Annotated in this window: 33 protein-coding genes and 1 other annotated feature; of the genes, 12 read left to right on the forward strand and 21 right to left on the reverse strand. The window is 39.6% G+C overall.

Annotated elements, in window-relative coordinates; genetic code table 11:
* Positions 1–398: 398 nt before the first annotated feature.
* On the reverse strand, positions 399–1,862 hold the full coding sequence (locus tag ORD22_RS12575; protein WP_317646391.1) for an O-antigen ligase family protein: 1,464 nt from the start codon (positions 1,860–1,862) through the stop codon (positions 399–401).
* Positions 1,863–2,093: 231 nt separating this feature from the next.
* Here ORD22_RS12575 and ORD22_RS12580 point away from each other — a divergent pair, with 231 nt between their 5' ends.
* Positions 2,094–4,118, forward strand: coding sequence for an S-layer homology domain-containing protein (locus tag ORD22_RS12580; protein ID WP_317646392.1), 2,025 nt, complete (start codon positions 2,094–2,096; stop codon positions 4,116–4,118).
* Positions 4,119–4,171: 53 nt separating this feature from the next.
* Here ORD22_RS12580 and ORD22_RS12585 read toward each other — a convergent pair whose 3' ends face one another.
* The 10 genes from ORD22_RS12585 to ilvD form a co-directional block, all read right to left on the reverse strand.
* Positions 4,172–6,436, reverse strand: coding sequence for an S-layer homology domain-containing protein (locus ORD22_RS12585; protein WP_317646393.1), 2,265 nt, complete (start codon positions 6,434–6,436; stop codon positions 4,172–4,174).
* Positions 6,437–6,671: 235 nt separating this feature from the next.
* A complete protein-coding gene (gene leuD / locus ORD22_RS12590; RefSeq protein ID WP_317646394.1) occupies positions 6,672–7,256 on the reverse strand; it encodes a 3-isopropylmalate dehydratase small subunit in 585 nt (194 codons plus the stop codon).
* Positions 7,257–7,269: 13 nt separating this feature from the next.
* The gene (gene leuC, locus ORD22_RS12595) at positions 7,270–8,682 is read right to left on the reverse strand and encodes a 3-isopropylmalate dehydratase large subunit (RefSeq protein ID WP_317646395.1); all 1,413 of its coding nucleotides are present in this window, start codon (positions 8,680–8,682) and stop codon (positions 7,270–7,272) included.
* A gap of 155 nt (positions 8,683–8,837) precedes the next feature.
* A complete protein-coding gene (locus ORD22_RS12600; protein WP_317646396.1) occupies positions 8,838–9,014 on the reverse strand; it encodes a hypothetical protein in 177 nt (58 codons plus the stop codon).
* Positions 9,015–9,098: 84 nt separating this feature from the next.
* On the reverse strand, positions 9,099–10,199 hold the full coding sequence (gene leuB / locus ORD22_RS12605; RefSeq protein WP_317646397.1) for a 3-isopropylmalate dehydrogenase: 1,101 nt from the start codon (positions 10,197–10,199) through the stop codon (positions 9,099–9,101).
* 66 nt (positions 10,200–10,265) lie between these two features.
* Positions 10,266–11,807: a 2-isopropylmalate synthase gene (locus ORD22_RS12610; RefSeq protein WP_317646398.1), complete on the reverse strand. Its 1,542-nt coding sequence runs from the start codon at positions 11,805–11,807 to the stop codon at positions 10,266–10,268.
* Entirely contained in the window at positions 11,794–12,828 is a 1,035-nt protein-coding gene (gene ilvC, locus ORD22_RS12615; protein ID WP_317646399.1) for a ketol-acid reductoisomerase, read from the reverse strand. Before ilvC ends, ORD22_RS12610 begins: the two co-directional genes overlap by 14 nt.
* 30 nt (positions 12,829–12,858) lie before the next feature.
* Positions 12,859–13,377 (reverse strand): acetolactate synthase small subunit, encoded by a 519-nt coding sequence (gene ilvN, locus ORD22_RS12620; RefSeq protein WP_317646400.1) that lies wholly within the window; start codon positions 13,375–13,377, stop codon positions 12,859–12,861.
* Complete coding sequence (gene ilvB / locus ORD22_RS12625; protein WP_317646401.1) at positions 13,374–15,125, reverse strand: biosynthetic-type acetolactate synthase large subunit; 1,752 nt, start codon at positions 15,123–15,125, stop codon at positions 13,374–13,376. The genes ilvN and ilvB overlap by 4 nt, the downstream gene beginning before the upstream one ends.
* A 99-nt stretch (positions 15,126–15,224) precedes the next feature.
* Positions 15,225–15,475 (reverse strand) — a binding site (T-box leader).
* A gap of 2 nt (positions 15,476–15,477) precedes the next feature.
* Entirely contained in the window at positions 15,478–17,145 is a 1,668-nt protein-coding gene (ilvD, locus tag ORD22_RS12630) for a dihydroxy-acid dehydratase (RefSeq protein ID WP_317646403.1), read from the reverse strand.
* 802 nt (positions 17,146–17,947) lie between these two features.
* Between ilvD and sda the strand changes: the two genes are divergently transcribed.
* Together sda and ORD22_RS12640 are read left to right on the forward strand one after the other, a co-directional pair.
* Complete coding sequence (sda, locus tag ORD22_RS12635; protein WP_317646404.1) at positions 17,948–18,085, forward strand: sporulation histidine kinase inhibitor Sda; 138 nt, start codon at positions 17,948–17,950, stop codon at positions 18,083–18,085.
* A gap of 175 nt (positions 18,086–18,260) precedes the next feature.
* Positions 18,261–19,415: a polysaccharide deacetylase family protein gene (locus ORD22_RS12640; protein ID WP_317646405.1), complete on the forward strand. Its 1,155-nt coding sequence runs from the start codon at positions 18,261–18,263 to the stop codon at positions 19,413–19,415.
* A gap of 40 nt (positions 19,416–19,455) precedes the next feature.
* Here ORD22_RS12640 and ORD22_RS12645 read toward each other — a convergent pair whose 3' ends face one another.
* The 4 genes from ORD22_RS12645 to ORD22_RS12660 all read right to left on the reverse strand — a co-directional run bounded on the left by ORD22_RS12645 (position 19,456) and on the right by ORD22_RS12660 (position 21,743).
* Positions 19,456–19,770: a DMT family transporter gene (locus tag ORD22_RS12645; RefSeq protein ID WP_317646406.1), complete on the reverse strand. Its 315-nt coding sequence runs from the start codon at positions 19,768–19,770 to the stop codon at positions 19,456–19,458.
* Entirely contained in the window at positions 19,733–20,119 is a 387-nt protein-coding gene (locus tag ORD22_RS12650) for a DMT family transporter (RefSeq protein ID WP_317646408.1), read from the reverse strand. The genes ORD22_RS12645 and ORD22_RS12650 overlap by 38 nt, the downstream gene beginning before the upstream one ends.
* Positions 20,120–20,215: 96 nt before the next feature.
* Positions 20,216–20,800, reverse strand: coding sequence for a TetR/AcrR family transcriptional regulator (locus tag ORD22_RS12655; RefSeq protein ID WP_317646409.1), 585 nt, complete (start codon positions 20,798–20,800; stop codon positions 20,216–20,218).
* A 532-nt stretch (positions 20,801–21,332) separates the two neighbouring features.
* Positions 21,333–21,743: a hypothetical protein gene (locus ORD22_RS12660; protein WP_317646410.1), complete on the reverse strand. Its 411-nt coding sequence runs from the start codon at positions 21,741–21,743 to the stop codon at positions 21,333–21,335.
* A 285-nt stretch (positions 21,744–22,028) separates the two neighbouring features.
* On the opposite strand from ORD22_RS12660, the gene ORD22_RS12665 reads away from it, so the two are divergent.
* A complete protein-coding gene (locus tag ORD22_RS12665; RefSeq protein ID WP_317646411.1) occupies positions 22,029–22,634 on the forward strand; it encodes a YflT domain-containing protein in 606 nt (201 codons plus the stop codon).
* A gap of 184 nt (positions 22,635–22,818) precedes the next feature.
* Entirely contained in the window at positions 22,819–23,499 is a 681-nt protein-coding gene (locus tag ORD22_RS12670) for a C40 family peptidase (protein WP_317646413.1), read from the forward strand.
* A gap of 42 nt (positions 23,500–23,541) precedes the next feature.
* Here ORD22_RS12670 and ORD22_RS12675 read toward each other — a convergent pair whose 3' ends face one another.
* Together ORD22_RS12675 and ORD22_RS12680 are read right to left on the reverse strand one after the other, a co-directional pair.
* Positions 23,542–25,101, reverse strand: coding sequence for an FMN-binding glutamate synthase family protein (locus ORD22_RS12675; protein ID WP_317646414.1), 1,560 nt, complete (start codon positions 25,099–25,101; stop codon positions 23,542–23,544).
* Between the two features lie 143 nt (positions 25,102–25,244).
* Positions 25,245–27,755, reverse strand: coding sequence for an S-layer homology domain-containing protein (locus ORD22_RS12680; RefSeq protein ID WP_317646415.1), 2,511 nt, complete (start codon positions 27,753–27,755; stop codon positions 25,245–25,247).
* Between the two features lie 399 nt (positions 27,756–28,154).
* On the opposite strand from ORD22_RS12680, the gene ORD22_RS12685 reads away from it, so the two are divergent.
* From ORD22_RS12685 to ORD22_RS12695, 3 genes are all read left to right on the forward strand, one after another.
* Positions 28,155–28,631 (forward strand): VanZ family protein, encoded by a 477-nt coding sequence (locus ORD22_RS12685; protein ID WP_317646416.1) that lies wholly within the window; start codon positions 28,155–28,157, stop codon positions 28,629–28,631.
* 86 nt (positions 28,632–28,717) lie between these two features.
* On the forward strand, positions 28,718–29,017 hold the full coding sequence (locus ORD22_RS12690) for a hypothetical protein (RefSeq protein ID WP_317646418.1): 300 nt from the start codon (positions 28,718–28,720) through the stop codon (positions 29,015–29,017).
* A gap of 226 nt (positions 29,018–29,243) precedes the next feature.
* Positions 29,244–30,656 carry a GGDEF domain-containing protein gene (locus ORD22_RS12695; protein WP_317646419.1) on the forward strand — a complete coding sequence of 471 codons (1,413 nt, stop codon included), beginning with the start codon at positions 29,244–29,246 and terminating at the stop codon, positions 30,654–30,656.
* A 93-nt stretch (positions 30,657–30,749) separates the two neighbouring features.
* On the opposite strand, the gene ORD22_RS12700 is transcribed toward ORD22_RS12695, so the two are convergent.
* Entirely contained in the window at positions 30,750–31,325 is a 576-nt protein-coding gene (locus ORD22_RS12700; protein WP_317646421.1) for a 3D domain-containing protein, read from the reverse strand.
* Positions 31,326–31,790: 465 nt separating this feature from the next.
* On the reverse strand, positions 31,791–32,351 hold the full coding sequence (locus ORD22_RS12705) for a DUF488 domain-containing protein (protein ID WP_317646422.1): 561 nt from the start codon (positions 32,349–32,351) through the stop codon (positions 31,791–31,793).
* 151 nt (positions 32,352–32,502) lie between these two features.
* Between ORD22_RS12705 and ORD22_RS12710 the strand changes: the two genes are divergently transcribed.
* From ORD22_RS12710 to ORD22_RS12725, 4 genes are all read left to right on the forward strand, one after another.
* Positions 32,503–34,143, forward strand: a complete 1,641-nt coding sequence (locus ORD22_RS12710) for an ATP-binding protein (RefSeq protein WP_317646423.1) — start codon at positions 32,503–32,505, stop codon at positions 34,141–34,143.
* 16 nt (positions 34,144–34,159) lie between these two features.
* The gene (locus tag ORD22_RS12715; RefSeq protein ID WP_317646424.1) at positions 34,160–34,858 is read left to right on the forward strand and encodes a response regulator; all 699 of its coding nucleotides are present in this window, start codon (positions 34,160–34,162) and stop codon (positions 34,856–34,858) included.
* Between the two features lie 179 nt (positions 34,859–35,037).
* On the forward strand, positions 35,038–36,369 hold the full coding sequence (locus ORD22_RS12720; RefSeq protein ID WP_411567655.1) for a CitMHS family transporter: 1,332 nt from the start codon (positions 35,038–35,040) through the stop codon (positions 36,367–36,369).
* 116 nt (positions 36,370–36,485) lie between these two features.
* Positions 36,486–37,385, forward strand: coding sequence for a YegS/Rv2252/BmrU family lipid kinase (locus tag ORD22_RS12725; RefSeq protein ID WP_317646425.1), 900 nt, complete (start codon positions 36,486–36,488; stop codon positions 37,383–37,385).
* A 34-nt stretch (positions 37,386–37,419) separates the two neighbouring features.
* On the opposite strand, the gene ORD22_RS12730 is transcribed toward ORD22_RS12725, so the two are convergent.
* Both ORD22_RS12730 and ORD22_RS12735 read right to left on the reverse strand, forming a co-directional pair.
* Positions 37,420–38,616: an NAD(P)/FAD-dependent oxidoreductase gene (locus ORD22_RS12730; protein ID WP_317646427.1), complete on the reverse strand. Its 1,197-nt coding sequence runs from the start codon at positions 38,614–38,616 to the stop codon at positions 37,420–37,422.
* Between the two features lie 153 nt (positions 38,617–38,769).
* On the reverse strand, positions 38,770–41,418 hold the full coding sequence (locus ORD22_RS12735) for an MMPL family transporter (protein WP_317646428.1): 2,649 nt from the start codon (positions 41,416–41,418) through the stop codon (positions 38,770–38,772).
* Between the last annotated feature and the right edge of the window lie 86 nt (positions 41,419–41,504).

The raw sequence follows: 41,504 nt of genomic DNA on the forward strand, positions 1-41,504 counted from the left end.
TACAGACTTCAGTAGGTTGACTCAAAATGAGATCATAGGGTTCTTGTTAAATTTCAATCAAATTCCTAGAAAAGTACTTAATTTCAATACGCCCTTTGAGGTATTCATGAGTTATCTGACGCGTTCGACTTGATTTGACAATTTACCAATACAAATAAAAAAACTTAGTCAAAAGCTGGAACTTCCCCTCGCTATCTTTAGAAGAATACACTAGTGAAACGTAGTGTAAGGCGGCGACTCAGGGAGGATCAGCCCGACAGGAGAGACAACCAGGGGAGCTTGCGACCGGTTGGCTCACCGCGGGCCCTCCTGAACGCGTCCGCCTGGAGCGCAGTGAAACGGTAACCTTCCCGCTCCCTAATTCTTTCATCTCCATAGAAAAAAACTACGAACGGAGGTTATCCATTCGTAGTTTTTGATTGTTGTTTTGAAAACGCGACAAATGCGCCGAATAAGATGAAGTAGAACAAGGTGTACATTTTCAGTTCCCAAATATTATAGTACATACCTGAAACGCCTGTGGAAAACCATAGGGCAATCATAAAGACACCGAAATTTGTCTTTCGTGCTTTCCAGAAGTACCACAGCATACTCAATAAGAACGAGGCGAAGATCAAGACTCCAATGACTCCTGTTTCCGCGATTACTTGAATGTATTGATTATCTGAATAGAAGTACTTCCCACCATAGATATCTGAACTAATACCGTAATGATCATAGATTGGTGAACCGTACGAAAGCGTAGCGGAGCCACCAAACGAACCAAATCCAGTACCTGTTACTGGATGATCTCCGAAAATCTCGAAGCCTTTTCGAATATAGAAGAATCGGCCACTTTCCGTCATCAACGTTAAGTTTTTCTCATCAAACGTCTCACCGAAACGCTCTCCGATACTCCCTGTGGTTGGCGGCTTTTGTTCAATATCCATACCTAGCTCTTGTATATAGTCCACAGCAAGGTTGACTGGATAATAGATCAAAACAATAGATGTAATACCTGCTAACACTAGACGTTTCAGTAAATACCATTTTCTTGTCATGACGATGAATACCACGCCGAAAGTAAATGCTGAAATCCAAGTACCTCTTGAGTAGGTCAAGATTAGAATTCCTATGAATAAAACAAGCAATACACGGAACGTCCACTTGTATTTATTCGCCTGATAGATATGTTGTAAGTAAATTAGACCGATAATACCGAAGAATAAAGATAAGGCTAACGAATTTGGATTACCCGCCAATCCGTAAATCCGCACAAAGTTTGTTGCAGATAGCACTTTATATTTCCACTCTTCGGGTAGAAGCAATTGACGCAATGATAGTTTCTCAACTAACCCATGCAGTGACATGACAATATTCGTCCAAACAGTCACCCATGCTAGATTTTTCAACCATTGATTGGTAAGCGTCATTCTAGAAATCGTGTAATACAATAAATACATGATGATAAACGTACGAATTTGGAAGATAATCGCTGTCGGTGCTACATCATTGAGAAGCCCTACAATCGATCCAAATAGAATGAAGGCGAAATAACTCCATTCAAACCACTTAAACGTAAATAACGCGCGAATATTACGTCTATACTGAAACAGCGTCCACGCAAGGACAACAAAGATAATTAAATCCCCTATCAATTTCAGTCCACTATTCACTTCAATTAAAAATGGTCGAATATTGACGTAGATCACTAAGAACAGAATACTTTGCTGCGGTTGTAAACATGCGAATATGACAAAAAATAAGGCCGTACTGAGTAATGCTATTTTTGAAGGCAGCAGCAAAGCAATAAGCATAACTGCCACTGCAATCAGTAATGTAATTGTAGATTGTTTTTCTAATCGTTCGATCCATGTATTCATTAGACTATAAAACCCTTTCTGCACTTGCGAGTTCCTTGTTGCATTATATCACTATCTTGGACGGAATTGTGAAAGCTTTCGTTTCATCTTTTCAAATTCATACAAAAACTTTTAAATATGTTTGGGTAATGAATTCCTCTATCATACGAATCTACCAATATCCTGAATCCACCTTACTTAGTGTAACAGTTTCTGATACACTTATGAGAGATTTATAGAGGAGGGTTTGATTTGAAAAGATGGATTACACCATTTGTATTGTTACTTCTACTAGTTTCTCCGTTTTTTTCTTCCATTGCAAGTGCCAATGATTTCAACAATCATCAAATGAAAGAGGAACTGTCATATTGGGTCAATAAAGGCGTCATTCAAACCGACGCAAAAGGAAATGTTTATCCGAATCGTGCAGTCACACGTGGGGAATTCGCTTCTTACCTAACACGTTCTCTCGCATTACCCGTCTCGACAAAGCACACATTTAAAGATTTACGGGCGAATCAGTCACGTACGATTGAAATACAGAATGCGGCAGGAGCTGGCATTTTAGGTGGTTATCCAGACGGTACATTCAAGCCAAACCAAGAGATTACTAGACAGCAAATGGCAGGTATGATTTATAAAGCATTTCGCCACTTAGGTATTAGCGTTAATTCAGCAATTGTGCCGTTTAAGGATAGCAAGAAAATTTCGCCGAACTTTGTTGGTGCTGTATCCGCTGCGTCCAACTTACGTATTATTCGCGGAGACAACGGATATTTTAAGCCAACAAACAATGCAACAATCGCTCATGCATCGGCGTTCTTATATAGAATGTTCGCAGTTACTAACCAAAGTGGATCACCCGTTCCAACGCCTCCAACTGGGGATAAGGAAAACCCAGAAGTACATAAGGTTAGCTCCATTTCAAACAGCCAACTATATGTTACAAACGATTCCTATCTCAGTTTTGCGGATGCGTTAGCTGCTTACAATGCAACATCCGCGATCCAAACTATTTCAATCAACAATAAAATTGTCAAAATGAAGTCTGGACAAGTATTTGCGGCGGAAAATCCAAAGCAATACACGTCCCTATATAGTGACACGGCATTAAAAAAAGAAGTAACATATGTTCAAAAAGGACATGAACTAGATTATATCGGAAGTAGTGAAGAACGTGTTGTTGTAGGTTTAGGTGGCTATACATACTACGCAAAGCATGCAGAAGTCGACCTAGTGCCGACACAACTATCTACAGGCTCAAGCTACTATATAGTAACGAACGACGGCCTACTCGTTCATTATCCGTACTACAGAACATACAATACGAAGACTAAACAATATTCAGGAAGATATACAGAGTACACTGTAGGACCTGCTTCCCCTGCCATGAAAAAAGGACAGACATATACAAGTAACGACGGTGTTCATTTTACAGAGCAAGGAAGTGGACAAGTTGTAACCTACTATCCATACTTCCAATTCCAATCCGTGCGTCAACCTTCTTCTTATACAGCGGAAGAATTAAATCGTTTTATCATCAATGCGTTAGATGCTAGACAAAAAACAGGTATCGCACGTTATAAGTCAGCAAAAACTAAGTCAAAACTAATTGGCCTTGGCTCTTATGTTAAAAAGATGGAAGAGTTACACAATGTAAATGCTATGTTCATATTAGCTACTGCTATTCACGAAAGCGATTATGGTATGAGTGCAAACGCTCAAACTAAAAACAATATTTTCGGCATTCGCGTATTTGATTCTGCCCCAGATAAAGGGGAATTCTATCAACATCCTACGAAAAGTGTCGATGCTTTCATTACTCGCTATATCAACTTGAATTACGCAAATCCGTTTGGCGCTTACGCAAATGGAGCTGCGCCCGGAAACAAAGCCGTTGGATTCAATATGAAATACGCATCTGATCCATACTGGGGCAGCAAAATTGCAGGGCATATGTGGAGAATTGATCAATTCCTAGGCAGTAAAGATGTGAATCAAGCAGAACTTGCATTTGTGTCCTATACAGGTACAACAAATGTCAATATCCGCACAAGCCCTACATTGAATAACGGTAATAATATCTTATTTTCCTATAAAGCGAAGCATCCGGGTGAGAACTCTGCATTCGGTTATCCCCTTGTCGTCGTAGATCGTACAAACGACGAGGACGGCTATGTGTGGTACAAAGTATTAGCAGACACAAATCCAGAATACAAACGACCTACCGAGCGATTTGGCTGGATCCGTTCTGACCTAGTGACTGTTATTGAGTAAATTACACAACAGCAAAACACCATCTCCTAATAGCTGAGATGGTGTTTTTGACATTACAGTGCGTCCGTATGTTCCTTACCTGCTGGAAGTAAGTTCGACATATTGATTCGTTGTAACCCTTCTTTAATCTTCGTTGTGTAGCCTTGTTTCGTCTTATTCAAATAACCTGCTTTTGAACGAATCATTCGCTCAAAGACTTTGGCTTGTGGCGGGTTCACTTTTGACCACATTTCATACGAATGAATCAAATCTTCCAATGTTAAATGAACATAATCTCTTCCAATAAATTGTCCATCCGGTGCACGTTTGTACCAAATATCACCATCACTCCGAATCCACTTCTTCTCCTCTGTCCGAATCGCCTTTTCAATAGCGCTGGCGTTCTCTAAATAGACAGGATTCTTAAATTCTTGGTATGCTAACAATAGGATATTCATCCCTCCAAGTAAGTGATTCATGGAAGTATGTGTCCGAACTCGCTGTTTCGCTGGGAAGTAGTCAGGAATGTAGTAGGCTGTTTTCGACAACGCACTGACATTGCCGCTCTTATGTTGCTGCACGAGTAAGTTCGCGTAATTTCTTAAACCTTCATTGTAATCTTTATGTCCAAATGCGTTTCCACCATTATAAAGGAATAATGCAATTTGTTCATTAAAACGTGTATCAACGAATGGTGCCGTAAAGTTATACAAGTGTTTCAAATACGTACTCGTTACTTCAGTTTCCCAATACGGTTTACTACCTCTGAAAATTGTTAAGTTCGTGAATGCGTTATGGAGTATATTTTCATAAAACCGTTCTTGTGTTTGATTATAAAGAAGCATGACACGATCTTCTTTCACTAACAATAAATTGCGACCATATCCCCTGCCTGAAGCGGGCATTGGTTCAATTGTAGTCGCCATTTTATTATATGGACCATTGGCAGTGTACCACTTATTACGTTTCTTATAATACGCAACTGATTCACGCATCCACGCATCCATACGTTCATTCGTCGAGAATAATTTCTCTGCTGACGCTAAATACCATTGATCGACTATATCATAACCACGGGAGTATAACTGATAAATGGATACGCGTTTTGGGCCCATCATAATATTGCTATATGAATCCTTCTCTTCTTGTAATTCACGGGTATGGCTAGTTGCACCATTACTGTAACGCAACTCTAATTCACGTGAACGATACGATTTCGCAATCATCTGTTGACTGGTACCTTGAGTTGTTATCGTTTCAAGTATACCAACCGGCGAAGTAGCAATATCGAAACCAAACGTTTCATCAATGTCTTTTTTAATTGGATATTTACTATAAGACTCTAAGCGCATCGATTGAATATTGTCTTCTACTTGCACTAAATCTACGCGGATTGGTAATCGATCAGGATTTCGTAACTCAGCAAACACAAAGTAGTCACCATTTGGCAATTCACGTTTTGTTACGGTCACTCTTGTCTTATTCATATCACTTACACCATAAACATAGATCCGGTCTGTAGCATGTGCATGCTGCTTTACGCGTTGTGCACTTAACTGCAAGTAATTATTTGACCGTAAGAACGTTTGACTATCATCTGATAATGGTACGTTTACAAAGTTCTGTGCAAATCGTATCGGTTCAAATTTGCCTGTTGTTTGTGGTTTATTGAATTTGATTGGTTCTCTCTCTTCTAACATACCTGTCTGGATCATCGCTCTATGTAAAAACACTACGAAAGATCCCCGGGTTACAGGATCCTTAGGAGCAAATGAACCATCTTCCTTGCCCGTTGTAATTTTATGTTGCATCAAAACTTTCACACCGAACTTATGCGATTCACTAATTTTATGATCATCAGTAAAACGAACTTCTTCCCCGGTATCTTCTAATTTAAACGCCCGGACTAAGACACTTGCCATTTGTTCTCGCGTTAAGTTATCGCTAGTTCCAAAAGTTCCGTCCGGCTTACCGCCAAAAATCCCTGCCTGATAAGTGGCCATCGCCCCTCGTAAATTCGAGGATTTCGAGCTAACGTCTTTGAATATTGGCTGATAAGGTGCTTCTGGTAAATTTAAAGCAACCGTTAATAAGTTTGCAGCTTGCCCCCGTACAATATTAAGGCCAGGACGAAACTGCAAATCCTGGTAACCGTTAATAATCCCCTCATCTACTAGGTGCATGACTTCATCTTTAGCCCAGAATTCATTGCTAATATCTGAAAACCGCTGATCTTGCACTTCCGCTTGCGCATCAAGTAAGGGGTAGTTAAGGGAAACTACTAGAGAAAATAGAATAGAAAAAAATAACATGCGTTTGTTTATTTTGGATGAAATCATCACGGTAAAAATTCAACTCCATTTACTGTATTTCTTTGCTGTAGTTTGTATATCTCTGCGCTATTATAGCATATGGACATAAGTAAAACGTATACATATACATCCTTCTGTCTTCACCACATCGTACAGACGGAAGTTTTCGAAAATAGTTTCAAAAATCATCACCTTTTCAGTGAATAGGAAAAGGCTGTCACGGAAAGACATTTTTCAATGTCTTTCTGGACAGCCTTTTCTATTATGCATGCTGTTTTTCGTACGCAGCAATTTGATCTTCGTATTGGAATGTCAGAGAAATCTCATCCCAACCGTTTAGCAACATCTTCTTATAATATGGGTCTATATCGAAGTTATATACTGTCCCATCTTCACCTGAAACTGTCTGCTCTTCTAAGTTAACCGTCAATTGGTAAGGAGCATTTTTACCTTTAGCTAAAAAGTCATCTACTTCCGAAATAGATAGCTTGATCGGTAAGATCCCATTCTTGAAACAGTTACTATGGAAAATGTCTGCAAAACTTGGCGCAATAATGACACGGAATCCGTAGTCTAGAATAGCCCATGGTGCGTGTTCACGTGATGAACCACATCCAAAGTTATCATGCGCTACAAGAATTGTTGAGCCATCAAAACGAGGATCGTTCAATACGAACTCTTCATTTTTTGAGCCATCCGCATTAAAGCGCCAGTGATAGAATAAAAACTCACCGAAACCTGTACGTTCAATTCGCTTCAAGAATTCCTTTGAAATGATTTGGTCTGTATCTACGTTATTTTTATCTAATGGTGTAAGCACACTCACTATTTTATTAATCGGTTCCATCTATATACCCTCCTCAATTATGCACAGCCGCATCGATTTTGCGTACATCTACGAAATGTCCGGCAATAGCAGCAGCTGCAGCCATTGATGGGCTGACTAGATGTGTGCGAGATCCAGCACCTTGGCGCCCTTCAAAGTTTCGGTTTGAAGTCGATGCACAACGCTCTCCTGCGGGCACAACGTCATCATTCATTGCAAGACACATACTGCATCCTGATTCTCTCCACTCAAACCCTGCATCTATGAAAATTTGAGCCAGACCAATGTCTTCCGCTTGTTTTTTCACCGTACGTGAACCTGGAACTACAATTGCTGTCACAGAAGGATGAACTTTTTTCCCCTTGACGACATCAGCTGCTGCTTGTAAGTCACTTAAACGAGCATTTGTACATGATCCGATGAACACGTGCTGGATGTCGATTGAAGTCAACGCTTGTCCTTCTTCTAAGCCCATGTACTCTAAAGCTGAACGAAGCGCTGCCTTCTCTGTTTCGGACGTATAGTCTGCAGTCGTTGGAATATGCGCAGAGATTCCAGAGCCCATAGATGGGTTGGTTCCCCAAGTTACGAAAGGCTCGATTTCTTCCGCTTTAATTTCTAATACTTGATCAAACTGTGCACCTTCATCGGTGTTTAATGCAAGCCAACGTTCAGCTGCTTCTTCAAACTCTTGACCTTGTGGAGCATAACGACGACCACGTAAGTATTCGATTGTCGTTTCATCAGGACCAATTAAACCAGCTTTAGCTCCTGCTTCAATCGACATATTACAAATAGTCATGCGCTCTTCCATAGATAGTCCACGGATTGCTTCACCTGTATACTCAATGATATGCCCCGTTCCTACGCCAATTCCAAATTTCGAAATAATCGCAAGGATAATATCTTTAGCCGTCACGCCAAAACCAATTTTCCCAGTTACTCGGATTTCCATCGTTTTTGGTTTGTTCTGCCATAGTGTTTGTGTAGACAATACGTGCTCTACTTCACTCGTTCCAATTCCGAAAGCAATTGCACCGAACGCACCATGTGTAGACGTGTGGCTATCGCCGCAAACAATTGTCTTACCAGGCTGTGTTAATCCTAGTTCTGGACCAATAATATGAACAATTCCTTGGTCCGGGTGTGACATATCTGCTAATTGGATACCAAACTCTTCACAGTTTTTTTCTAACGTCATGATTTGTTTTTTTGCAATTGGGTCGTTAATAACTGGTAAGTTTTTTGTCGGAACATTATGATCCATAGTTGCAAAGCATAGATCGGGTCTACGCACTTTACGATTCGCTAGACGTAAGCCTTCAAATGCTTGCGGTGATGTTACTTCATGTATTAAATGAAGATCGATATAAAGTAAATCTGGCTTTCCCTGTTCTTCGTAAACTATATGTTGATCCCATATCTTCTCTATAATTGTTTTAGCCATAATTGTTTCTCCTTCCAAGCCACTAGTTTTACATAGTTGTGGCACTCAATTGCAAGCGCCAGCCTCTCGGGACACTTCGGTCATTTCGAAAAGGTGCAAAAGGCGCACCTTTGTCGATATGCCCTCCAGTGCCTGTCGAGGCTAGACGGCGCTTTTCACTTTTGTTCATCCAGTTGTAAGCGCCAGCCTCTCGGGATACTTCGGTCATTTCGAAAAGGTGCAAAGGACGCACCTTTATCGATATGCCCTCCAGTGCCTGTCGAGGCTAGACGGCGCTTTTCACTTTTGTTCATCCAGTTGTAAGCGCCAGCCTCTCGGAACACTTCGGTCATTTCGAAAAGGTGCAAAGGACGCACCTTTATCGATATGCCCTCCAGTGCCTGTCGAGGCTAGACGGCGCTTTTCACTTTTGTTTATTAAATATAAGAGTACATGATGCTGTTGGATACGAATTGAAGATCTAGTTCATCTACAATTTTATCTGTCCATTCTTTTGTAGACAATGGGCGTTGATCTTTGCCGGCTAAATCGGCTGTGAAATACCCTTCTTCAAACACTGTATTAACAGCTTTTTCAATAGCAGCTGCTTCTGTTTCTAATCCGAATGAATATTTCAACATCATCGCAACTGAAAGTATAGTTGCTGCTGGATTGGCAATTCCTTGTCCTGCTACGTCTGGAGCTGATCCGTGTACGGGCTCGTATAGACCTAATCCATCGGAACGAACGCTTGCTGAAGGCAATAGCCCTAGCGAACCTGTAATAACAGACGCTTCGTCGCTCAAGATATCTCCAAACATGTTCTCTGTAATAATGACATCAAAATAAGCTGGGTTCGTAATAAGTTTCATAGCAGCAGAATCTACTAATTGATGCTCCACTTGTACATCTGGGTAATCTGCTTTCTTCTCATCCACAATTTTTCTCCATAGCTTACTAGACTCGAGTACATTCGCTTTGTCCACAGAAGTTACTTTGCCTTTACGGACACGGGCAAGTTGGAAACCTTTGTCGACAATACGTTCGATTTCTTCACGTGTATACACTAACGTATCCACTGCAGATTGATCTGTATGGTGGCTCGGTTTTCCGAAGTATAATCCTCCAGTCAATTCCCGAACAATCATCATGTCTACTTCCTTGACAATCTCTTCTTTTAGAGGAGAAGCTTGGATTAAAGAAGGAACAGCTGCAACAGGACGAAGGTTTGCAAATAGATCAAAATGTTTACGTATTGCAAGCAACCCTTTTTCCGGCCGTAACTCAGACGGATTCTGATCCCATTTAGGGCCACCCACTGCTCCTAGGAGAATGGCGTCACTTGACTCACATAACTCAATTGTCTCTTTTGGAAGTGGATCATTTTTCTCATCAATAGCTGCTCCACCAATTAACCCATACTCAGTATGGAATGTATGGTTAAAACGTCTACCGATTACTTCCAACACTCGAACTGCCTCTGCTACTACCTCGGGTCCTATGCCGTCGCCGGGTAATACTGCTATTTTCTTTTCCATAGAACTTCTCCCCCTTGATCAATCTCATATCATTCAATCGAATACTCTGTCTCTTTTGATCACTTATTAGTTAAGTAATTCTTGTTTACGTAATCTTTCGCGAACTAACTGACGATTAATAGCATTTAAATAAGCTTTTGCAGATGCTTCTAGAACATCTTGTGCAACGTCACGGCCCTTTAACTCTAATCCGTTGTAGCTTAAGTTTACTACTGCTTCACCAAGTGCATCGCGACCTTTACCAATCGAAGTCACACGATAATCCAAAATAAGTACTTCACCTTTAATGACCAATTCTAACGCATTAAAAATAGATTCAACAGAACCTGCTCCAGTCGTAGCAACTGTTACAGTTTCTCCGCTTGGTACAGTTGCTGTTACTGTAGCTGTCGGAATATTGTTCGTGCCATATTGTACTTGAACATTGTGCAATTCGTAGATCGGTGTATCTGTGTCTGCTAATTGTTGTCCAGTAAAGAGTACGAACAAATCGTCTTCTGTGATTTCTTTTTTGCGGTCCGCTAGCTTTTTGAAGTCAGAAAACGCTTCATTTAATTGATTATCATTTAGTTCAAAGCCCATCCTAATGGCACGATCTTTGAATGCATGACGACCTGAGTGTTTACCAAGTGCTAATGGCATATCCACTTCACCGATTAGTTCAGGTGTGATGATTTCATATGTTTGACGGTTTTTCAGCATGCCATCTTGGTGGATACCAGATTCATGTGCAAATGCATTTTTACCGACAACTGCTTTGTTTGGTTGGATGACAACACCTGTCAAACGACTTACCAATTGGCTTGAACGTTTGATTTCTTGTAGGTTGATGCCTGTCTCCATATTGTAGAAGTCTTTACGAATATACATAGCGACCGCAATCTCTTCTAAAGAAGCATTTCCAGCACGCTCGCCGATCCCGTTAATCGTACATTCTACTTGGTCTGCACCGTTCTCGACTGCTGCAATTGAATTAGCAACTGCCATTCCTAAATCATCATGACAGTGTGCAGAAAGTTTTACTTTTTCTACTCCTGTCACGTTCTCTTTCAAATACTTGAATAGAGCACCGTACTCTGCAGGTGTTGCATAGCCTACAGTATCTGGAATGTTAATCGTTGTAGCTCCTGCTGCAATTACTTGATTGATGATTCGCACTAAGAATTCAGGTTCTGAGCGAAAAGCATCTTCTGCTGACCATTGAACGAGAGGGAAAAATTGTTTTGCATACTTAACTGCATCCACTGCAATATCTATTACTTCATCAGGAGACTTTTTTAATTTATACTCCATATGAATAGGTGATGTTGCTAAAAATACATGGATATGCGGTTGTTCTCCACCACGTAATGCTTCCCATGAAATATCGATATCACTCTTCATCGCTCTTGCAAGACCTGTAACTGTTGAGTTTTTCACAGTATTGGCAATGCGTTGAACGGCTTCGAAATCACCTGGGGATGAAGCAGGAAATCCTGCTTCAATAACTGCTACCCCAAGTTTTTCTAGCTGACGAGCGATCTCTAATTTTTCTACTGTATTTAGATTAATCCCTGCAGATTGCTCACCGTCGCGAAGAGTTGTATCGAAAAAATCAATTTTTCTCACTCGCTACCACTTCTTCCTCTTTTGATTTAGCTCCTTCGTTAATGAATGGCATCATAGAACGAAGCTTTTGACCAACAACTTCGATTTGGTGCTTAGATTCTGCTTCTTCGATTGCATTGAAATTCGGACGACCGTTTTTGTTTTCTTCGATCCATTCTTTAGCAAATTTACCTGATTGGATGTCTGTAAGGATATCTTTCATGCGTGCTTTTGTATCTGCATCTACAACACGTGGTCCAGAAACGAAATCGCCCCACTCTGCTGTGTCAGAGATTGAATAACGCATTCCAGCCATTCCGCCTTCGTACATTAAGTCAACAATTAGCTTTGTTTCATGTAATGTTTCGAAATATGCTAGTTCTGGCTGATATCCAGCTTCTACAAGTGTTTCGAATCCAGCTTTGACTAGTGAAGTCAATCCACCACAAAGTACTGCTTGCTCTCCGAATAGATCCGTAACAGTCTCTTCTTCGAAAGTTGTTTCCAATACGCCACCACGAGCAGATCCGATACCTTTTGCATATGCAAGAGCGATATCTTTCGCTTGACCAGTTACGTCTTGGTAGACAGCAAATAGTGCTGGAACTCCGCCGCCTGCTTCAAACGTTCTGCGTACAAGGTGTCCTGGTCCTTTTGGAGCTACTAGGAATACATCAACGTCAGCTGGTGGTTTGATTTCGCCGAAGTGTACGTTGAAACCGTGTGCGAATACAAGTGATTTTCCTTTTGCTAGAGCTGGTTCAATTTCAGCTTCGTATACAGCTTTTTGATTTTCATCTGGAAGCAAGATCATGATCAAATCTGCTTTTTCAGATGCTTCTTTAACAGATAGCGCTTCTAGTCCGTCAGCTTTTGCTTGATCGAATGATTTACCAGCACGAACCCCTACTACTACGTTGAAACCTGAATCTTTTAAGTTACGAGCATGTGCGTGACCTTGTGAACCGTACCCGATGATTGCGATTGTTTTACCTTCTAATAGTCCTTCATTGATATCCTGGTTATAATACATTTTCGTCATTTTAATTTCCTCCTAAGTGTGTGTGTAAAATTATTGTTTTAAGATTGACAACTGTGGTGCTTGAACTTTTTGCATATCACGGACAAATGCCGTCGCGCCAGTTCGTGTTAATTCTTTGATGCCATATGGTTTCAGCAAATCGATAAATGCCTCGATTTTATCTGGGTCACCCGTTACTTGGTACGTTACTACATTCTTTCCAGAGTCAACAATTGTCGCCCGGAAAGGTTCAACAATACTATTCATTTCAGAACGGATTTGTGGTGGTGAGATCACCTTTACTAAAGCTAGCTCACGCAACACAATCGCTTTGTCTGTTATATCTTTAACTGTAATAACATCAATCTGCTTCTGCAGCTGTTTTACAAGTTGTTCAATTTTGTTTTCATCTTCCACATGAACTTGGAACGTCATTTTTGAACGATTCGGTTGTTCAGTTGGTCCGACGGTAATACTTTCAATATTGAATTGGCGTTTCATGAGAAGTCCCGTCACACGGTTTAATACGCCGCTTTGATTAATTACTGTTACTGTAATAATTCGTTTCACTGAGGACTCACTCCAATCATATCTTGTATGCCTTTACCTGGAGCAACCATTGGGAAGACATTTTCTTTTTGTTTTACCCGGCAGTCAATCAAGACAGGCTCATCAGATAATAGCGCTTCTTCAAACACTTTTTCTGCTTCTTCAAGTGTATGGATACGATACCCTTTAATATCATAAGCTTCAGCTAGTTTAATGAAGTCAGGTTGTACTGGAACTAGTGACTGGGAATAGCGCTCTTCATAGAACGTTTCCTGCCACTGACGTACCATTCCAAGTGCACCATTATTTAAAATAATAACTTTTACCGGAATACGCATTTCCTGAAGTAATGATAATTCTTGAGCTGTCATCTGGAAACCTGCGTCTCCAACTACTGCGATTACACGCTCTTTCGGTCTAGCAAGCTGTGCTCCAATTGCTGCTGGGAAACCAAAGCCCATTGTTCCAAGTCCACCAGACGTCACCCAATTGTCTGGATTATTGAAGCGATAGTATTGTGCTGTCCACATTTGGTGCTGACCAACGTCTGTTGTGACGATAGCATCACCTTTTGTGATCCGATGGATGATTTCCAACGCTTGTTGCGGCAATAATTCCTTTTCATCTTCTTCGTACCATAATGGATATTTCTCGGATGATTTTTTTAAGTGTTCTACCCATTCCACTGTATCGGGTGATTTGAAGTCTGCTTTTAACAATGCAAGCAATGCTTCTCTAGCATCTGATACGATAGGAATTTCAGTAGGAACGTTCTTACCAATTTCAGCTGGATCGATGTCTACATGAATTACTCGAGCATTCGGTAAGAAGTGGTCTAAATTCCCAGTCAGGCGGTCATCGAATCGAGCGCCGATATTTAGCAATACATCACAATCAGTCAATCCATAGTTCGCTGTTGCTGTACCGTGCATACCTGCCATTCCAAAGAACAATTCGTGATCACCGTGAATTGAACCTAAGCCGAGCAATGTGTTGACAATAGGAATACGATGAGTTTCGACAAGTTTTTTCAATTCTTCTGTACCACCTGCGTGAAGAACACCTGCTCCAGCAAGAATCATTGGTTTCTTGGCCGTAGAAAGAGCTTTCGCTGCTTTTTGAATTTGCATATAATTTGGCACAGTTGTTGGCTGATAACCTGGTAAATTCACTTCTTTATTCTCTTTTTCAACAGGTACAAAGATGTCCACCGCTACGTTTTTCGGAATATCGACAACCACTGGTCCTGGTCTTCCGGTTGATGCAATATGGAATGCTTCACGAATAATGCGTGGCAGATCCGATACATCTTGCACTTGGTAATTATGTTTCGTGATTGGCTGTGTAATACCAACGATATCAGCTTCTTGGAACGCATCCGAACCAATTACTGTGCTTGCTACCTGTCCTGTAATAACGACTAATGGAAGTGAATCCATCATTGCGTCTGTAATACCCGTTACTAAGTTCGTCGCTCCAGGTCCTGATGTTGCGATGACTACACCTGTTTTTCGAGAAACTCTTGCATACCCTTCAGCTGCGTGAATCGCTCCTTGTTCGTGACGTGCTAAAACGTGTGGAATCGGGTCGTTATATAGCGCATCATAGATTGGAAGAACTGCTCCTCCAGGATATCCAAAGATTACTTCTACGTTTTGTTCTTTTAACGCTTGAATTAAGATTGCAGAGCCATCTGCTGGCTTCTTTTTTGATTGATCCATAGGCATCGATGCAGTTACAGTCTGTTTTTCTTGTACTTCAGCACTCATACTGAACTCCCCCTTGCTATTTTCAACTATCTATTAGTCACTGACGTTTTCCCTTAAAAAAAAACCTTTTCATCCCACGCAAAGAATTAGTATTCCTCACATAGGGATGAAAAAGCTTTCATGGTACCACCCTAGTTCGTGACAATTGTCACCTTATGAAAGAGCAAGTCGAAACTTAACTCTTTCATTGCTAACGAGCCCAATGCTGAGCCCGAGACTGTCTAATCGGCGTACCTTTTAACAGTCCACTCCGAGGGGATGTCGTAAATAGTTGTATTGCCGGCTTCCAGCACTACCGGCTCTCTGTGAATACAAGTTTCTATCTACTTTAACCTCATCAACGTTTTATATATTATATTTTCATTACGCCGCCTGTACTGGCAGATGTAACTAATTTGGAATATCTAGCAAGATATCCTTTTTTAATTTTTGTTTCAAAAGGTTTTAATCCTTTGCGTCGTTCAGCAAGCACTTCATCGGATACAACTAACTCGATTGTACGGTTTGTCAAATCGATTTCGATGATATCTCCATTTTCTACAAGAGCGATTGGTCCACCTGCTGCAGCTTCTGGTGAAATGTGTCCGATTGAAATACCTCGAGATGCTCCAGAGAAGCGGCCATCTGTGATAAGAGCTACTTCTTTACCTAGCCCTTTACCCATAATCGCAGAAGTCGGTGCCAGCATTTCCGGCATTCCAGGCCCGCCTTGTGGTCCTTCATATCGAATAACAACTACATGGCCTGCTTTCACCGTATCATTGTCGATATTTTCTTGCGCTTCTTCTTGTGAATCAAAGACGATTGCTTCTCCCCTGAATTCCTTTATAGAAGGATCAACTGCTCCGACTTTAATGACAGAACCTTCAGGAGCTATATTACCAAAGAGAATGGATAGACCACCAACTGGACTATATGGATTATCTTTCGTTCTTATTACTTCTGTATTTGTAATTTCATGACCAGCAACTTCTTCTGCAATCGTCTTACCTGTGATCGTAATTCGATCTTTGTGAATCGCTCCGTCAATTTTACATAATTCATTGATAATTGCGCTCACACCGCCGGCTAGATGAATGTCATGCATGGAATAATCAGATGCTGGCATAATCTTGGCTAAATACGGCACTCGTTTTGCCACATCATTTACGTCTTCAATATTATAATCAATTTCTGCTTCATGCGCGATTGCTAACGTGTGGAGTACTGTATTAGTCGAACCACCCATAGCCATATCAAGCGCGAATGCATCATCTATTGTTTCTTTCGTAATAATATCGCGGGGTTTAATATCGTTTTCGATACAATCCATTAAATGTTTTACTGCCTTCTTAATGAGCGTATGTCGTTCATTTGAAGTGGCAAGAATTGTCGCATTTCCTGGTAACGCCATACCGAGCATTTCCATCAAACAGTTCATAGAGTTTGCAGTAAACATTCCAGAACATGATCCGCATGACGGACATGCATTTTCTTCAATGTCTAGTAGTTCTTCAGCGGTCATTTTCCCACTCTTGTAAGCTCCAACACCCTCAAATACAGATGTTAATGAAAGAGTCTCACCCGTTGAGGATACACCTGCTTCCATCGGTCCGCCTGAAACGAATACTGAAGGGACGTTTGTACGAACTGCAGCCATCAACATACCTGGTGTAATTTTGTCACAGTTAGGTATATAGAAGACACCGTCAAACCAGTGTGCGTTAATAACTGTTTCTGCAGAGTCTGCAATCAGTTCACGACTTGGAAGTGAATAGCGCATACCAATATGCCCCATTGCAATTCCATCATCAACACCAATTGTGTTAAATTCAAACGGAACACCGCCTGCTTCCCAGATCGCTTCTTTTACTACTTCAGCAAATTTATTTAAATGCACATGGCCTGGAATAATATCTATATAAGAATTACATACTCCAATGAATGGTTTGTGCATATCTTTTGTTTTAACACCTGCTGCATATAGTAAGCTACGATGTGGTGCACGATCTATTCCTTTTTTAATCATGTCACTTCTCATTGCAATCTCTCCTAAACTAATTGAACGAATCAATTCCTAGTTATAAAAATTGTATTCAGTTGAATATTCTGACTAGCAAGTGAAAACTTTCACAGCTATGAACTAGATTGTTGTTATCATATCTTGTATATGATTAAAGGTCAACTGTATTTTTAAAGTTTTTCAGCAATTGTGACTAACAGAAAACTAATGAACACGCTTACACACGCGATATATCGCGATATATTGCATATCAAAGTTCATGAAATTTTTTTTATTTTCTTTGCTATTCTTCTGACTTAATTGCACTAGTTGATTCAAAATAAAAAGATGGCAGATCATAGACCTTGAATCCAGCCTCTCTGATTTCTAATTCTAGAAGGCTTCGTTTCCTTAAAGAAATCTGTGTTACCTACTCCTATTTGCTAGAAATCACTTTTTTGAATTCAATTTATTTAAAAGTAACTAGTACAATTACCCTTTAAAACGACTTCCTTCTATTAGAGTGTAGCAATTTATCGAGAATAGCAGTTCCAAATTTTACGTGACTTCTATTTCACGTCAATAGAACCTAAATTACACTAAATCTTTCGACAATTTTCGACACTTGTATTTTTGTTTATAACTCTATACACATTATCCACTCCGAGCTATTGGAGTTTATCCATACTATGCACAAACAGCCCACAGCTTATCCACTGTCACTGTGGATAAGGCGAACGGTTGTTCTTTTAGGAAGCGTCTGGTAAAGTTATGAATATCATCTTGAGAAGCTACTACAAGATACAGGCATTTCATTCTTTTTAAAGGAGGCGGTTCTATCATGCTTGAGTTGTCGGATCAATTGCTGCTCTATTCTTACCAACAAGCTCGAAAGCTCAATTTAAATCAGGAGTTTATCAAACTGTTAAAAAGAGAAATACAGACGCGTTCCTTGGAATCGATGCAGCCATCTAACTAGCCTTCTCTTTCGTTACTTCGGATATATCTGAGATTCCTCAGGTATATCCTTTTTTATTGAACCTGTTCACGAAACTACACTCTTAGCAAAACTTGATTAAGCTACCTTGTATTATTGTTTTAGATACTTTACCATTACAGAGGTGCTTAAAAGTAGATAGGAGATTAGATAAAGAATGAGAAAGTTAGTCGTGTTAGTTGCTTTAATATATAGCTTATTCTTTAGTACACTTAAGATTGAAGCCACTACAGATCAAGTAGTAAAACTTGCAGCTACGGCCCCCGCGTTTAAAGATACAGAAAAAGTTGCTGTGTTCTCTAAAAATACAGTACACACAGTAACCCATTCAGATGATCGCTTTCATTATACTAAAATCGGTAATTTAGACGTTAAATTTTCAAAAGCGTATGCTCAAGTGAGCAGTTCAGAATCCAATCAATTAAAAAGTGCAAATCCTGTACGCTTATTTACGGAAAAACAAGTCAAAGTATATTCGGGCAAAAATTCAAAGTCACAAGAGCTTGGTCATCTACAACCTGAGCAAGTAATTTATACACAGCGTCTACAAGGTGATTTCTACCCTATAATTTTTGGTGGCAAGACAGGTTATATCTATAGAAAAGATATTGATATTCAAAGTGGTATTCCTGTTATTATGTATCATGATTTAGTACATAATAAAGTAGATACTAATGTATCTACCCTTGAAGTAGCCAAGTTTAAAGAACAAATGGCATATTTGAAAGAAAATAACTGGCGCACTATTTCAACAGAAGAACTAACATTATGGCTTCAAAAGAAAATAAAGCTCCCAGAAAAGTCGGTATTGATTACATTTGATGATGGTTATTCTTCTACAGCCGAACTTGCATACCCGATATTAAAATCTTATAACTTTAAAGCAACATCATTTTTGATTGCAAGTCGGATTGATAAGGAAGGCTATTTAACAAAAGGCCAGATAAAGAAAACACAAGATGTATTTTCCTATCAAAACCATACGTACGACTTGCATAGTTTTAATTCTATGACGAACTTAGCTCTGTTAGAATACTTGCCTAGACTAGTGATTCATAATGATATTCTAAAAGCTAGCCAGATAATCCAAACGATCTTGCCGAAACAACAAGCAGTCTCCTCCCTAGCTTACCCTTATGGTAAAAGAAATACGGAGACCATTCGAGCGAGTAAAGTAGCGGGCATTAAAAGCGCCTTCACTATAACCGAAGGAAACGTCTTCCAAGGCGATTCACCTTTCCATTTAAACCGCCAACGTGTAGATTCTAGTATGTCCATTAAAGATTTCGAAAAGAAACTGCTCGGAAAATAAAAAGAACAATCCATTGTAGTAGATGGATTGTTCTTTTTTGTTAAGATAAAGCTTTTAATCCCACAACGCCAAAAACGATTAAGCATAAACTAACGATTCTGCCTGTACTTTTTGATTCACCGAAGAAAATCATATTAATTATTACAGCGCCCGCAGTACCTAAACCAATCCATACTGCATAAGCCGTGCTCACTTGAAGGTATTTGAAGGAGTTATAAAGTAAGTAGAAAGCCAATCCAAATCCGCCGTAATATAATAAGGAATTCTTTACATTCTTGTTCTCACTATATTTATTCAGCCCGATCACACCAACAAACTCACTTAGAGCTGCCAACAGCACCAAAATCCACCCCATGCTCCTCCACTCCTTTCAACGCTTTCTTTTCCTCAAGTCCATCGGCAACTTTCAAACCTACTACGCCAATGACTAATATGAAAATGAAGAATACTTTTCCTAAACTAATATGTTCTCCGAAAAATATGATATCCATTAATGAAGTACCAACCGTTCCAATTCCAGCAAATACCGCGTAAACAGTCCCTGTCGGCAAATCTTCACATGCTTTTGAAAGAAAGTGAAAGTCTATAAAAATAAATGCTACAATGAAAATCCAATGCCACCAGTGAGTGGCTGTATTAAATCCAAAAATCCACACTAATTCAAAAAAGCTCGTTAACGCTACGTATATCCAAGCTTTACTCATATAAACTCCTCCAATATATTTTCCTATCCTAATTTGACTGACTGTCATTCATTTTATCATAAAAGCTAACATTTGGCTATGCTAACTTTTCGAAGTTTATTTTTTTATCGTTTGAAACTGCAATGCATGTGTCAAGAAGTCTAATACTTCTTCCTTTTGACGATCCGCTTCACTTTCATCATGGTGAGCGTATAAAAATACTTGTTCTGCAGTCGATTCTATGAGGCCTATAATGATTTTCGCTGTACGTTCCGGTTTGATTGACTGACGAATAGCACCTTCTTTTTTAGCTGCTTCAAGCTTTTCGCTAATCCATTGATAAAATGGCGCGTAGACCGATTCCCATTCTTTAATATGTTCAGTAGAAGCTAATCCTGAATAAATGACTGCTAAAATCTCATAATACTCTTTGTTTACCTCATATATAGCATCTACCATTTGTTCAAATTGTTTTGGGTATGTTGCTTGATCATCCACGGTTCGCTTCACAACATCCATCGTTTTCGCTACCATTACTTCAGCGATAGCTGGCATCAAAGCTAGTTTTGATGGAAAGTATAAGTAAAAGGTTCCTTGCGCAATTCCTGCACGCTTGACGATATCAGAAATCTTCGTCTTCTCTATCCCCTGCTCTTGGAACACTTCTATAGCTGAATGAATTATCGCTGTTTTTTTTGCCAATGAACTTCCTACTTTCTATCTACAGATTTTCAACAGTATATCTCAAACATTCTTTTCCGACAACTTATGCATGGCTTTCAAGCTGACAGATGACTCATATTCATTTATTGTGAATACTAAATTACTAAAATTGTTATCACTTTATTAGCACGTTGTATTTCTCGCATAGCTTAACATAAAAGCATATATTTCGAGTTGCAATTGCGATCGTTTACTACCTTCTACCAGTACGTGGGTCATCGGAATTGTAGTCTCTTTCACTTTCTACACAGTTGCTACTAAACTAAGTGAACAATCTTCAGCAACTGAAGTTTCTGAGATCCCTATCGCAAGTACAATCAAATAAAAAAGTAATCATCCGGATAGCGCCTGATGATTACTCACTGTATCATTCCTGAACAGAATGCACATTATAACTTTAGCACATTGCAGAGACTCATTTCTGCAATGTGTTTTTATTGTGCTAACATTCAGCAATACTGTCACCACTAAAACATGCTGATCAAACAAATGATTAGCATGTTTCCATTAATTATTTAGCTTCCAATGTTTCCTGGACGAACGTTTCTCCTCTTTTACGCGCTTGGATATCTATGCTTTGTTCCGGATACTCTTTTTCAAGACGCTCATAAAACTTTTTCACTGTTTTTTCTGCTTGTTCTTTTTTCATGTCCTCAGCCACTTCAAAGTCTAGCAACACAAAGCCACCTGCATCTTCTGTAATGATCAAGCTAATATCAGATACGCCATCTTCTTTTGCGAACTCTTCTTTCAACTCATCATTCGAAGTAGATGTTTCAGATTTATCAACTACTACTGGTGTCTCTATTTCAGGTGGTTCAGTTTGTTCCTGATTGACTTTATCTTCCTTAGGCTCCCCGTTACAAGCTCCTAATAATAGTAGCGACAAACCAAGTGGTGCCAACAGATGTCTTTTTTTCATGATATGACCGACCCTTTCTTTTCCAAATTATACTGCTCATCCTATCATATAGGTAAATCACTGACAAAGATTTTGAGTAGTATAGGTGAATGAGGATAGTTTTACATATTCATCCACTCGTTCGATAATAAGAGTCACTTTCTTCATTTTCATACTAAAAAATTCTTCACTCTTTGACGTTTTTGTTCTTAAAGAACCTTTAGTAGTAAGACTTATGTTTTCATATGCTGACAACGGGGTATGTTAGATATACTAACTACAAGGATATGAAGAGGAGGCAAAGTAATGCACGATATCAATAATAAGACATTTATAGGTGTGTTTTATAACGATTCGGATCTTCTCGACAAAATCGATAAACTTAAGTTAACAGGTTACCTTGACGATAATATTTACGTAATTGCAAAAAACGAAACCGATATAGCTATGTTACGAAGTCGCACTGCAGCCGATGTGCATGCTGCTTATGATTCTTGGGCAGATCATTTTATGGGATTCCTAACTGGGGAAAACCACATTAAGAAGATGATGTATGATGTAGGGATGAACGACAGCCAAGTTAATCGTTACTATGAGGAAGTTCAACATGGTGGGATGTTGCTTTATGTAGATGAAGGATGGGCGTATAATGTTTATACTAAAGATGAAATTTACTATAAATCTCCATTAGCCTCAGACTCTCCACATGCTTTTTCGACTATAGAACCTCACATAGATTCATCGAACTCTATTGAAACTAATAAACGCGTACAACACTTTGCAGAAATAGAACCTTCTTACGGTGGATATGAGCCACTTAAAAATCCGCCATATCCAGAATCTTTAGCTGCTTCTAAAAGATCAAATGCCGTCATGTACGAAGAAAACCCAAAAGATTTTCCAAGGAATTAATTTATAACTACTTTAAGCCAGCGTCCCTTTTGGAATGTTGGCTTTTTATATTACATTCTGTTTACAGATGTCGAATTTTGTAACCTCTTCTTAATATGAACGTAATGTTTAGCTCCTCACTAGTCGTGTAAGATGTTACTTGCAGCTAGAGAGTAGCATAATTTATTCTGAAGGAGAGTCAGTAATGAAAAAGATGTTCGTTTCAATTTTGATGGCAACAATTATGATTATGGGCTTTACAGGAGGAAGTGCTGATGCAGCTAGTAAAGCAACAGCAAAAAGTGGTGTATACATAACGACTCATAATACAAATGTCCGCGCGGATGCGGGCACTGCACATAGAAAAGTCTTCACGCTTAAAAAAGGCACACGTGTAAATTTGACACACCAAAAGTATGCAGGTAAACAACTATGGTACAAAGTAAAAATCAACGGCAAAAAAGGGTATGTACTTAGTTCACTTTTGAAGAAATCTACCGGTAAAGCAGTTGCATCATCGACACCCGCAAAAAGCAGTTCAGGGGTTGTTAAAACAGCAATGAACTTAAGAGGCATTCCTTACCGCTTTGGCGGAACAACAACAAGAGGGTTTGACTGTAGTGGGTTCATTCAATATTCATTCAAGAAAAATGGTAAGTCCGTTGCAAGAACAACGACTGGCCAATACAAGCAATCAGCTAAAATTAAGTCGCCAAGACCTGGTGATCTCGTATTCTTCCACAATACATACCGCAGAGGAATTTCTCATGTAGGAATTTATGTCGGGAATAATAAATTTGTTCATGCTGGCGGAAGAAAATCAGAAGTTGTTAGTTTAAGCAACCCCTATTGGAAGTCTAAATTCAATAGCTTTAGAAGAATTTAATTACCAAAAAGAACTCGATGAATCCAATCATCGAGTTCTTTTTTATTCTACAGAATGTATTCTCCCCTGTTCATCTTTATAGATCACATGATGACGTTCAAACTTTGTTGGAGAATCTAGACCTGCTGCCGCAGCAACACGGAATAGCCCTTCCCGCATCGTTAAGATATAGTTGGTGACACGGAACTTCTTTTCTTCCACGACTAATGCTCGTTGTAAGTTTTTATCCGTCGTTGCGACACCTGCTGGGCACGTATTCGTATGACATCGTTCTGCCATAATACATCCTACAGAGATCATGAAGCCGCGGGCAATTTGGATCAAGTCTGCACCTAAAGCTAATGCAATGGCTGCTTTATCAGGCGTTATAATCTTTCCTGAAGCGATAATTTTTACTTGATCGCGCACCTCGAATTTCTTTAAAGCATCATCTAACAACACGAGCGCAGAGCGAAGTGGTAAACCGACACTATCGGCTAAGTCTTGATACGTTGCACCTGAGCCACCTTCTGCTCCATCCAATGAAATGAAGTCAGGACCCATACCGGATTCAGCTATAAACGAAGCTAATTCTTCGGCATCTTGCTTGCCACCAATAACAATCTTAATCCCAACCGGCTTCCCACCTGCTGAGCGAATATCTTCAATGAATCGGAATAAGCTCGGATAATCATCGAATTGATTGAATCGATTGGGACTATTAATAGATGTAAAAGGTGTGACATTTCGAATGGCTGCAATTTCTTCCGTTACTTTCTCACCTTCAACATGCCCCCCACGCATTTTTGCACCTTGGGCTAACTTTATTTCAAATGCTTTAATTTGGGGTATTTTCGCTTTCTCTTTAACTTTCTCTATATCAAAGTCACCTGATTCGGTACGAAAGCCGAATAAACCAGAACCAATCTGAGCAATAATATCTGCGCCACCTGCTAAATGATGATCCGATACACCACCCTCGCCTGTGTTCATCCATGCACCTTGAGCCATCCCTATTCCTTTTGACAGTGCGGTAATCGCATGATCCCCTAATGCACCATAACTCATGCCCGACTGTCCTAGTAAGCTACGGACGACGAATGGTTGTTCACAATTTGGCCCCAAGACAATCGCATCACTTTCTGGGAGTAGCCACGGAAGCGTCGTCACTTCCTCACGATGTTCTTTACGTGAAAATAAATTGTCTGCGTCTACTTTATAGCGCATCGTTTTCATTAAGTTTTCATTATCTACTCGCATTTCGTCATTTTGCTTCGTGAACATAGCATTCCGAATATAGTGACCTGGTTCTTGAAAATCTCTTTTGGAACCGAACCCTATAACACTATTCAAGTATTTACCGGGCATGACCATATGTAAATATTCTTCGCGACTAAATGGTTTGCCGCTATTATCGTCATTAAATAAGTACTGCCTGACTTCCGGTCCAGCTTTCTCAAACATATAGCGCACTCGTCCGAGTATCGGATAATTACGCAAAATGGAGTGCTGCTTCTGACTTCTATCAAAGAAGAACAAAAATACAATCATCATAATTGGTATGATCAAGATCATTAATACCAATAGAGATGTTGTCAAATTAATCCCTTCAAACCAACTCATACTCCCACTCCTCTCTCATTACTATTCTACCTGTACCCTTCACTAGTAGTAGTGTAAACGTAAAAAACCCTATTCCTCGAACATCTTCGAGGAATAGGGTTTGGTTCATCCTATACTATTATCGGTATCGAACCATTTTAAAGTTATTGTGCTGGTACATTTACTTCAATTGCTTTTGTACCGACTGGAACTGTCTTACCTTCAGGCGTTACACTTACAACAATCGTTCCTTTAGCGCCAGCATTTACAGTCCCTGTAATCGTTCCTGCAGTTACTTGTAAATTCGTAATATCATTAGCTGCGCCAGAATAACTTCTAGCAATAGAACCTAATGTGATATCATCATTTATATTATATCCATTACCATTTACGTCGATATAAATCACACCGTCAGACGTAATTTCAGGTGTTACTTTAGATGAAGTTAATGTAATACCTTCACTTTTCAAAATTGGAAGTCCGATTACGCCAGCTTTTGTTACTGGTTCAACATTTTCAAACTTCACCGCAGTGATAACTGGTGTAGAGTCAACTACTGTAATCGTTGCTGTAGCTCTTGTTACATCTCCTTCTTTAATAAGAAGTTCTGTTGATCCTTTTTTAACAGCTGTTACATTAATGTCACCATTCGTATTAGTAACAGTTGCAATTGTTGGATCAGATGATGTCACAACGTACTTCGCATCCGTTTCAGGACCTACTAAGAAACCTTGCGCATTATATTTATTCCATACTAATGTTACTTTTTGGTCTTCAGAACCTTTCATAACATCTAATTGGAAGTCGTCAGAAGCTGATTTTGTTTCTAATTTTCTAGTTGCAACTGTTGTGTCTTCAGAGACCGAAGCCTTAATAGTTGAAAGAACAGTATCCCCAGACTTCACTTGAATGTCTGTAGTTCCAGGAGCGACTGCTTTAACTGTCACATTCGATTTACCTGCTGTTACAGCATCTATTGTCGCTGTTGCGATAGTAGCGTCTTTCGTTTCCACAGTAAGCTGACCTGTAAATTCATCGCCATACTGGTCTGTAACTACTAAATTGATACCTTGTGTTGCATCTTTAATCAGCTTAGTTTCAGCAGATGAAGCGACCACTTTAGATGCTACACGCTGACCAGATACTACTGTCAATGGAACGTTTTTCGTAGCATGATCTACCTTAATAATAATGTTAACTTCTCCAGGACTTACAAGTGTTACTTCTCCTGTTACAGAGTTCACTGTTGCAACACTAGGATTTGATGAAGTGTAAGTTGCGCTTGGATTCTCTAGCGTTGCACCGTTCAACGTAGTTGCTTTCGTTGCTTTTACGTTAACCTTACCACTTTCCAAAGGAACCTTAGCGCTTTCAACGTTAACATTACCTTGAGTAATTGTTATTTCACTAATTTCAGAAACGTAAGAATCATAATTGAGTACTTTTACTTCAACCAATTCTGATTCTACTTTGTTTCCGTCTTTTGACACGACTACTTTATATGAGAAATCTTGTCCAGCAACTAAATTAGCCGCTTGTAGTTCACCAGTTGCTTTGTCTTTGAAAAGATCAGATTTAGTAGATTGGAATTCAACCGTGTAGCCTGCATCTTTTAACTTCTTCAAGTTTGCAGGTGCTCCATCTACTGTAAACGTCAATACTTGTCCTTCAGCTAGCGCATTCAACTGCGTAGTTGTGCCGACAACTTTCCCTACTTTAAGCTCATAAGTAAATTTGAAAGGTGTTACGACATCTTCTTCACCTTCAGCTTTCGTTGTAACGGTAAGCGTCATTTCTTTTCCGGATGTTAATTCGTTTTTCAATTCAATAACCGCTTGTGTTCCTTCTTTGTTTGCCGTATAAGAAGCAATCTCGTTATCTTCTATTTTCAATTGTTCTGCTTTTAGAAGTTCTAAATTCTTACCGTTTAATACAAGTCCTTTTTCAGTAGGAGCTTCAACCGAAGTCACTTCTGCTACTTCTGGAGTCTCTTCAACAGGCACTTTTACTTGGATAGTTTTATAAAGGAAAGATGCAAATTGTGCACGAGTTGTCGTTTCCTTCGGTCTGAAGTTTGGTGCAGCTGGGTTTGTGATGTCAAAGAAGTCGAGAACATTAATAGCAGGACGCGCTTCAGCTTTCGCTAATGTCAAGTCCACTACATCTTTATCAAACTCTTGATTTTGAACATATGTTAAGAGATCCGTTTTATTCACTGAATCGTATGCGCGAATCAAGACAATCGCCATGTTTTCACGTGTAATACTACCCGCAGCATTTAACGAACCATCTTCATATCCTCTAAACACATTATTATCTTTTACGATAGCAGCAGATTGTAAGAGTTCATCGTTAGAGTTAGCTGTTAAGTCTGTGAAACGTGGTTTAGTCTTATAGTCTTTTGGAATTTCATAGCCCATTGAAACAAGCCATTTACCCATCAACTTCACTACATCTGAACGAGTTAATGTCTTATTAGGCTTAAATGAACCGTCCGGATAACCAGAAATTACTCCAGCTGTTGATAGAGCGTCGATTGCCTCTTTATGTGAGTTATTTTCAAGTACGTCATTGAAGTCAGCCGCGCTAACGACTGGTGCTACCGCCGATGCAACTAATGCTGCCGATGCTATACCTGTAAGGTACTTACTGTATTTTTTTGAATGAGATTTCATTGAAAAAATTCCTCCTTTTAATTACCCTAAATGAATCAAAGTCATTTAAAGATGTGGGTAGCGCAAAATCACTCTTTTTTTCTTATACCCTATTTTCATATAACTAATCATGAAAATACTGAACGGTACTAGATACAAATAAACAGAGCATTCTTTACTCTCTCCTGCTAAATCTTAGCACACATTTCCACAGTTGGTAATGGGAATTACAGGATAGATTTCATAAATAGTTGGATTCTACTATACCTTTACAGTATACATTTTATGGGTTACAGAATGGTTGAAATAATCAGTTCCTAGAGCTCGATGTTAATGAACTCATTTTTAGTGTGTTTGAAATACTTGCTATTTTAGCTGTTGATTATCATACTCTTCACTAATTTGTGATACAATCCACATATGAAAAAATTACTTGTGCTTCTATTACTTCTTGCAATTTTAACCGGCTTAGCTGTTTCATCAAGTCAAACATACGAACAACAATCACTCGTTTCAACACTAAAACAATTACTACCTGGCGAACCTGGTAAGGCCATATTATCCACCCTAGAATTTTCCTATTGGAACCGTATAATCTCTATTGAAGAGCGCGGCTACTATCATTTTGTGGAGTTTTTAATTCGAAAAGCCGCACATTTCCTGACGTTCGGGCTTTTGGCACTTGTCATTTACTCGCTATGGCCCAAGCGTAAGGGACGTCTATTAGGCGTAGCCCTTCTTACACTCATTTTGGCTTGCGCTGATGAATTACATCAATCTTTCACTGGTGGTCGAACGGCAACGATGCAAGATGTCTATTTAGATATGGCAGGAGCGCTCACCTTTTTGTTTCTGGCCGCTACTTTTCAATTGATCCAAAACGTAAGAAAAAGATGAGTGTCCTTTGGGTTACCAACAGGACACTTATCTTTTTGTAGTGAAATTGATATATGGTATGATACTGGAAAACAGGAGGTTGTTTTATGAGTACCTATGATAATCAGCTAATCCACTCTCTTTCCTACATTTCTATTCAGCGGGTTGTCGACCGCTTGGAACAAACATGTCACGAATCATTTCATTCCATACGTTTATACAATGATCGTATCACTACCTCCCAACGAACATTCTTACTTGAACATGTATTCGATTTGTCATATCGCCCCTTCTCTGGTCAAACAGGACTTTTCTATCTCCATACAAATGAAGGTGTTTTTACATTTGAAATTATCGAGGAACCCGATTACTTTATACAATGCTTTAAAGAAATCAGAAATAAGTAAGTTGATTCACCATACTCTATATTAGAAAGATATGCGGAATCTTGACTAGTACGCTTACCTTTCGTTTCTACAGGGGATAAAAACTATACTTAGCGATATTCTACCTGACTATTTCTTCTAATTAACTATCCCTATAATACAATATATGGTATAATTGTATTATACAAACATTTATAATTTTAGTTCATTTAAAGTTGTTATCGATTGAAAGGGAGGGGGGGCTAGTGTGACCTATCCAAATGAGTTAGAGGTATTATGCGAAACTATCGGTCAGTTGATAGATGATGGAAACTATAAAGAAGTCATTAATAATGCCGAATATTTGGTAAATAAAGGAATACGTCATGCGGATATGAAGGCCGTTTTATTCGCTCATTATACGTGCGCAGTTTCTTATTCCTATATAGGTGACATTGAAAAGCTATTTTCGCATATCGAAGCACATCATAAATACTGCCAATCTCATGGCACCAAAGCAGATTGGATGCGTTCCTATTATTTACAGTATTTTATCAGTTCTGTTGCATCCGATTTCAAACAAGGAAAAAAATTCATAGGCGATGTATTGTCGATTGCTCTAGAAACTGATCATTTCACTTATGTAAGTATTGCTTATAATAAACTGAGCCACATTCTAAACCAACAGAAACAATATACTGAGGCACTTCATGCTGCTCAGTGTGCACTTGAATACGCTGATACGTATGCAAATAAAAGAAAAATCCTTTCTATTCAAGCTCATTTGCATATCATTGAATCAGCCATCAATTTAAAACAGTCTGAACTCGCTATGTCTAGTATTGACCATTTGAATGCAATAGAATATCTACAAAAATTCCCGCGTGAGAAAGAACTTTTCAAAATATTAAAAGGTCGACTTTATGAATTACTTGGACAACCGGCTAAAGCCCTTCACTTTTATTCACTAGCTATAAAACAATATGAACTACGTAACGACTATGTTCTCTTAAAAGATATTCAGCAAAAACGGGTTGCGTTAGCGGAACATTTTTGCACGTTTGATGAGTTGGCAATTATCCAAAAAGAGTATATTGATTTACTGCATGAAGTAGAAAACAAGAACTGGGTAAAAACTGCCTTGGAATTGAACATCCGCTTGCAGACACAGACGAATAAAACGAGTGAAAATATTGATTACCTAACGGGTGTTTATAATCGTAAATTTTTAGAAGAAACAACAAATCGCTGGCTCATAAACACTAATCATACGAAAGAAACGATTGTTTGCGCTGTATTTGATATTGACAACTTAAAAGCTATTAATGATACGCACGGACATTTAGTAGGTGATGAAGTAATTAAGCTCGTTGCGCAAGTGTGTTCTAGAGAAATTCGAAAGGATCATTTGTTAGGTCGTTTCGGTGGCGATGAATTCGTACTAGTAATGCAAGGTATTTCGTTAGATCAAGCGAAGACTAAGGCTTCTCAACTTGCACAAAAAGTAGAAGAGGTTTCATCAAACTCTAAAGAGATAGAAATGAAAGTTACGATCAGCGTTGGACTGAGTGATAACGTCACGCGAGAAGTGAATAGCTTCAAAGACTTATTCCACTTGGCAGACTTAGCTCTTTATCAGGCAAAGAAAAACGGTAAAAATCAAGTGGTATCATTTATATAAATAAAACATGAATGCCTTGCTGAAAGGATTCATGTTTTATTTTTGTGTTTTCATATAAAAAGACCTTATCCTAGTTAGGATAAGGTCAATTTTTTAGTTAAGTACTTTAACTTTTACGTTTTTACGTCCCCATTGGTACGCACGCGATTTATTTGGTATGAATACATCAATCTTTTTACCTTTAATCGCACCGCCAGTATCGCCTGCAATTGCATAGCCATACCCTTCAACATGGACTTTCGTTCCTAATTTAATCACTCTAGGATCGACTGCGATTACTTTTAGATTCGGATTCTTACGCAGGTTCAAGCCTGTTCTTGTAATACCTGAACAACCCTTACAATGTGCAGTGTAAGCTGTTGCACTTACCATAAACTCTTTAGCAATCTTCGGGCCTTTCGAACGAGACGGCGTTTTAGTCGCTGTAGTAGCTGCAACTTTCGACGACTTTACCAAACGTAATTTTTGATTTGGATAAATCACCGAAGACTTTAAGTTGTTCCATCGCTTAATATTTGTGACAGAAACTTTATGTTGCTGCGAAATTTTATATAAAGTGTCGCCCTTCTTAACTGTATGTATAGAAGTCGCTGCAGATGTTTCATTCATCCCGCTTGTGAAAATTGTGATTAACATGGCTACTGTTAACGAAAATAATAACTTCTTCAATATGCCACCCCTAACGTTTTAATAGCCTAATCTTACCAACCTATTGTTACATATATATTACAGTCATCAGTCAAAACAATTACAATCATAATTCGAATATTACAATTCGCCTTATCACGATGCATAATATTCTAAACACTCTCATATGATTAACTACTAAATGGTTGATGTAAGGTGGATGTAATTTATCTCAGTTTGATTCCAAACACTACAGACACATGACATTTTTCACAGTTCAATGATTTGCGTTTATTCTGTTTTGCTTAGGTTATACTGCTAGTAATACCAATTGCACAAATGGATTTGGGTTGAAGTTTGATGCAGCTGGGTTTGTGATAGTGAAGAAGAAGTCGAATATTTTGTACCGCTTAGTCGAAGAGCGAGTGCAGACAAAAAGGGGCTGTCCAGAAAGTCATTGAAATATGACTTTCTATGGCAGCCCTTTTTCTGTTCATATTAGAAAGACTAATTTGCATTTGTTTCTGATGGATATATCACTTGTCCGTCATCACGAACTACCGGTTTAGCCCCCCACTTCCCTAGTTCATGATTTTCGATTATCGTTTCCTCTTTCGGACCGTCAATAATATGTTTGACTTCCCATTCGTGAGATACAAGCCAATTACTAATAAGCAAGCGGTGACATCTAGCGGGATGACGTTCTGAACAACAAATAGCAATACGCTGTTTCGATGCTTCTTTAGCTAATTCATCTATTCCTTCTTGGAATTCAGGTGACAACGTATAATCCGCATAGTTGTGGAAGGACTGATTATTCCAACCTTCATTAATTTCTGAATCGATTATTTTAGACTTCCTCCTACGACCACCTAGTTTAGCGCAATGTTTATAGTCGATATGATGTTCTGGAAGCCATTCCTTCATACGATCTTCGTGAAAGTGGGGAAACTTCCGACTGCCTGGAAAAGCACGAATATCGATTAACTTTTCAATATGTGCGTCATCTAATAACTTCAGGAATTCTGCTTTCGTATGTGTGGAGTGACCGACTGTATAAATCTCCATTTTCTATCCCTCCTGTCAACTGTATTCTTCCCTTCTTTTCAATACGTCTAACCTATAGTTCATTCCCTATAAAGCAGGATAGAAATTCGCTCACTCGATTCCATATATCATGGTATGCTACAATCATACGCACTTTCAGAGGAGGTCCACCATGATTCGTATCCGCAAAGACGACATAATTAAACACCGTATGCAAAATAAACCTATCGTCAATCTACATATGAAAATGATTGGATTAATCGGTGCACTCGCTGTCACGATCATTTTGCTGATTGGAGGATTTGTCCATTTTTTCGTTACGGATATGTTAGAGTCTCAAATTGGTGAACGTGCTATCAATATGGCAAAAAGCGTAGCTCTTATACCAGATATTTCGCAAGCATTTGAGACAGATAACCCTTCTCTCATCATTCAACCTATTGTCGAAAAAATCCAAGCGCAAACGGATGCAGAGTTCATTGTTGTAGGCAATCAGCAAGAAATTCGCTACGCCCACCCGAATCCTGATCGTATAGGAGAGAAAATGGTAGGTGAAGATAATGAACGTGCACTTCAATCCGGTGAAACGTACACGTCTAAATCAACAGGTTCGTTAGGAAACTCCTTGCGTGCAAAAGCCCCCATTTATTTAAATGGTGAAATTGTTGGTGTCGTATCCGTTGGTTTTTTAGTACACTCCATTGAATCGATTATTTGGGATTATAGCAAGGAAATCTGGCTAGTTCTGCTCGGTATTTCTGCCGCTGCCATATTTGGTGCAATACGTATCGCAAATTACATAAAGAAGGTTTTATTCGGACTCGAGCCTGAAGAAATTTCACATTTACTATTCCAAAAAGAGACCATTCTACATTCAATTCATGAAGGTATTGTAGCCATTAATACCGATGGAAAGATTACTATGATTAATTCCGCCGCTTTAAAGTTACTGGCAGAGAATGATCAGCATCCGAACGACTGGATCGGTAAGCCCATACAGGATACCTCACCTAATTCTGATCTTCCTTACGTTCTCGAGTCGGGGGAATCTGTTTTTGACCAAGAAAAAGTACTCGGTAATCACCTTGTCTATGTTAACAGTGTGCCGATTTTCTATGAAAACGAATTACTAGGTGCAGTCTCCACTTTCCGCAATAAAACAGAAATTGAAAAACTAACGAAAGAGCTCGCACATATTCAGCAATATGCAAATGCACTCCGTTCTCAAACACATGAGTTCGCAAACAAGCTTTATACGATCATGGGACTGACACGCTTAAACAAAAAAGACCAAGTCCTAGACTTCATTCAAAACGAAACTAGAATCCAGCAACACTGGATGGATTCTTTACTCGATGAAATCGATGATCCATACGTCAGCGGTTTACTTGTTGGTAAATTAAATCAAGCAGGTGAATTGCAAATTGACGTTACCATCCAACCTGGTAGCCAACTCCACACGTCCCTTTCCGATAAAAGCCGGCAAGCATTGCTTACAGCTATCGGAAATTTGTTAGATAATGCGTTTGACGCAGTTTATGACGAACGTTCCATTTCCCGGGAAATATCGATTTCTTTCTCCGATTTCGGACAAGATATATTATTTGAAATTGACGATTCAGGACCTGGGATCAAAGAATCTAGTTTGCAAGAGATTTTCACTAAAGGTTTTACGACAAAAAATGGTGCTGGCAGAGGATTCGGTCTCGCACTGACAAAACAAGCAGTCGAAGCAGCGAATGGGCATCTTACTACTGAAACTAGTGAACTTGGCGGCACATATTTTGTCGTTTCTATACCTAAAAAAATTTGAAGGAGGATTTCCCCACATGAAAAACACCTTGGAAGTATTGATAGTAGAGGACGATTTTCGTGTCGCAGAAATAAACCGCCAGCTTATTGAAAATATTGCTGGCTTTCATGTACTAGCAGAAATGAAAACCGCTGCAGAGACACTTGAACTTCTACAACGATCAACATCATTACCTGATTTGATTTTATTGGATGTCTATATACCTGACAGTCCGGGACTGGAGTTATTTTGGCGATTGCGCAGAGAATTTTCATCCATCGACATTATTTTATTGACAGCGACAAAGGATACAGTAACAGTGGAGGAAGTATTGCATGGTGGTGTTTCAGACTTCCTAATCAAGCCCGTCACCCCTGAACGATTCACCAAAGCATTTACACATTATCGTTCTAAAAGAGTGTTACTATCCTCCAAACCTGAACTATCGCAAGCAGATCTTGATCGGCTAGTTGGTATAGAGACGTGTCCGGAACCCTCGCTTTCTACTGATGGTTTACCTAAAGGAATTGATCAGCTAACACTTGGTCGAATCGAGAGGATATTGGAAAATAGTACGTCAGCAGGCATGACCGCCATCGATACCGGTGAAGCAGCTGGGGTCAGTCGGTCAACTGCACGAAGATATCTTGAGTATCTAGTATCAATAGAAAAAGTGGAAGCACAGTTACATTACGGTGATGTCGGAAGACCGGAGCGTATCTATCTAAAACGATGATACTGTGAGCAAAATGAACAAAATGCATTCAACGAACTGTATCGGACTTATTTCCATAAGCTTTTTAGCATGATTTCTCCATGGTACATTATGAATATCTTAAGAATATGTAGTCAGATACAATCGTTTGTATCCGCTTACACCATCCTTACATCTTAGTATTATTGGAGGAAAACGCTATGTTAAGTATTATCGGTTTATTAACTATTTTCATTATCGTTGCTTTATTGATCAGTGGAAGAATCACCCCCATTGTCGGTCTCGTGATCGTCCCAATCTTCGGTGCTTTCTTTGCCGGATTCAACTTTAAAGAAATCGGAGAGTTCTTTGGAAGTGGTATCGATTCCGTAATTAGTGTTGTTATTATGTTTATCTTCGCCATTTTATTTTTCGGGATTATGCAAGATGCTGGTGTATTCGACCCGCTAATCAATACGATGATCAAGATTTCTCGCGGAAATATTATCGCTGTAGCAATGGCTACGGTTATTATCGCAGCCATCGCACAATTGGATGGCTCTGGTGCATCAACATTTTTAATTACGATTCCAGCTTTACTCCCGCTCTATAAACGACTGAAGATGAGCCCGTACTTACTGTTATTATTAGTTGGTACTTCTGCAAGTATTGTCAATATGGTGCCATGGGGCGGTCCCCTAGGTCGAGCAGCCGCTGTACTCGGCCTGGATGTAACGGAATTATGGCGACCACTTATCAAAATCCAAGTGATTGGACTTTTACTGCTAGTGGCGGTTGCATTCGTTCTTGGTTTGCGCGAAAAACGTCTAATCAGAAAGAGAATTGACAGTGGATTGATAGATGACCCTATGGAAGAAGTAGAACCATTGGATGAAAAAGAAATGGACTCAAAGAAAGAAGGCCTTTCCCTCCAACGTCCAAAAATGCTTTGGATCAACGTGATCATCGCTGTCACTGTCATCGGTTTACTCGTGTGGGGAGAAGTTCCTGCTGGCTTTATTTTCATGGTAGGGTTTAGTATCGCACTACCATTGAATTATCGTTCCGCGAATGAACAAATGGATCGAATCAAAGCGCACGCACCGAACGCATTGCTCATGGCCGCAATTATTTTGGCAGCTGGTTCATTCCTTGGAATCCTAAACGGCGCCAACATGCTAGATTCCATTGCTACTGATTTAGTGAAAATTCTACCTGCGTTCATCGTTCCTTATTTACATATCATCATCGGTTTCTTTGGTGTTCCTTTTGATCTGTTACTCAGTACAGATGCGTACTACTTTGCCTTGTTGCCGATTGTTGAACAAGTCGTTACTGGCTTCGGTGTGCCGTCGATTTCAGTTGCTTATGCATTGATTGTAGGAAACGTCATCGGTACATTCGTCAGCCCGTTCTCCCCTGCACTTTGGCTCGCACTTGGCTTAGCAGGTCTTGAAATGGGTAAGCATATCCGCTACTCATTCCTAATTATGTGGGGATTCAGTATCGTATTATTCTTACTTACAATGGCTCTAGGTGTTATTACATTTTAATACACGAAAAGACCACTCCGCATACTCGCTGAGTGTCTTTTCTTTATCCTGCATGTACTATGCGTGTTTCCCTTCTATCCATTTCGGGAATGGTTACTATAAAAGGAGTGGGAAAGATGCTTCATTTCGATCGAGCACTATTTGTCTATAATCGGACGGCTGGTGATCTAAATTTGAAACAAAAACTCGCGCAAACACTACCTGTCTTCACTCAAGCAGTAGACGAACTCATCTTGCTTAACACAACATCTGAAGAAGAGTTACAGCAAGCGTGTATCGAATATAGTGACCAAGTCGATTTACTTATTATCCTTGGTGGGGATGGCACAGTCCATACTTGTATTAACAGCATTGCGCCACTCCCTATCCGACCGGTTATCGCCATTCTGCCTGGTGGAACATCGAATGATTTTAGCCGTACTTTAGGAATCCCACAATCGCTTGAAAAAGCGGCCAACGCGCTAATCAACGGTGCAATAATCGCAACAGATGTAGGAAAAACAAACAGTCAATACTTCATGAACTTCTGGGGCATTGGACTTGTTACGGAAGCTTCCGAAAATGTGCGGGTTGGAGAAAAGAAATTATTCGGACCGATTAGTTATGCACTAAGCACGTTTCGCACCCTAAACCAAACGGATCCTTTCGACTATGAAATACAAACTGATTCAGAACTATATCAAGGAGACGCAATCTTACTATTCGTTTTCAACGGCCGATTCATTGGAACTACTCAGTTACCGATCCACGCCATTTCCCCAACTGATGGTAAGCTCGATGTATTAGTTATTCGCGCCTCCAATTTATCAGCATTTCGAGAACTATTCACATTACAAGATCCCACAATAGAAAACGATCAACTAGCTGAATTGGAGTACTTTCAGACTGACACATTGAAGATACTACAGCCACTGAAAAACAAAATTGATATGGATGGTGAAATCTTCGAAGATACTTCTTCGCATATTTCCATCTTGCCTGGCCATCTTCGAATGATTCATGTCATCGAACAGTAAAAAGCAGTCAGAGAATGTATTCTCTGGCTGTTTTTTAACGCTCTATTTCTAAAATGGGTTGGTTCGGATTAACCTTCCCCATTACTTCATCTCGAATTAAGTACGCCCCTAGCATACTGTACACCGTGCCATTTCCGCCAAGTCCAATCAAATAATAAATATTTGGCTCTTCAGGATGACGTCCGACAACGGGTAGTTCATCTGTAGATTCCCCGAACACGGCTGTCCATTCATAGTCAAACTCTATAGGTTGTTGTGGGAACAGCGCGCTCAACTCCTCTTTAAGCTGGTTGAACTTTATAGTCGTTTCTTCTTCACTTGGAAGCTGTTCAATATTTTGATCCAGTCCACCCGCGACTATGCGTTGATCATTCGTCAAGCGCATATAAAGATAAGGTCGCTTCGTCTCCCAAATCATCATTCGATTATGCCAGAATGATAAATCAGCTATAGGTTGCGTTGCAATAGCATACGTTACTTTCAAATCTTTTTGAGGTATTGTAATCTCAGGCGTAGGTGCATAGCCAGTCGTTACAATAACCGTCTGTGCATTGAATTCACCGTTTGTTGTATTTACTATTGACCCTTCATCTACGTCTTTGATTTCTAGCACTTTTGTCTGTTCAAAGATGTCCATGCCCTTTTCATAAGCATAGTGAATGGCACCGATACATAGCCGAAGTGGGTTCACTTCCGCATCCCCATCCGTTACGATAGCTGCAGGCTGTGTGAAAGGGAAATGCGCTTCAATTTCTTCCCTATCCCAAAACTCCACTGGAAATCCATGTTTCTTCAGTGCATCGTATTCCTTACGTAATCTTCCCACATCTTCTTCAGTGCTAGCATAATATAAACTCTCACGCGTATGGAAGTGAACATCCAGTGGAGCATTTTCCGCCACGTCTTGAAGTTGTTGTAGTGCTTTTTTACAAGACCGATAGAACTCCACGGCTTGTTTCTCTCCAATCTGCTCCATTAGTTCATGCAACATAATATCATTGGAAAATTGTAATAATCCCGTATTAGCAGATGTACTGCCAGACCCGACTTGATCTTGCTCAATCATGACGATTGAATACTTTTCACGAGACAATACATAGGAACATAGCGCACCCGACATCCCGCCACCGATTATCGCCACGTCGTATTTTTCCTTTCGATTTCTCGCTTCAAACCCTTCCCTTTCCAGTGTCGTATCCCAATATAACTCTCCATTGTATAGCTCCATCATAATCCCCCGCCTATCGTTTTTCTCAGTGTACCCTTTTAGTAATAGTTAAAAACCAAGGCAGAAAAAAGCGCTTAGCATAAGAGCTAAGCGCCAAAAGTACAGGTGGAAACATTGATGAGTGATCCCGTACTTACTTACTTTATTTGTTATTATTCATCCTCTAAACGGCCACCATACACCGCGTCCGAATGAAACCGTAATCGCCGGGATGAGCAATGGCAAGATGATCAAGCCGTATAGCAATAATCCTGAAATAACGATTGTTGCAATCTGTACGAGACTAAGTACACCTGAAGGAATCATCGCCCCGAACGTCCCTGCTAGGATGACTGCCGCTGTAATGATGACTGTTCCCATTTTCGCCATCGAATGCATCAATGCTTCTTTAATTTTCAAGCCGCCAATACTTTCTTCGCGGAAACGATCCAATAAGAAAATCGAATAATCTACACCGAGTGCAATAAGCATGATGAACCCGAAGAATGGAACTGCCCAGCTGATGCCATCATATCCGAAGCCATTAACGAAAATGAGCTCTGTAATCGAAATCGCTGAGTAATACGTTAACAACAACGACCCAATCATATAAAAAGGCATAATAGCTGACCGGAATAAGATGAACAGTACAATGAATAATCCAATCAACATGACCGTAACCGTCCGCTTAAAATCAGCTGATGAAATATCATTCAAGTCTGAGTTAATGCTTGAGATACCACTGAATGCTAGCTCTGCATCTTCAAAAGGCGTACCAATAACAGAACGCTTCACCGTATCTTTAATTTCTTGAACGGTTGAAATTGCATCACGAGAATAAGGGTTTTCAGTTAAGATCACTTCCATTAAGATCCCTTTTTTATCATCAAATGTGTAACGATCAATGACCGGTTTGAATTCTTCACCATCAAGCGTACCTGCTGGGATAAATAAACCTGTGTCACGAACACTTTTCGTATCCCCCATATCATCGAGCATATCAGCTATTTTCTGTAAGCCTGTTGTAACTTCGGCTAAACCGTCTTTCGAAGCTTTTACACCGCCACCTAACTGCTTCAAGCCGCCTTTTAATGCGCCGATTTGTGAGCTACTTTGATTGATTTGTGCTCCTGCGCCAGCGATTCCGTTACTAATTTTGTTTAGCTCCGTACCGAGGGCATCCAATCCACCAGCAGCTTGTGCGACTGGTAACCCTTGTTGTAACCCGCCAGCAATCTGCTCTAACTGACCATTGATTTGCTCAATACCATTTGCTGCTTGAAGAAGTCCGCCACCGCCACCAGCACGACCTGAAGGCAACTGATTCGCGGCATCTCTTAAGTTATACTGAATCGTTGCAAGTCCTAAGCGAATTTCTTGGATCCCATCGTTCGCTTCATTCAAACCGTCCGCCAGTAAGGCAATCTGATGATCGACATATAAGTCCTCGATTATTTCACCTGTTGGACGTGTCACTGTACGAACATTCTTGACACCTTCCACTTTTTCTACATCGCGAGCTATTGCTTCTAAGTACTTCACATCGCCTTCTTTGACGATTGCAGTATCTTTTTTCAGCAATACTTGCACAGGTAATGAATCCCCTTCGCCAAATGCTTCCGAAATCAAATTCAATCCTTTAACCGATTCCTTGCTACTATCGATTTCATCTACCGTATTGAATGATAAATCATTGTCATACGTTAATAAAAGAGGTAGCGTAATTGCCGCTACAATAAGCATAGATACGAGCGGACGCATGACAGATATTTTACTAAATGCAATCCACAACTTACTATCTTTATGTGAAGCGGCCCCTTTAGAAGGCCAAAATAATTTATCTTTTAATAACATCATGATAAGCGGCACAATTGTATAGAGGATAAGCATTAATACAGCAATCCCCACCGCCACTGCTACAGCTGACTTAAATATTGGGAAATCCGCAAAACCGATAGCAGCGAAACCGATAAATACGGCCAATGCACTGATGAACAACGTACGACCTGCCGTTTTATACGTATTGATGATTGCTTCTTCTACTTCATGTCCAGCAAGCAATTCCTCTTTATAACGGCTTAACAACAAAATACAGTAATCCGTACCGAGCCCAAATAAAATGGCTACTAAAAAGATTTGTGTATAGTTTGATACAGGAAATCCAAACCAATCAATGAAAAACGCTACAAGAGATTGGCTTAATAAATAGGCAATACCAACAGCGACCAACGGCACAAATGGTGTAATAATTGAACGGAAAACAATTAACAATAAGGCGAAGATCAATACAACCGTAATTACTTCGGTCTTTTTCAATCCTTCTTGCGCACTTTCGTTGACGTCATGATTAATAATCGCTTCGCCCGTCACATACACGGCGTCCTCTTTCGATAGAACATCCTTCTTAATTTTCTCAGCTAATTGAATAATTTGTTCTTGCGTGCCATCCACTGTGATAGGCAGCAAGACTGTTTTCTTATCTTCGGAGACTAGTTGCTTTTCCATTTCTTCACTTTCGAATGGATCTAGTACGTCTGTAACAATTTTATTGAGTTCTTTAATTTCTTTAGCAGTTGCAGAGACTTCCTTTTTTTTCGCTTCATCTGCCGGTTGTTCTAACGCATAGACTAGCGAAATCGTTTCTTCTGCCTCTCCTGCATCTTTCAACATTTGCGCCGCTTTTTGCGAATCAGCTGAATCGAGTAGTTGGAATGACCCAGCCTTTTCTGCTTGCTTCGCCAAGTTCGGTGCCAGCATGAACAAAACGGCTGTTACGATGACTAAACCAATTGCAATCGGCCATTTAAATTTTAAAACGGTTTTCAAACGTTACATCTCCTTCATTAGTAAAATAGTTTTAAGTTTTCTGAACGTCTCGATGAATTGTTCGAGTTCCTGTTCATCAATTCGAT

Origin of the sequence: Sporosarcina sp. GW1-11 (assembly GCF_033088395.1) — a bacterium.
In the GTDB taxonomy this organism is placed as follows: Bacteria; Bacillota; Bacilli; order Bacillales_A; family Planococcaceae; genus Sporosarcina.

What these genes read in the sequence shown, in the direction of transcription:
- ORD22_RS12575 (WP_317646391.1), bottom strand. Translation starts at nt 1,862, where the DNA reads ATGAATACATGGATCGAACGATTAGAAAAACAATCTACAATTACATTA.
- ORD22_RS12585 (WP_317646393.1), bottom strand. Translation starts at nt 6,436, where the DNA reads ATGATTTCATCCAAAATAAACAAACGCATGTTATTTTTTTCTATTCTA.
- leuD (WP_317646394.1), bottom strand. Translation starts at nt 7,256, where the DNA reads ATGGAACCGATTAATAAAATAGTGAGTGTGCTTACACCATTAGATAAA.
- leuC (WP_317646395.1), bottom strand. Translation starts at nt 8,682, where the DNA reads ATGGCTAAAACAATTATAGAGAAGATATGGGATCAACATATAGTTTAC.
- ORD22_RS12600 (WP_317646396.1), bottom strand. Translation starts at nt 9,014, where the DNA reads ATGACCGAAGTGTTCCGAGAGGCTGGCGCTTACAACTGGATGAACAAA.
- leuB (WP_317646397.1), bottom strand. Translation starts at nt 10,199, where the DNA reads ATGGAAAAGAAAATAGCAGTATTACCCGGCGACGGCATAGGACCCGAG.
- ilvC (WP_317646399.1), bottom strand. Translation starts at nt 12,828, where the DNA reads ATGACGAAAATGTATTATAACCAGGATATCAATGAAGGACTATTAGAA.
- ilvB (WP_317646401.1), bottom strand. Translation starts at nt 15,125, where the DNA reads ATGAGTGCTGAAGTACAAGAAAAACAGACTGTAACTGCATCGATGCCT.
- ilvD (WP_317646403.1), bottom strand. Translation starts at nt 17,145, where the DNA reads ATGAGAAGTGACATGATTAAAAAAGGAATAGATCGTGCACCACATCGT.
- sda (WP_317646404.1), top strand. Translation starts at nt 17,948, where the DNA reads ATGCTTGAGTTGTCGGATCAATTGCTGCTCTATTCTTACCAACAAGCT.
- ORD22_RS12640 (WP_317646405.1), top strand. Translation starts at nt 18,261, where the DNA reads ATGAGAAAGTTAGTCGTGTTAGTTGCTTTAATATATAGCTTATTCTTT.
- ORD22_RS12645 (WP_317646406.1), bottom strand. Translation starts at nt 19,770, where the DNA reads ATGGGGTGGATTTTGGTGCTGTTGGCAGCTCTAAGTGAGTTTGTTGGT.
- ORD22_RS12650 (WP_317646408.1), bottom strand. Translation starts at nt 20,119, where the DNA reads ATGAGTAAAGCTTGGATATACGTAGCGTTAACGAGCTTTTTTGAATTA.
- ORD22_RS12660 (WP_317646410.1), bottom strand. Translation starts at nt 21,743, where the DNA reads ATGAAAAAAAGACATCTGTTGGCACCACTTGGTTTGTCGCTACTATTA.
- ORD22_RS12665 (WP_317646411.1), top strand. Translation starts at nt 22,029, where the DNA reads ATGCACGATATCAATAATAAGACATTTATAGGTGTGTTTTATAACGAT.
- ORD22_RS12670 (WP_317646413.1), top strand. Translation starts at nt 22,819, where the DNA reads ATGAAAAAGATGTTCGTTTCAATTTTGATGGCAACAATTATGATTATG.
- ORD22_RS12675 (WP_317646414.1), bottom strand. Translation starts at nt 25,101, where the DNA reads ATGAGTTGGTTTGAAGGGATTAATTTGACAACATCTCTATTGGTATTA.
- ORD22_RS12680 (WP_317646415.1), bottom strand. Translation starts at nt 27,755, where the DNA reads ATGAAATCTCATTCAAAAAAATACAGTAAGTACCTTACAGGTATAGCA.
- ORD22_RS12685 (WP_317646416.1), top strand. Translation starts at nt 28,155, where the DNA reads ATGAAAAAATTACTTGTGCTTCTATTACTTCTTGCAATTTTAACCGGC.
- ORD22_RS12690 (WP_317646418.1), top strand. Translation starts at nt 28,718, where the DNA reads ATGAGTACCTATGATAATCAGCTAATCCACTCTCTTTCCTACATTTCT.
- ORD22_RS12705 (WP_317646422.1), bottom strand. Translation starts at nt 32,351, where the DNA reads ATGGAGATTTATACAGTCGGTCACTCCACACATACGAAAGCAGAATTC.
- ORD22_RS12710 (WP_317646423.1), top strand. Translation starts at nt 32,503, where the DNA reads ATGATTCGTATCCGCAAAGACGACATAATTAAACACCGTATGCAAAAT.
- ORD22_RS12715 (WP_317646424.1), top strand. Translation starts at nt 34,160, where the DNA reads ATGAAAAACACCTTGGAAGTATTGATAGTAGAGGACGATTTTCGTGTC.
- ORD22_RS12720 (WP_411567655.1), top strand. Translation starts at nt 35,038, where the DNA reads ATGTTAAGTATTATCGGTTTATTAACTATTTTCATTATCGTTGCTTTA.
- ORD22_RS12725 (WP_317646425.1), top strand. Translation starts at nt 36,486, where the DNA reads ATGCTTCATTTCGATCGAGCACTATTTGTCTATAATCGGACGGCTGGT.
- ORD22_RS12730 (WP_317646427.1), bottom strand. Translation starts at nt 38,616, where the DNA reads ATGATGGAGCTATACAATGGAGAGTTATATTGGGATACGACACTGGAA.